This is a genomic window from Luteolibacter arcticus (assembly GCF_025950235.1).
GTDB classification, from domain to species: domain Bacteria; phylum Verrucomicrobiota; class Verrucomicrobiia; order Verrucomicrobiales; family Akkermansiaceae; genus Haloferula; species Haloferula arctica.
Window position 1 is genome coordinate 1 of the sequence record NZ_JAPDDT010000011.1, and the last position, 57,671, is coordinate 57,671.

At 64.1% G+C, this 57,671-nt stretch carries 32 protein-coding genes, 1 tRNA gene and 1 pseudogene (1 of these 34 running past the window's edge); 10 read left to right on the forward strand and 24 right to left on the reverse strand.

The features are described from left to right. Nucleotides 1-316: 316 nt before the first annotated feature. Entirely contained in the window at nucleotides 317-502 is a 186-nt protein-coding gene (locus OKA05_RS29375; protein WP_343226985.1) for an SEC-C metal-binding domain-containing protein, read from the forward strand. Nucleotides 503-670: 168 nt separating this feature from the next. Here the strand turns inward: OKA05_RS29375 and OKA05_RS20595 are convergent, their stop codons facing one another. From OKA05_RS20595 to OKA05_RS20610, 4 genes are all read right to left on the reverse strand, one after another. Then, complete coding sequence (locus tag OKA05_RS20595; RefSeq protein WP_264489079.1) at nucleotides 671-3,442, reverse strand: S8/S53 family peptidase; 2,772 nt, start codon at nucleotides 3,440-3,442, stop codon at nucleotides 671-673. 233 nt (nucleotides 3,443-3,675) lie between these two features. After that, nucleotides 3,676-4,893 (reverse strand): alginate export family protein, encoded by a 1,218-nt coding sequence (locus OKA05_RS20600; protein WP_264489080.1) that lies wholly within the window; start codon nucleotides 4,891-4,893, stop codon nucleotides 3,676-3,678. A 493-nt stretch (nucleotides 4,894-5,386) separates the two neighbouring features. Continuing rightward, nucleotides 5,387-6,892, reverse strand: coding sequence for a S10 family peptidase (locus OKA05_RS20605; RefSeq protein WP_264489081.1), 1,506 nt, complete (start codon nucleotides 6,890-6,892; stop codon nucleotides 5,387-5,389). 137 nt (nucleotides 6,893-7,029) lie between these two features. After that, nucleotides 7,030-7,392, reverse strand: a complete 363-nt coding sequence (locus tag OKA05_RS20610; RefSeq protein WP_264489082.1) for a winged helix-turn-helix transcriptional regulator — start codon at nucleotides 7,390-7,392, stop codon at nucleotides 7,030-7,032. 82 nt (nucleotides 7,393-7,474) lie between these two features. Here OKA05_RS20610 and OKA05_RS20615 point away from each other — a divergent pair, with 82 nt between their 5' ends. Beyond that, complete coding sequence (locus tag OKA05_RS20615) at nucleotides 7,475-8,062, forward strand: DinB family protein (protein WP_264489083.1); 588 nt, start codon at nucleotides 7,475-7,477, stop codon at nucleotides 8,060-8,062. Nucleotides 8,063-8,349: 287 nt separating this feature from the next. On the opposite strand, the gene pelA is transcribed toward OKA05_RS20615, so the two are convergent. From pelA to OKA05_RS20665, 10 genes are all read right to left on the reverse strand, one after another. Continuing rightward, entirely contained in the window at nucleotides 8,350-9,342 is a 993-nt protein-coding gene (gene pelA, locus OKA05_RS20620) for a pectate lyase (protein ID WP_264489084.1), read from the reverse strand. A gap of 145 nt (nucleotides 9,343-9,487) precedes the next feature. Next, complete coding sequence (locus OKA05_RS20625) at nucleotides 9,488-11,008, reverse strand: GDSL-type esterase/lipase family protein (protein ID WP_264489085.1); 1,521 nt, start codon at nucleotides 11,006-11,008, stop codon at nucleotides 9,488-9,490. Nucleotides 11,009-11,199: 191 nt separating this feature from the next. Beyond that, nucleotides 11,200-11,943 carry a hypothetical protein gene (locus OKA05_RS20630; RefSeq protein ID WP_264489086.1) on the reverse strand — a complete coding sequence of 248 codons (744 nt, stop codon included), beginning with the start codon at nucleotides 11,941-11,943 and terminating at the stop codon, nucleotides 11,200-11,202. Between the two features lie 367 nt (nucleotides 11,944-12,310). Continuing rightward, nucleotides 12,311-13,849 carry an alpha-L-fucosidase gene (locus OKA05_RS20635; RefSeq protein ID WP_264489087.1) on the reverse strand — a complete coding sequence of 513 codons (1,539 nt, stop codon included), beginning with the start codon at nucleotides 13,847-13,849 and terminating at the stop codon, nucleotides 12,311-12,313. Beyond that, nucleotides 13,846-19,851 (reverse strand): rhamnogalacturonan lyase family protein, encoded by a 6,006-nt coding sequence (locus OKA05_RS20640; protein WP_264489088.1) that lies wholly within the window; start codon nucleotides 19,849-19,851, stop codon nucleotides 13,846-13,848. Before OKA05_RS20640 ends, OKA05_RS20635 begins: the two co-directional genes overlap by 4 nt. A 106-nt stretch (nucleotides 19,852-19,957) precedes the next feature. After that, a complete protein-coding gene (locus tag OKA05_RS20645; protein ID WP_264489089.1) occupies nucleotides 19,958-20,650 on the reverse strand; it encodes a hypothetical protein in 693 nt (230 codons plus the stop codon). A gap of 80 nt (nucleotides 20,651-20,730) precedes the next feature. Further along, complete coding sequence (locus OKA05_RS20650; protein WP_264489090.1) at nucleotides 20,731-25,602, reverse strand: autotransporter-associated beta strand repeat-containing protein; 4,872 nt, start codon at nucleotides 25,600-25,602, stop codon at nucleotides 20,731-20,733. Then, on the reverse strand, nucleotides 25,599-27,806 hold the full coding sequence (locus tag OKA05_RS20655) for a sialate O-acetylesterase (RefSeq protein ID WP_264489091.1): 2,208 nt from the start codon (nucleotides 27,804-27,806) through the stop codon (nucleotides 25,599-25,601). Before OKA05_RS20655 ends, OKA05_RS20650 begins: the two co-directional genes overlap by 4 nt. A 300-nt stretch (nucleotides 27,807-28,106) precedes the next feature. Further along, a complete protein-coding gene (locus OKA05_RS20660; RefSeq protein ID WP_264489092.1) occupies nucleotides 28,107-28,856 on the reverse strand; it encodes a tellurite resistance TerB family protein in 750 nt (249 codons plus the stop codon). 80 nt (nucleotides 28,857-28,936) lie between these two features. Further along, nucleotides 28,937-29,401, reverse strand: a complete 465-nt coding sequence (locus OKA05_RS20665) for a hypothetical protein (protein WP_264489093.1) — start codon at nucleotides 29,399-29,401, stop codon at nucleotides 28,937-28,939. Nucleotides 29,402-29,705: 304 nt separating this feature from the next. Here OKA05_RS20665 and OKA05_RS20670 point away from each other — a divergent pair, with 304 nt between their 5' ends. Continuing rightward, nucleotides 29,706-30,086, forward strand: a complete 381-nt coding sequence (locus tag OKA05_RS20670) for a hypothetical protein (RefSeq protein WP_264489094.1) — start codon at nucleotides 29,706-29,708, stop codon at nucleotides 30,084-30,086. 113 nt (nucleotides 30,087-30,199) lie between these two features. Here OKA05_RS20670 and OKA05_RS20675 read toward each other — a convergent pair whose 3' ends face one another. The 3 genes from OKA05_RS20675 to rplI form a co-directional block, all read right to left on the reverse strand. Further along, the gene (locus OKA05_RS20675; protein WP_264489095.1) at nucleotides 30,200-30,592 is read right to left on the reverse strand and encodes a type II toxin-antitoxin system VapC family toxin; all 393 of its coding nucleotides are present in this window, start codon (nucleotides 30,590-30,592) and stop codon (nucleotides 30,200-30,202) included. Between the two features lie 20 nt (nucleotides 30,593-30,612). Further along, nucleotides 30,613-30,873, reverse strand: a complete 261-nt coding sequence (locus OKA05_RS20680) for a type II toxin-antitoxin system Phd/YefM family antitoxin (protein WP_264489096.1) — start codon at nucleotides 30,871-30,873, stop codon at nucleotides 30,613-30,615. A gap of 337 nt (nucleotides 30,874-31,210) precedes the next feature. Continuing rightward, a complete protein-coding gene (rplI, locus tag OKA05_RS20685) occupies nucleotides 31,211-31,684 on the reverse strand; it encodes a 50S ribosomal protein L9 (protein ID WP_264489097.1) in 474 nt (157 codons plus the stop codon). Nucleotides 31,685-31,906: 222 nt separating this feature from the next. On the opposite strand from rplI, the gene OKA05_RS20690 reads away from it, so the two are divergent. Next, the gene (locus OKA05_RS20690) at nucleotides 31,907-32,224 is read left to right on the forward strand and encodes a hypothetical protein (protein WP_264489098.1); all 318 of its coding nucleotides are present in this window, start codon (nucleotides 31,907-31,909) and stop codon (nucleotides 32,222-32,224) included. Nucleotides 32,225-32,248: 24 nt separating this feature from the next. Then, the gene (locus OKA05_RS20695) at nucleotides 32,249-34,750 is read left to right on the forward strand and encodes a DUF4132 domain-containing protein (RefSeq protein WP_264489099.1); all 2,502 of its coding nucleotides are present in this window, start codon (nucleotides 32,249-32,251) and stop codon (nucleotides 34,748-34,750) included. Here the strand turns inward: OKA05_RS20695 and gatA are convergent. From gatA to OKA05_RS20710, 3 genes are all read right to left on the reverse strand, one after another. Next, the gene (gene gatA, locus OKA05_RS20700; RefSeq protein ID WP_264489100.1) at nucleotides 34,740-36,167 is read right to left on the reverse strand and encodes an Asp-tRNA(Asn)/Glu-tRNA(Gln) amidotransferase subunit GatA; all 1,428 of its coding nucleotides are present in this window, start codon (nucleotides 36,165-36,167) and stop codon (nucleotides 34,740-34,742) included. The genes OKA05_RS20695 and gatA overlap by 11 nt on opposite strands. Before the next feature lie 161 nt (nucleotides 36,168-36,328). Further along, nucleotides 36,329-36,622, reverse strand: a complete 294-nt coding sequence (gene gatC / locus OKA05_RS20705) for an Asp-tRNA(Asn)/Glu-tRNA(Gln) amidotransferase subunit GatC (RefSeq protein ID WP_264489101.1) — start codon at nucleotides 36,620-36,622, stop codon at nucleotides 36,329-36,331. A gap of 105 nt (nucleotides 36,623-36,727) precedes the next feature. Then, nucleotides 36,728-37,138 (reverse strand): hypothetical protein, encoded by a 411-nt coding sequence (locus OKA05_RS20710; RefSeq protein WP_264489102.1) that lies wholly within the window; start codon nucleotides 37,136-37,138, stop codon nucleotides 36,728-36,730. 299 nt (nucleotides 37,139-37,437) lie between these two features. Here OKA05_RS20710 and OKA05_RS20715 point away from each other — a divergent pair, with 299 nt between their 5' ends. From OKA05_RS20715 to OKA05_RS20725, 3 genes and pseudogenes are all read left to right on the forward strand, one after another. Continuing rightward, nucleotides 37,438-41,616: a Calx-beta domain-containing protein gene (locus OKA05_RS20715; protein WP_264489103.1), complete on the forward strand. Its 4,179-nt coding sequence runs from the start codon at nucleotides 37,438-37,440 to the stop codon at nucleotides 41,614-41,616. A 472-nt stretch (nucleotides 41,617-42,088) separates the two neighbouring features. After that, nucleotides 42,089-42,492, forward strand: a pseudogene (locus OKA05_RS29475) (DUF2314 domain-containing protein). A gap of 546 nt (nucleotides 42,493-43,038) precedes the next feature. Then, nucleotides 43,039-43,584, forward strand: coding sequence for a hypothetical protein (locus OKA05_RS20725; protein ID WP_264489105.1), 546 nt, complete (start codon nucleotides 43,039-43,041; stop codon nucleotides 43,582-43,584). Between the two features lie 312 nt (nucleotides 43,585-43,896). On the opposite strand, the gene OKA05_RS20730 is transcribed toward OKA05_RS20725, so the two are convergent. From OKA05_RS20730 to OKA05_RS20740, 3 genes are all read right to left on the reverse strand, one after another. Further along, complete coding sequence (locus tag OKA05_RS20730) at nucleotides 43,897-44,589, reverse strand: hypothetical protein (protein WP_264489106.1); 693 nt, start codon at nucleotides 44,587-44,589, stop codon at nucleotides 43,897-43,899. Nucleotides 44,590-44,742: 153 nt separating this feature from the next. Then, a complete protein-coding gene (locus tag OKA05_RS20735; protein WP_264489107.1) occupies nucleotides 44,743-44,955 on the reverse strand; it encodes a hypothetical protein in 213 nt (70 codons plus the stop codon). A gap of 216 nt (nucleotides 44,956-45,171) precedes the next feature. Beyond that, nucleotides 45,172-48,147, reverse strand: a complete 2,976-nt coding sequence (locus tag OKA05_RS20740; RefSeq protein ID WP_264489108.1) for a M16 family metallopeptidase — start codon at nucleotides 48,145-48,147, stop codon at nucleotides 45,172-45,174. A 168-nt stretch (nucleotides 48,148-48,315) separates the two neighbouring features. On the opposite strand from OKA05_RS20740, the gene OKA05_RS20745 reads away from it, so the two are divergent. Continuing rightward, nucleotides 48,316-48,399, forward strand: a tRNA-Leu gene (locus OKA05_RS20745). Nucleotides 48,400-48,798: 399 nt separating this feature from the next. Here OKA05_RS20745 and OKA05_RS20750 read toward each other — a convergent pair. Then, nucleotides 48,799-49,086 carry a hypothetical protein gene (locus tag OKA05_RS20750; protein ID WP_264489109.1) on the reverse strand — a complete coding sequence of 96 codons (288 nt, stop codon included), beginning with the start codon at nucleotides 49,084-49,086 and terminating at the stop codon, nucleotides 48,799-48,801. Nucleotides 49,087-49,412: 326 nt separating this feature from the next. Between OKA05_RS20750 and OKA05_RS20755 the strand changes: the two genes are divergently transcribed. After that, nucleotides 49,413-57,671, forward strand: the 5' portion of a protein-coding gene (locus tag OKA05_RS20755) for a tandem-95 repeat protein (RefSeq protein ID WP_264489110.1). The gene runs 1,443 nt beyond the window's last position; only the first 8,259 of its 9,702 coding nucleotides appear in the window; its start codon is at nucleotides 49,413-49,415; its stop codon lies beyond the right edge, outside the window.

Sequence of the window (57,671 nt, forward strand, 5' to 3'; positions counted from 1 at the left end):
AAACATCTCTTAGGAAAGTACCAGTGCAACCTGCATCATCCGCCCATCTCGATCTAACAGGTCCTTAAAGGCATTGGGATTTATTCCGCCTCACCGGACCGGCGAACCTACCATCCAAGCGGAATGAATTCCGCGGTCCCAGCGAGGTGGCTGCTCGTGGGTTACACTCTTTGGCACTCGACACTTTCGAGGGGCGAGCTAAGTAGCGGCTGCCCAACTCACAAGGAGGTAACCATGGCAAAGCACCAAGATCAGAACGGCTCCTTTTTTCGAGCCGACAAGTAAGAGGAAGAAGGGATTCCCTTCTGAAACCCGCGTGAAGCGCGGAGAGCGGATCGTTCGCGGGGAGAAAGAACTCCACGAACGGCTGGGCAGGAACGATCCCTGCCCGTGTGGGTCACCACGCCGGTTTCAAGAACTGTTGCATGCGGACGGGCCGTTACGATGGCTCGCCGCGCGACGACTACTTTTAGGGAGTGAGTCGTCGCCTGGTGCCGCATGAGAAAAGCGTGGCGGGCTTCCCTGCGGCTGCTTTCGAGCGCAGATGGCTCATGAGCGGAACGGCGAGCGTTTTGCCGGTGCGGGCTGTTCCCAGCCGGAACGACGAAGTCGTCCCGTTAGGATAGATGAATGGGCGCCGCGGGGTCTTCTCCGCGGCGCTCAGGATTTCTCACTCGGTGAAGAGCAGAAAGGTGCGTCCGCCGCCGGGGATCTTGACGGTGAGAACCGCTTCGTGGGCCGGGGTCAGGGAGACGGCTTGGGGTTCCGCTCCGTCGATCGAGATGCGGGCGCTTTTGCGCAGGCCGGTGTAGTGGAGCGGCAGGCGGATCTCGCGGGTGATTTCCTCGTCCAGCGGATTGTAGAGGCAGGCGAGGCCCTTCTCCCTGCCGGTGGGATTGGCGTGGAGGATGCCGTCCCAATCGCGGCCGTTCGGGCGGCGCAGGTGAATGATGTCGCCATTGTCGAGCACGTCGCGGTGTTGCTTGTAGAATGACACCCACTTGGTCACGAGCGCCTTGGTCTCCGGCGAGTCGAAGAGGCGCGGGCCACGGTAGCAGGCCTGCACGCCGTAGCCTAACAGGTTCGCGAAACGTGCCTCGTAGTGAGGCAGGTGCTCCTTCAGCGGCTCGATGGTCGCGGCGGCACCACCACCGTGATACTGCGACAGCGGGACGAACATCCAGCCCATGCTCTGGGTGCGGGTCCAGGTGCCGTCATACATGTTCTGCCGCTCGATGATCTCCTGCTCGGCGCGGGGCAGGCTCCAGTTCGTCTCGCGGTAGCCCATGCCGCATTTGTTGGCGCCGGTGAGGAAATACCAGTCCGGCACATTGAGGAACACTCCCTCGGCGCGCAGCGCGCGATACTGATCGGTGATGGCGCGCCACATGACCCACTGGGAGTCCTCCTTGCCACGGTGGAAGGGATGGTTCGTGGCGCAGCAGATGTCGCCGGGATAGGAGCCGTCATTCTCGAAGATGCCGAGGCCGGAGCGGCGGCTGAAGTTGACGATCGTGTCCAGGTAGTCGCGGCCCCACTGGGTGCCGAGACAGGGCATCACGCCATAGCGGGCCGGGCTGCCGGTGGTATTGTCCTTGGGATCGCCCGCGCCGCGTGAGGCGAGCAGCGAGTAGCCGCCGATCACCACGCCCTTGCTGCGGCCGTAGTCGGCGAGTTCCTTGTAGCGGTCCTGATACGCGGGGTCGCGGCTCTCGAAATTGAAGCCCGAGCCGAAGGACATGATGACCATTTCAAAGCCGACCTCGGCGGCTTGGTCGATTGCTTCGCGGATGGTCTTCGGGTCCGATTGGACCTTGTGGAACATCAGCGGATTCTCCTGCGTCCACGGTGCGATGACGCGATACATCTTGCGGCGGGCCAGCGAGCGGCGCTCGCGCTCGGTGGAATCCAATAGCAGCTCGAAGACCCGGAAGGTCTCGAAGGGCTTCGACTTCGAGACCTCCTGATCCGGGCCGAGCGGCGGCTGGCAGCGGAGCAGGCAAGGGGTCTGGCGTTCGTAGTGGACCTGCGTCGGGTAGTCCGGATCGGACACGATCTTCATGCAGGGATTCGCATACTCCGGGACCATGTCGCCGAAGGCCATGTCGGTCTCCACCCACAGATTGTATTTCTCGCTGACGGGTGCGTTGTTCACCGAGGACTCGACCTCGGCGAGCTTGAGCTCATCCGCCACGAAGGAGTTCAGGCGCACCGGCTTCTCACCGGCGTGGGTGACGGTGAGCCATTTCGAGAACAGCGGGATGCCATCGTAGAGTTCGTAGTGGACCGCCACCCGCGGCAGGTCGGCGCGTGGCTTGGCAGCTACCACCGGCTCTGCACCGCGCACGGCGATCTCTAACATGTGGCAGCGGGTCAGGTTGGCATTGATGTCCCCGCCGTCGTAGTCGCCGCCATTGCCTCCGCGGCCGACCTTGCCGATGCGCAGGGTGGCGGGGGTCTTGGCGAAGGGCAGCGTGGCGATCGTCTCGAAAGTTCCGGCGTCCTGCGCGGCCTCCATCACCACCGTGCCGTCGCGGAGGCTGGCGCGAAGGCTGACAGGCTTCGCGCGATCGAACTTCCCGCCCAAGCCCGCCAATGTCTCGAAGACTTGTTGGTTGGGGCGGATGATGAAGTGCACCGTCGTCCCGTCTGCGGCGCTCAAGGCGAGGCCCGGGCCCCAGGCGTTCGAGTGGGTGTCGTCGCCGGCGTCGAGCTTGAGTTCGACCGAGACCGCCTTTTCCGGCCACGGACGCTCGGCGAAGACCGAGGTGTCCGGCAGTGCCATGATTTCGCCGGACTTGCCTTCATTGGAGAACGAGGAGCGCGCGTGCGCCTTGCTGGCGGTGATGGTCCAGCCGGGCTTCGGCTGTGAGAAGGCATCGAATTTTTCCTCATACACCACGGGACCGCCGAGGGTCTTCGCGGGCGCCGCCGGCGGGTCGTAGTGCATCACCACGTGCTTGCCAAGCGGCGGCCAGGGATGGTCCTTGGCCAGCCACTCGGGCCGCTTCTTCCATTCGAGGCGCTTGACCACCGGCAGCTCTTCCCAACCGGTGAACCGATACGCACCGGGAAGCGGGCGCAGGTCCTTGATCCAGTCTTCCTTGAGATAGTTCTGGATGCTCTGGCCGGTGAGGCCGCCAACCGGATAATCCACTCCATCGATGGTGACGCGAGCCTCGGGAGCGACGGCGCGCAGGAGGTGCTCGCCGCTTGTTAGATTCTGCAGGGTGACGGTGGCGGCATTCGGGGCGAGGCGTAGGACGCGCTTGGCCAGGCCATTCTCCAGCGTGAGTTCGCCGCGGGACTTGTCTTCGGTGATGTTCGCCTTGTAGGGCGATGGATCGACCATCCAATCGGCGACCGGCTCGGCAGCACGGACGGCTGCGATGAGCAGGAAGGCGAGGGAGCCAAGGGTGAAGGAAGCCGTGCGGGAGATCATCGGTTTGGGATCGGTGAGTGGACCAAAACGGTGACTTGCGGCACTTTTATTCATGAAAGCGGGTGAAACATGCAGGATATTCTTGTCCTGCTCGTCGTGTGGACCGTTCCCCGCCGGAACGACGAAGTCGTTCCGCTACGAGAAATGAAAAAGCGCCGCGGGTTTGTTTCCCCGCGGCGCTCCGGTTTTCCCTCGTGCCGTTGCCGGCATCTCGTTTCCGAGGTTTCTCCTCCTCAGAAGGTGTAGTTCAGCTCGACGCTGACGCGGGTGGTGGACTTGTAGAGCGCGTCGCTGGTGTCGAAGTAGCCGAGCTTGCCGATGGCGGTGAAGTGGTCGTCGAATTTCTTCGCGAGCACGGAGTCGACGCCGAAGCCAAGGTCATTGCTGATGGCATTGTCGCCGAAGAGGTGGACCGCATTGGTCCACTTGATGCCGCAGAAGATGGGCACCATGTAGCTGACGTAGGTGTCGGTGAGACCGCCGTGGGTACCATTGATGCGGCGGGCATCGGTGGCATCGGCATAGCCATTGAAGACATGCACGGTGCAGAGCGGCGTCTGCACACCGGCATCGAGATGCTCGACGCCGACCACGAGGCTTTGGGTACCGAAGGCCTTGGTCACATTGAAGTGAGCGTAGAGGCCTTCCTCGTTGTTGAGCGGGCCGGCTTCGTCCTGATAGGCGAGCTCGCCGTAGAGGGTGAGGCCTGCGACGGTGCCCTTGCCACTGACGCCGTAGGTCTGGTTGTCCCAGCCGACGGTGACGCCGTCATCGAAGCTCATGTCATAGATGTAGCCGCCGAGCGTAACGCCCTTGATGCCGGTGTAGGAGGCGTTGAAGAGGTGGATCTCGCCGGGGGCATTCTCGAAGATGCCGGTGGCGTCCTCGCCGAAGACGCGGTTTACCTGATCGACGTAAGAGTAGTTGAGGGTGAGCCCGGGGATGGAGGTGTTAGAGAGCGAGACCGCGTCGTAGGTCTGCTCGTTCTGACGCCAGCCAACATTGCCGATGAAGGCGGCATTGTCATAGATGATGCGCTGGCGGCCGATCTTCACGGTGGTGTCGAAGCCGGTGTATTGAAGGTAGGCTTGATTGAGTTCGGCGTTCTCCGGGTCGTTGATGAAGGAGTTCCTCACGTCGTTGGGATCCACGCCGGGAGCGCCGCCGTAGTAGTCATCGACGATGGCCTGGGTGAACTCGCCTTCCGCGAGGAGGGAGAAGCCGTGCCAGGCCTTCGTCTTGAAGCCGAGGCGCTCGCGGATGGTGAGGGCGTGGGATGGGTCGAGGCCATCGACATCGGCGAACTCGTAGCGCAGGCGGATATCGACGAGCGGGGTGATCCACGGCGCTTCCGTGGCCGCGGCGATTTCCGGTGAGGGTGCCGGAGTGCCGGCTTCGGCGATGACGGTGGTGGCGGCGAGGGCCAGCAAGGAGGTGAGGTGGTGTTTCATCGTTCGTTAGGCGGGCTCTAGGAAAGCCGTAGGTCTGCCAAGGCCTGTCCCCCGGCGACGATCAGGTGTGCTAAATGCGAGGCTTGGGGATGAATGAGGCTCATTTTCGGCAAGAAGAAGCGGTATTCATCAATGTAGGTCGAATGGATGAGCGGGGCGCACGGATCCCGACGCAAGACTTGAAGACCCAAGACCCAAGACGCAAGACTGGAGGTTCTTGGGCAACGCGTGAGATGGATGCGCGCTTTTCCAGTGGCTTCGAGCCGGGTCTCCGCAGAGGCGCAGAGGAGAGGCAGGAGATCACAGAGAAAGGCAAAAGAAGAAAGCCATGGATGAATGCCATTGGATCTCTCCTCTGTGACCTCGTGCTTTTTCTCTGTTTTTTCTGTGTAAGTCCGGCCGGAATGAGACGACACGGCTCGGTTAAACCTAACAGCTACCCTGCACCGAAGGCCTCCAGTCTTCCGTCTGATGTCTGGACGTCTTCTGTCTCTTAGCCGCCCGTGATGAAGTCCACGAGGTCCTTGCGGCCTTTCGCGAGGTCGGGCGGATTGAGGTAGAACATGTGGCCCGCTTCGTACTGGGTGAAGCTGATGTTCTTCTTCGCCGAATCCGGCAGCTCCAGGAGATGGGAGAGCGAGTAGAGGATGCCATCCGGCGGGGTGGCGAGGTCGGCCATGCCACCCATGACGAGGATGCGGAGGTGCGGATTGTCCCGCATGGCGGTGGCGAGACGGCTGCTCATGTTCACGGTGCCGTTGCCATTGCCCATCTTCCACGGCTGGACCTTTCCGGTGAGGATCTCGTAGGGCGAGTCCTCTTTCCACCCAAGGTCACTGCCGAGGTAGGAGAGCATGGTGGTGGAGTAGGCGCCGAGCGCGAGCGAGAAGGAGGGGTCGTATTCCGGGTAATCGGACGAGGCGTCGGTGGTCGGCCATGCGACGCGGGCGTCGAAGCGGCCGATGACCTTGCCTTCCTTGCGCAGGAGTTCGCCGCGGAAGCGGGTGGGATCGACGCGCAGGTTTGCCTGAATGAAGAGTTCCGTGGGTAGCGAGGTGAGGGCGGAGAGTTTCTCGGCGACAGCCTGGCGCTTCGTAGGATCGAGCGTGTTGCCGGCGAGCATGGCCAGGGCGTAGTCGCCGCTGGCGAATTCGCGGGCCTCTTTCACGAGGGCATCGCGATCGCCCTTCAGCTTGCCGTGGAAGTGGGCGACCGAGGTGTAGAGCGGCAGGAAGACCTGATAGGAAAGGTCATCGCCCTGCGACGAGGACAGCGTGCGGAAGTCGAGCAGCGAGGAGAGCAGCACCACGCCATTGAGCGACATGCCGTAGCGCGACTGGAGCTGCGAGGAGAGACCCGCGACGCGGATGCCGCCGTAGGATTCGCCGAGCAGATACTTCGGCGAGGACCAGCGCTGGTGCTCGGTGACCCAGCGGCGGATGAAGTCGCTGAGTGACTCGACATCGCCCTCGACGCCGTGGAATTCCTCCGGCTTGCCGTCCTTCTCGACGCGGCTGTAGCCGGTGGTGACGGGGTCGACGAAGACGAGGTCGGCGACATCGAGGATGGAGAATTCATTCGGGACGAGGCGCGCCGGCGGGACCGGGGCCTGGGTGCCATCGCCCGGGAGCTCGACGCGCTTCGGGCCCAGCGTGCCGAGGTGCAGCCAGACTGCGGACGAGCCGGGGCCGCCATTAAAGGCGAACAGGACGGGGCGCTTCGAAAGATCGCCGGCGTCCTTCTTCAAGTAGCTGACGTGGAAGACGGAGGCTCGCGGGGAGCCGTCTTCCTTCTTCAGCACCAGCTTCGCGGTGGTGACCTGGTAGTCGATCTTCTTGCCGCCGATGGTCACGGAGCCGTCCTTGGTGACGGGCTCGGCGGGCTTCTTGTCCTCCTTCGCGGCGTCCGGCTTGGAATCGGGCGGCGGGGCGGGCGTGGGCTTTTCCTGGGCGGTGGCGAGGACCGTGGAAAGGGCGAGGAGCAGCAGGGACGGGCGCATACGGGACGGGAAGCTAGGGGATTCGGGTGGCTTGTCGATGGGAGAAGCGACAGGGGGACGGGGGTTCATTCATCTTTCTATCAGTGAGCGGAGGGGCGGGGAGCGGGCAAAGGAGAGGCGGGCCAGAGGCCCCTCGGTCACCGGAGAGCGTGGCTGGCTCCGAGGAGTTCCTTGGTGCCGGGCAGATGGGACAGGCCCCAGCGGGCGAGGGGGATGAGGACGTCGCGCAGGGACTTGCCGGTGGGGGTGAGCTGGTAGCGGAAGCGCCGCCGGTCCTGCTCGTCCGCCGTTTTGGTGAGGAGGCCCTGTTCCTGGAGGAGCTTCAGGCGGTCGGCGAGGATGTTGGTGGCGATGCCCTCGGGCGAGGCGAGGAATTCATCGTAGCGCTGCTTGCCGAGCATGAGGTCGCGCACGACCAGCATGGTCCAGCGGTCGCCGATGAGGTCGAGCGCGCAGGCGACCGGACAGGGTGAGCGGCGGGGAAGTCGTTTGGCGGGCACGGCGGAAATTAGCTTGCAAAACGCAAGTGGTGCAAGCATGGGTGTTGTGTCGCTTGCGTTTTGAAAGTGACATATCCCGGCCATGAATGAGTCCTCCGCCGCTCCCTCATCACTCGCACCACCCGGTGCAGGCCTGCCGCGGCTGGAGGAATTTTTCCTTCGGTCCGGCCTGAAGATCTACTCGCGGCTCGCGGGGCGCGAGCGGGTGCTGGGGCTTTTCCTAAGGGATGCGGAGCGCGTGCTCTCGCTCGCCACGCCGCTCGATGAGGCGACGGGCCGGAAGGCGGTGCTCGTTCCGCGGGTGCGCGGGATGGAGGATAGCAGCCGCTGTTGGTCGCCCTACATGATCGTCCAGCATCTCGTGATCGTGGACAAGGCGATCCTTGGGATGATCCTGCTGCTAGCCGGTGGCAAGACGACGAACCGCGAGGTGCGCGTGGCGGACGTGAAGCCGTCGCCCGAGGCTGGGCCGGAGGTGATGGAGGAGTTTCGTGCGGTGCTGGCGCGCTGGCAGGAGACCTTGGCGGGGATCAAGGATCTGCGCGGGGGATCACGACATGCGCATCCTTGGTTCGGGCCACTGGATGCGCATGAATGGATGAGTCTGGCGGCGTTGCATCATGGGATTCACCTGAGGCAAATGGAGAGGGTGGTGAACTCGCTGCGGTGACGCAATCGCCCGATGAAGCCGCAGGCCCTTGGACTGCTGCGGTCATCCGTAGCTTTTGAGTGACGGGTGTGGATGGCATTTCATTCGGATGGAAGCGAACTTGCGGTATCGCCATAGGCTACGCGAGAAGGGGGCAGTTCACAGCGGCGGAAGCGAACTCCCCGGATCGCTTCGTGGCGCGGGAGAGGAGGGCTCTTTCGTTCATTCGGAAAGCTGCGAACAATCGCAGCAGTCCGAGGGCGGCTTTGCCGCGGTCATGAGGCGGACCCATATGGTGTGAGGACTACCTAACGGTAGTCCCACTTCCCATACTCTCTCTGGACGGAATCGCCCCAGTTGCCATACCATGCGTAGCCCTTGCGGCGCTCCTTGCCGATCTCGGCGACGGTGGCCTTCTTCACGCCATCGCGGTCGCAGAAGAAGGGCTTGCCGGTTTCGAGGTCGTAGAAGCGCGCCCACAGCGGCTTGGCGGAGGGATCGCTGATCACGCGGCCGTCGCCGCCGGAGCGCTCGAAGCGGATGCCGGTGAGCTTCGCCGAATCGAACCACGCAACGCCCGCCTTCACCGCGCGGATGACCTCGGGCGATGGCTTTTCGAGCGACATGAGAAAGTGGAGGATGCCGGCGCTCTCGCCGCCGCTCAGCGAAGGCAATTCGTAGGCGCGTGCCTTGGCGGGCGCGAAGGTGACTTCATCGTGCTGCGCACACCAGACGGTCGGCCTGCCATCGATGACGATCTGGCATTTGAGGATGCAGGCGATGCCGCGGTCGAAGGCTTCGGTCGCCTTGCGTTTGCGAGCGTTGTCGATGAAGTCGTAGCCTTGCGAGTCGTGGAGCAATTCTAACAGACGAACCATGGTGCCGTCATTGAAGGTGATGTGGCGGTGGTAGCCCTCGCCGGGTGGATGGAATTGGGGCCAGCCGCCATTCGGATATTGGGCTTCGAGGATGTGCTCGAAGCCCTTGAGAAACGCATCCCGGTAGATATCATCGCCCGTGGATTTGAAGGCATGGGCGAGCAGGCGGAGTTCGCCGGTGGTGGCCTTGTTGTCGAAGGTGCCCTCGAGCTTGTCGCGCTTGCCATCGTAGGGCTTGGTGGTGGTGTCCTTGTTCTTCGGCCAGCTTCCCTGAGGCGACTGCCAGGAGAGCACGATGGAAAGAGTGCTGCGGCCCTCGTGCGAGCGGAACCAGTCATCGGGTTTTCCCGCGAGGTCCGCGGCATCGGCGAAGAGCATGCCGGGGAGAAGCAGGGCCGCGAGGAGCGGGAGGCGTGGGTTCATCGGGACGGTTACGTGACGGAGGGGTGGGACTTGCGGCTCAAAAGGAGTGGGACCTGACTGGGAGCGCGGAGTTTATTCCGCTTGAGCGGTCGGGTCGCCGGGCCTGCCAGGCGGAATAAATTCCGCGTTCCCAGTGGGCCGGGGCTCACTTCACGCGGATCTCGCCGAGCCATTGCAAGGCGGCATCGGGCCATGCCTTGGCCTCGCGGTCGCTGCGCAGTCCGTAGCCGTGGCCGCCGGTGGGGTAGAGGAGGAGCTTGTGGGGGCGCTTCGCTTCAGTGAGCGCGGCATCGTAGAGCTTGCTGCCGACGACAAATTTCGCGTCGTCATCGCTGTGGACGATGAGGGTGGGCGGGATGTCCGCCTTGGGATTGAGGTTGGGGGAAAGGCCGCCTTTTCCATCATCGAGATAGGCCGGGTAGACGAGCACGGCGAAGTCCGGGCGGCAGCTTTGTTGGTCGACGTCATCGATGGCCGGGTAGGTGAGCTCGTCGAAGCGATTGCTCGCGCGTGCGGAGAGGTGGCCGCCAGCGGAGAAGCCGATGACGCCGAGGCGCTGTGGGTCGATGTGCCACTCGGCGGCCCGTGAACGGGCGAGGCTCAGGGCGCGCTGGAGATCCTGCAGTGCGCCATCGCGGTTGTTAGGCACGCGGTATTTCAGCAGGAGGGCGGTGAAGCCGTTTGCATTCAGCCACGCCGCGATCTCGGTGCCTTCCTTGTCCATGACCGCATAGCTGTAGCCGCCGCCGGGGCAGACGATCATGGCGGGCGAGTCCTTGGCCGGCGCGGGAAAGATGTCCAAGGTGGGTTGGCTTACATTCGTGATGCGCAGAGCGTCGGTGCGCTCGGGCGAATGGCGAGCTTCCGGATCCTTGGCTCCGTGGCCGGGCATCTTGCCGTCGGGCCACACGTTTGCGGTAATGCCTGCCTTCTTCGCGCCGGAAGCAGCTCGTGCCTTCTCCATCAGCACGTGCACCGCAGGCCAGGTTACCGAGAGGCTGGGGCCGCTGTTCGGGTGGATGCCGTCGGAGACGGCCTTCTGGAATTCTTCCGGTGAGTCCTGCTGGAGCTTCCGCCACGCGGGGTAGTGATCGACGAGTGGCAGTTGGTTGGCCCGGGCGTAGCTACGATAAACGTCGTAGTAAGACTCCAGCTCGGGGCGATCGGTGGCGTATTTCTTGGCTGGATTCGATGGCGAGTCCCAAGCGGGATTCATGGTCTGGAGCACGATGTCCACCTGGGGATTCTGCTGGCGCAGGGCCTTCACCATCTGGTCGAGATTGGCTTCGGATTGCTCGCGGGAGATGCCGTGCTTGGTGGCGGCGTCATTGGCGGAGAACTCGATGAAGACGAGATCCGGCCGGTGATCCTGCACGCGCTGCTTTAGATTGGCCACGCCCCATTTTGAATGCATGCCGGCTTGGGCACGGTTCAGATAAGTCACTTGGCCGGGGAATTCCTTGGCGAAGTAATCGCCGAGCGCCTTTGCCCACGCGCCGTTGATCGTGAGGCTGGTGCCATAGACCACCACGGTCTGCTTCTTGCCTTCGTGGAGTTTCTTGAAAACGGTCACGGGCAGGGGCTCCTCCGCGGCGATGGGGACAGCGGCCGACAGCAAGAGAGGCAGCAGCCAGTTACGCGAGCGCTTCAGCAGATGGATCGGCATGAGGGAGGGCATTGAAGGGAATGCGATCCGCTCTGGCAACTACCCGGATGAAAGAGTGCTGTTTCAATTATTGGGCCGCGAATCGGGGGGGCACGCTGGCAGGAGCCGGGGTGTGTCCAAGGGACAGTCGATGCGGCGCGACTTACTTTTGGTCCTCTCTCGATCTCGTGGATGAGGCAAGGGTGCCGCTTTTAGATTGGGGCAATCCGCTTGATTGCGTCCTCCATATCCGACGGGTCAGTCCCAAATTCCTCCGCGATATTCTTCATGATGGTCCGCGCCGTTTTTGAAAGGCAATCCGGTCGCTCGCCGGACTGAAATAAATCGAAATGGTCGAAGAAAGTGCTCAAACTTCGCTCGGCTGAACCGAGTGATACGAAGTGGAAGGTGCGGTGCCATGGGATTCCATTGCTGAATGGAAATCGCTCCTCGATCCAGCTCTGGAAGAGAGCCTGGAAGGCGTGGGCCTTGCCTGGCTTTCCGGTGGTGTCCATCTCCGCCCAACTGCAACCGGAAAGCATCGACCACAAGTGGGAAGCCGCAGCGTCGTTGCCGAAGTACATACCCGGGCGTTTCCTGATTGCCTCCATTGAAGAAAGGCCTTTGAACAAGTCCACGCGGGCATGAACTTCGGGCGCTTTCCGGGTGGGGCTCGCAAGCCGTGTCCGGTAGTCCAAGTATCTTGATAGGGAGCGTTCGGCGCCTTCAACTGCTTCAAGGAAGCTCCACGTCGCCACGTTGGATGGCCATGAATCACAGACGCCGTAGTCGCCCTTTACTGCGTCAGTGAACGCATCGTAATCGAAGTCCTCCGGCTCGAGATTTGCGTGAAATTCATAGCCGAGGGCGTAGGCCTGGAACTGCGGGATTGTCCGCTCCGCCAAATGAAGGTCGGGGGATTCGCAGCACCGCTTCAGGATGTCGGTCAGGGTCACGGATGGGTCAGGAAGCGGGTGAAATTGCTCTTCCTTCAATAAGGAATCTGGCATGCCCTTTCAAGGTGGGAGAAGGATGGGCCGAATCATCGATTGCTTTCGCCATCTTGGCGGGAGGTCGCGAGATGAACGAGGCGAAATATGGATTCCGCCCAATCGCCTCCCTTCAGGCGGCCGGTTGTTTGGCATGCTGACCCGGGGCTGCACTTCGTTTGCCCCGGGCTATTCCATTTCGCCCCTTTGGGGCTGGAGAAGGTCGAGGGGCGGCGGGGATCTCCAGTGGTTTCTTGCCTGCGGGGTGAGTCGGGCAGCCGCACACGGAGTGTGCGGACCACTTTGGCTTGGGATGTTAGGCCCGGCGGAAGTGTTACTTCGCGAGGGTGATCTTCACCACTTGGGCCAAGGGGTCGTTGGCGGTGGCGGGGAGTTCGATTTCGAGGGCCTTGTTGTCGCGCTTGAATTTGAGTGAGCCTTTGTCGCCGAGGAGTTCGATCTTTGAGATGGCGGGTGCGCCGTCTTTCTCGGCTAGGGAGGTGAGGGTGATGGCCTTGCCGGGCTTGCCGGGGAGGATGGCGTAGAGGGATCCGCCTTTGGTGGTGAAGCGGACTTTGCCATCGGCGTGCTGGGTCCAGGGGCGGGTGCCGTAGATGGCTTCGCCGTGCGTGCCGAGCCACTTGCCGAGGGCTAGCAGGGTGTCCTGTTGCTCCTTTGGGATGGTGCCGTCGGCCTTGGGGGCGAGGTTGAGGAGGTAGAAGCCGCCCTTGCTGACGGTGTCGAGGAGCTTGCCGAGGATGGCCTCGGGGCCGAAGACGCGCATGCCCTCGACGTAGCCCCAGGAGGTGCCGATGGGGTCATCGACCATCCATGAGCCGGGGCGGATGCCGGCGGGAGAGCGGCTGCCGACCTTCTCGAAGTCGATGATGGAGCCGATCTGCTCGGTGTCCTTGTTAGAAGGGGCGTAGGCGACGAACTTGGTGGAGACGGAGACTTCCTTTTTCCATGAAGTCGCACGGTTGTAGTAGTAGGCGGCGACGCGCAGCTTGAGGGGATCGAGGTGGCGGAGGTTCACGCCGTTGTCGAACCACAGGAGATCGGGCTGATACTTGTCGATCAGCTCGAAGTTCCGCGCCATCCAGTCGGCGAGGAAGGCGGCCTGCGCTTGATCGCTGCGGTCGGCGACGTGGTAGAAGCCCTTCCACTTGGGGTCGAAGAGGTCGGCCTTGGCCTCGCGGAGTCGTTCGAGCACGGCCTTCGGCGGATCGATGAAGGTGAAGTTCTCGATGCCGTGGTTGGAGACGCCGAACTTGAGGCCCTTGGCGCGGGAGGCGGCGGCGAGTTCACCGATGAGGTCGCGCTTCGGTCCCATGGCCTTGGAGTTGAAGGTGGTGACCTTGCTGTCCCAGAGCGCGAAATTGTCGTGATGCTGGGCGCATGGCAGCACGACCTTGGCACCGGACCGGTAGAAGAGATCGGCCCACTCGGTGGCGCTGAATTTTTCCGCGGTGAAAAGCGGGATGAAGTCCTTGTAGCCGAACTTCTCCGGCGGGCCGAATTTGTCGGTGTGCCACTTCAAGTTGGCGGCGTAGAGGTGCTTCTCGTACCACTCGTTATGATGGGCGGGAACGGAGTAGAGGCCCCAGTGCATGAAGATGCCGAACTTGGCGTCATCGAACCACGAGGGGACGCGGTAGTTCGCGCGGATGGACTCCCACTCGGGCTTGAAGGGGCCGGGCGGGAGGGGGGTGGCCAGGAGCTTGTTCGCCTCGGCGACGATCGCGGGCGTGGCAGGCGGGCCCATGACGCCGTAATCGTACGGGCCGGTCTCGACGACGCCGGCGCGGTCGGGCTTGGGCAAGGCGGCGAGCGGGGTCGCGAGGGCGAGTAGGACGAGGGAGCGGGAAATCATGGCGATGCGAGGATGGCGATTTTGTAGAAGGCGTTGCCGGCGGGAGGGGGGGTGTCGGTGAAGGAGTCGGTGGTGCCGGTGCCGGTGGTGGTGTGGATGGAGTCCCACGGGGCCTCGAGGGTGGCGCTGCGGAAGACCTCAAACTGGACGCCGACCGCGGACGGCCAGGTGATGGTGAAGCCGCCGGGGCCGTGAGTGCCGGTGGCCTTGAAGGAGGAGCTGCCGTTCTTGGGGTCGAGGCTTAACAGGAACTCGGTGGCGTTGTCGGTGCCATCGCCATCGGGGTCGGCGGGCGGTGCGGCTTCGGGGTCCGAGGTGCTGCCGAAGTGCTGGATCTGCCATTGCTCGAAGGGCGTGAGGATCTGCGTCACGATGAGGCGGACCTGGCCCGCGGTGGCGGTGCTGACGGTGGCCTCGTAGCCGGGGGGCAGGGTGCCGAGGGCGAGGCCGTCTTCATCGTCGAGGGTGCCGGTGTAGGTGATGAGGGTGTAGGTGCCGGGTCCGAAGCCGGGGCCGGCGGTGACGTGGAGCGTGCCGGCGAGGGTGAGATTGCCGGTGACATTGACGCGGTCGGAAACGGTGCCGAGTTCGTAGTCGAGCACGCTGGTGGGTGAGAGGGTGAGTCCCGCACCAAGCGCGAGGGTGCCAGCGGAGGTGCCGGGGGCGAGGGTGCCGTGGCAGGTGACCGCGCCGCCGATGCTTCCGCTGCCTCCGAGCGCACCGGTGGTGGCTACGGTGGTCGCCGTACTTGCGAGTGAGCCGGTGACGTTCAGGCGTCCGCCGTTGACGGTGGTCGCGCCGGTGTAGGTACTCGTTCCGGCGAGGGTAAGGCTGCCGGTGCCGGCCTTGGTGATGGCGACGAGCTTGGTGGCGCTGCCATTGGCGATCACGCCGGCGAAGGTGCTGTCGATATTCGCCTGGCCGATGGTGTAGGTGCAGCTCGCTGCGTTGCTGTTGCCTGCCATGCCGATGAAGCTGCCCGTGAGCCCCTTGAGCGCGCCGAGGCTGTAGGCGCTGCCCTGGCGGGCGGACAGGCCGCGGTTGCCGAGGTCAAAGGTGGCGGCGGCACTGCCACTGAAGGTGGAGGTGAAGAGGCGAAACGAGCCCACGCCGGTGAGTGCAAAGGTGCCGGAGAAGCCGGACATGTCGCCCTCGAAGTCGAAGACGCTGGTCGCATTGCAGGTGAGGATGCCCGAGCCCGAGATGTTTCGCAGGCCATGTGCCCCGCCGCCATCGCCACCCGAGACCGTGGAGGCGGCGGTGACCAGGATGGGATTCTGCGGCGCGAGTGCATTGGTGGCCCAGGTGCCGCCGGAGAGAGTGACGGGGCCGGTTCCCAAGGCACCTGCATTCGTGATGGAAAGGGTGCCGCCGGAGATAGTGGTGCCGCCGGTGTAGGTATGGGCGGTCGAGAGCACGAGTGTGCCGCTGCCGTTCTTTGTTAGAGTGCCCTCGCCGATGATCCTGCCGGCTCCGGAGAGCGTGTAGTTTTTCGTGGCGGAGACGAAGACTTCCTCCGGTTCCACATCCAGCGCGAGGCTGACGGGATTGGTCGCATTGCCGGAGTCGGTGAAGGTGACGGTGGACTGGGCGGAGAAGATGACGTTGCCGGAGCCATCGGTCCAATTGGCGGTGGCGGTGTCCCAGGTGGAGTTGGTGTTGCCGGTCCAGAGGAGATCCGAGGCCCCGGGCGGCTGGGCGAGGGTCATGGTGATCACGCCTGTGGTGGCGAGGTCGAAGGAGGCGGTGAGCGTGGATCCGGGCGGGGCCTGCCACGAGAGCGAAGGCGTGCCGGTGAGGGTGCCGGAGTAGGTCAGCAGGGTGTAGATGCCCGGCCCGAGCGTGATGCCGGTGACCGGGCGGACGAGGGCATTGGTGCCGAAGGTGAGATTGCCGGTGATGGCGAGCGGTGTGGCTCCGATTGCGCCGTGCTCAAGGATGGCTGCGGATTGAAAGCTGACATTCCCCGTGATGATGCCGCTGCCGCCGAGCGCTGCGCCGCCTTGGACGGTGACGGCGCTGCCGGTGGTGCTGCCTTGGATGCGCAGGGTGCCGGAGGAGACGGTGGTGGCTCCGGTGTGGGTGGATGCGCCGGCGAGGGTCCAGATGCCGGTGCCGTTCTTGGTGATGGCGGTGAGGCCGGTGCCATTGACTATTGCGCCGGAGAAGATGGCGTCGGTATTCCTGCCGCCGACACGCCAGGTGGTGGTGCGGCCGACAGTGGGACCGCCGCCGATGCCGGTGGTGGAGTCGCCGGTGAGCTCGCCGATGTCGAGGGTGGCGTTGCTATTGCCAATGTTGTAGTAGACGTAGCTCTCCGCGCCGATATTGAGCGCGGCGGTGCCGAAGCCGAAGCTATTGGTGACGCGCATCTCCGAGCCATCGGCATCGGTCGCGAGATTGATCTGGCCGGTGAAGGCGGACCAGTTGCCCTTCATGTCGGAGCGGACATAGGGCGAGTAGTAGTTGAAGGTGCCGCTGCCCGTCAGCGAGCCGGTGAGCGAGCAGCGGCCATCGGCATTCAAGCGGCCGGTCATCCCGGAGGGGACGATCAGGTTCCAGTTGCAAACGTCGTTGTTCTGCACGTTCGCCATGGTGAGCGTGCCGTTGTTGAAAGTGACGGCGCCGCCGCCGAGGGCGTTCTTGTTGGCATTCGACCCTGCCAGATAAATCGTGCCGCCATCGATGGTGGTGCCGCCGCTGTAGGTATTGGTATTGGCCAGGATCAAGGTGCCCGCGCCGGTTTTCGTAAGCCTGCCGCTGCCGGTGATGGTGCCGCTGATCTGCATCGAGCTGCCATTCGCGGCGACATCGAGGGTGCCGCCGGAGGCACCGAGCGTCATGCTGCGGTTGGTATTGGTCTGCGAGCCGGTGAGGCGCAGCGTGCCGCCATTGATGACGAGATTGCTCGCGCCGACACCCGCTGCACCGATCGAGCTGGGGGTGCCGCCATCGGCGAGCGAGGCGACGGCGAGGACGCCGCCGGTGATGGTGGTGGCGCCGGTGTAGTCGTTGGCGGTATTGATCGTGAGCGTGCCGCTACCGGATTTGGCAAGGCCGCCGCTGCCGCTGATGGAGCCGCTGCCGGAGAGGGTGTAATTCGTAGTGGCATTGACCGTGACGCTGGCTACGGGCAGCGCGCCGGAGAGGGTGGCGGTGGCGTTTGCCGCGCCAGTGGCATCGAAGGTCACGGCGTCGCCGGAAACGAAGATGTCGGGCGAGCCGGCATTGAGCCAGTTCTGGCTCGCGGCCAGATCCCAGACAGCGCCAGAGCCGCGCCAAACAATGGCCTCCGGGACGCGAGTGACGGGGACGGTCAAGGTAACCGAACCGGCGGCGGCGGAAAGCGAGTAGGGCGTGCCGGGCGGGACGGTGACGTCGAAATTCGCGGCGCTGCCAGTGAGGCTGCCGGTGTAGGTCACCAGCGTGTAGGTGCCCGCGGGGACGGTGCCATTGAGCGCCTTGATCACGATGCCGACCTTGCCGCTGACGGAGAGATTCCCGGTGATGGCGATGCGGTCGCTGGTGGCGGGGTTGCCCGGGTTGTTAGAAAGATCGAAGGCGAGGCAGGAGCCATCCTGCGCGGTGAGTCCGCTGCCGAGGGTGACGGTGCCCGCGCTGCCCATGCCAGAGCCGGGAGTGATCGCACCGCGATAGCCAAGGGTGACAGCCTGGCTGAAGGTGCCGGTGCCGCCGATGCGGCCACCTGTTAGGCCGGCGGCAGCGGGTCCGCCGTAAGTGCCGCCCCAGACGGTGATGGGGCTGTTAGAAAGCGTGCCATTCAGGATCAGCGCGCCATCCCAGATGGTGGTGGTGCCGGTGAAGGCGTGGCTGCCGGAGAGGGTCAGCGAGCCCTGGCCGGATTTAACGAGCTTCATCGTGCCCGCGAGCGAGCCGAGCGCGCCATCGAAGGTCTGGTCCTTCGGCGAATAGACGGTGAGATCCTTGGGCGAGAGCGTGCCGACGAGGGCGACCGGGGTGGTGGCATTGGCGCCGATGTCGAAGCGGACGGCTTTCCCGGCGGTGAAGGAGGATGCGACGCCATCGTCGCTCCAACTGGTGGTCACACCCTCATCCCAGGTGCTGCTGCCGGCACCGCCGCGCCAGGTGAGATCGGTGTCCACCATCGGCGGCGGTGGCGGCGCGGTCATGCCGGTGCCGAGGTAGTAGTCCACATAGCTGGCCTGCACGTAGCCCTTGGTGGTCGTCTGGCATCGATACTGCGGATTGTGCATCAGGGTGGGGATGCGGAAGCCGGTGCCATTGCTGGTCTTCGCGGAGTCGGCGCTGCGGACCATGTAGATGCGCAGCTCGGAATTGTCGGTGGCGGCGCAGAGCAGCTCCTCGCGCCAGTCGCCGAGGATGTCGCCCCAGAATTGCGGCCGGCCCCCGTAGGCGATGTAGTTGTTGTAGGGAGAGTTTGGCGCGGCGGAGTCGCTGTAGAGGCTGATCACGCGGCCGCTGCTCCCGTTCGCGGTATTGAACTTGTCGATGCCCGGGCTGGTGGCCGAGCTGCCGATGGTGGAAACGAACTCGCGCACGAGATCGCCGTCCCACCAGATGGCCTCGGGCGGGAAGGGCCTGTTGGCGTAGTTCAACTGGTTGCCCTTGCAATCGTAGATGCCCGCCATGGTGGAGAACATCTCGCAGCCCTTCACGGCGGGATCGAAGTCGCCGGCCACGCCGCGGCCGACATCGACCACGCCACCGGCATACCATTTCTTGATCATCGCGCCGGTGCCGGCGTTGTAGAGCGCGGTGGCGAGACCGCTGCCGTTGTTCTGCTGGATGATGTAGTTCTCCAGTCCCGGGCGATCGGGATCGATGTCTGTCAGGTGGAAGCGGTCGCCGTGAACGATCTCCGGGATATTGAAAAGCTGGGTGCCATTGTCATCGAGCACGTAGCCGATATCGACGAACTCGTCCTTACCGTCATTGTCCACGTCGGCGATGCGGATCTGGTGGCCCTCCGGCGCGTGTAGCGAGCCGCCGTCCACCCATGACCAGAGCTGGTTGATGCTGCCACCCCGCCAATTCCATGCGGTGATGACGCCGTGGAAGCTTTCGTCGGACGCGCGGTTCTTCGAGGCCCAGACGACGGACGGGCGCTGTCCATCGAGGTAAAGGATGCCCATGTGACCATTCATCGGGCCATCGGCGAGGCGGGGATTAGGCACGGTGGCGCGGGCCAGCTCGGCTCCGGTCATGCCATTGATCACGGAGAGGAACTGGACGTTATTCGAAGCGCCGCCGCTGGCGACCGCGCCGTCGCCGAAGACGACGCCATTCGCGGTGCGGAGCAGGACCTCCGACTTGCCGTCGCCATCCATGTCGTAAACGGTGACATTGTCGCCGTGGCCGATGCTGATGGAGGATGAGCCTGGCTCGATATTGTATTTGTAGAAGCTGTTAGGTCCGAGATCGATGCGCCAGAGCAAGGTGCCGTCGCGCTTGTAGGCATCGAGGAACTGGCGGAAGCCCTCGCCGGACTGGCGGTCCACGACGAAGTCGAATTCGCCATCGCCATCGAGATCGCCGACCCAGCAGAATTTCACATCGAGCGCGCCATCGGGCGTCGGCTGCATGGGCACGGGGACATACTGGCGCGTCGGTGGATTCACCGGCAGTGCGACCGGGGCGGTGGAGGCGTGGGCCCATGCATCGGGTACCTCCACGCCGCCGATGACCGGCTTCACCGAATACGTGTAGGCGGTGGTGGAGAGGCTGCCCGGTGTATCGACATAGTCGGTAGTGGCGGTGAGTGGCGAGGCGTTCACCTTCACGGCTGCGCCGCCATTGGCCGAGCGGTAGAGATTGAAGGCGACATCGCGTGGATCATTCCCGAGCAGACGCCAGCCGACATAGACCTGCGTGCTGCTGCTGCGCAGGGCGACGAGTCCGCGGCCGAGGCTTTCCATCTGGCGCTGGGCCAGGACGGTGTCGAGGCAGAGCGACGACACGAGGCATAAGCAAACGACCGGAAGAAGACGCGGGCGGATCATGGGTTTTTCCGCTGCGAACAGGGATGGGCACTCTGTTGCAGGATGCACCAGCTTCGACGATGCCGGCGTCCGGCGTCGATGCCATGAACGGGTTACGCCGGGCAGCCTAGGCTCCGGCGCGGTTGTGATATCGTTTCCACAGAAACCCGATCACGCCGATGATGAGAAACGCGATGGCGACCGCGATAGGCAGGGGAAAAGGGCGCGCGGCAGGAGTCTGCGCTGGAATCGGGGGTGAAGAAGCGGGTGCTGCCGGAGGGCTGCTTGCTGCGGGTGCTCCGAGGTCGAATGTGATGCCGGGTTTCTCGCCGGAAATGGAGGTCTTCAGCAGCGGCTCCACGTCGCGCTGGAACCGCGAGGCGGATTGGTCGAAGACGGCGATGGTGCCGGTATCGAGCTCGCCGAGGAGGGGGAAGAAGGTGGCCTTCACCGCGACGGGCGACGCGGCGGGACGGGGGAAGTCGAGGGTGAAAGCGGCGTGGTCGTGGAGGTCGTGGACTTCGAAGACGCAGTCGGACTTGGAAGGAGTCAGCGTGGCGCCACCGGCGGTGACCTCGAAGAGACTCGCAGCAGCGGTGGCGAGCAGGGGCTTGGCGGTGGCTTGGCCCGCTTCATCGGTGGCGGCGGGTGCGCGGTTGCCGAGGATCTTCCACGCGAAGGGCAGCGAAGTGCGGACCACGATGCGCATGCGGTCCGGGAAGACTCGGACCTCGGTCTCGCTCTCATAGCCGCCGTGGGCGCTGGCGATTCCCGTGAGGAGGATCAGCGCGGCGCAGAGGGCTTGGAGGAAAGCGGGCATGGAGGTGGATGGAGGGGGCGGGGCGCGGGGACCGTTCCGCGCTTTTACCAGCGCGCCTACGCAGCCGTTCCGCTACGCGGCTACGGAGTGAACTCGATCTTGTAGAAGGCCTTCTCGAAGGAAGCGGGATCGGTGAAAGAGGCGGTGTTGCCCGGGCCGCCGGTCACGCTGCCGACGGATTGCCAGTCGGGGCTGAGGGTGACGCTGCGCTTCACGGTGAAGACGATGCCACTGGAACTCGGCCAGGTGATGGTGCGGCCGGCGAAGTTGGCCTTGAAGGCGCTGGCTCCGCTCGATGGGTCGAGGCCGAGGCGGTGCTCGACGAGGTTCGAGGTGCCGTCGCTGTCCTTGTCGCCGGTGGCGGTCTGGGTGAGGCCGCCGAAGTTCGACTGCTCCCAGGAGTCGGGCAGACCGTCTTCGTCGGTGTCGTCGATGACGAGCGCGACTTGTCCCGCGATGGTGGTGGAAAGGTGGGCCGTGGTGCCGATGGGGATGCCTGTTAGAAGCGCGCTGCCGGACAAGGCGCCGCCATGGGTGAAGAGCGGGTAGCGGCCGAAGCCAGTGCCGGGAGCGAGGCTGACCTGTACGGTGCCGCCGAGCGCGAGATCGCCTTCCACCGCAATGAGGTCGGAGGAAGTTCCGGCGCGCAGGCGATTGAGCGAAGTGCTGCCGAGGAATGCGCTGCCTTGGATTGCAAGGGTGCCGGGCGTGCCGGTGACGTGGCCGCGGCCATCGAGCGTGCCGTCTTGGACGAAGTCGGAGGCGATGGTGCCGTGGCCATAGAAGGACGCGCCGCTGGCGATTTTCGTGGCGTCGGTGGTGAGGCTGCCGCCTTCAAGCTTGAGGGTGGCACCGGGCATGACCTGGGTGGCGGTGGCGCTGGTGAAGGTGCCAGTGAGCCTGAGCGTGCCTTGCTCGACATTGGTGCCGCCATTCCATGCGCCACTGCCGCTCAGCGTCCACGTGCCGCTGCCGGTCTTGATGTAGGTGGTGGCGGTGCCGGTGTTTTGCTCGGAGAGGGTGCCGGCGAAGGTGGCGTCGGTGTTCTTGCCGCCGATGCGGTAGGTGAGCGCACGGCCGCCGGTGGCGCCTCCTTGAAGGACGGAAAACGGGGTGCCGGAAAGCGCGCCGATCGAAACGGTGGTGCCTTCACCCTGGGCGAGGGTGCCGGTGTAGTATGTCCAGACCTTGTCGGTGAGCGCGACGGTCGCCTGCGGGAAGCCGGGGAAGCCGTAGCTGGTGCCCATGCGGAAGTCGCCGCCGCTGCCATCCGTCAGCACATTGATGGTGCCGGTGAAGGCGGACCAATCGGAGAACATCGTGGTGCGAACCCACGGCACGTAGAAGTTCAGCATGCCGGCACCGGCGAGCGTGCCGTAGAGGTCCACGCGCGAGTCGGCATTGAGTCGGGCGGTAGCCCCGGCGGGGACGACGAGGGCGGCGGTGAAGGTGTTGTAGGTACTATCGTTGTCGTACATCGACAGCACACCGGCGTTGAGGGTGACGGGGCCGGTGCCGAGTGCGCTGGCATTGGCGGTGTCATTGGCCAGGGCGACGGTGCCGGCATTCAGCGTGAGGCCGCCCGTGAAGGTATTCGCGGTGGTATTGGCGAAGGTCAGGGTGCCGCTGCCATTCTTGGTCAGCGCGGCATTCCCGCCGATGGAGCCGGTGCCGGTGAAGGTGTAGCCGAGCGTGGTGGTGATGGTGGCGGTGCGCGGGGCGACGGTGCCGGAGAGCGCGACGCTGCGGGTGGTGGCGGTGATGTCGTTCAGCACCACATCATCGTTGTTGTAGAACTTGTCCGGCGAGGCACCGGTCCAATTGCCCGTGGCGGTGGTGTCCCAGGTGCCGTTGGTGGTACCAGTCCAGGTGAGGGTGGCGGGATTTCCGGTGACGGTCAGCCAGACCTTCGATGGATTCAAGCCCGCGGCGCTGCGGCCGAGCGCAAAGGTTTGGCGCGAGTCGTTCGGCAGGTTGTGCGTGAGGTTCACGCCGTTGACGGTGCTGTTGGTCGCGCCGGTGATGAGGTCGTAGGTGCCAGCTTGGAGCGGACCCTGGAGCAGCAGGAATTGGAAGTATTGCGTGCCGGTCAGGGCGAGCGTGCCGCTCATGGCGATGCGGTCGTTCGCTCCGGCGGGCGTATTCGCCATGTCGAAGTAGAGCGTGTTGCCATTGAGCGCGAGGCCGCCATTGGCGGTGAAGGTCGCGCCGGTGAAAGGCTCGGTGCCGGGCGAGAGGAATGCCCCCGCGCTAGCAGTGATCGCGCCTGCGACGGAGCCATCGCCGCCGAGCAGCGCGCCGCTGGCTACGGTGACTGCCGTACTTCCGAGGCTGCCATCGACCAGCAGCCCGCCCTGGCTCACGGTGGTCGCGCCGGTGTAGCTGCCGGTGCCGGCGAGCGTGAGGGTCCCTGCGCCGGTCTTGGTGATGGAGGTGGTGCCGCCGCCATTGCCGATGTTTCCGGAGAAGACGGTGGAGCTGCCATTGCCGCCGATCTGGTAGGCCGTGGCGGTGGTGTTGCCGCCGCCGGTCGCGCCGGAGAGCGTGGTGCTCGCGCCGCCTGCTAGCCCGCCGAACGAAATGGGCGTGGTGACGTTGCTGCGCTTGTTGAGCGAGGTGGTGCCGTTGCCGAGATTGAACGTGGCCGCGGCGCTGCCGGTGGAGCCGAAGAGGCGCACCCCGCTGTTGCCGGTGAAGGTGAGGGTGCCGGAGTAGCCGCTCATGTCGCCTTCAAGGTCGAAGACGTTGTTCTGTTGGATCGTCAGCGGACCGTTGCCGGAGAGCGCGCCGAGGCCGTGCGCGCCGCCGCCGTCGCCGCCGGTGATGGTCGCCGGGCCGGCAATTGTGATGGCGCTGCCGGGAGCATTCGCCCCCATGTTGAGGGTGCCGCCTTCGATGCGCAGGGGGGCACCTCCGAGCGCGGTGCCATTGCCGATGGTGAGTGCGCCGCTGGCCAAGGTGATGCCGGTGAAGGAATTCCCGCCGGTATTGCCAAGCGTGAGCGTGCCGGTGCCGCGCTTGGTCAAGGGGCCGCTGCTGGCGATCGAGCCGGTGCCGGTGGTGGTGTAGTTGCCGGTGGCATCGACATCCATCGAGGTGGGGGAGACGGTGCCGGTGACATTGATGGCAGGGGATTTCGAGCCGCTGTCATCGAAGGCCACGCGGTCGCCGAAACTGAACGCGGTGGCGGTGCCGTTCCTCGACCAGTTGTTGGTGGTGGCGTCCCACGCATTCGATGCGAGACCTCCGACCCACTTGAGGTCGCGCGGCAGGCCGGCATTCGTCACCAGCAAGGCGCAGGTCTGCGTCCACGAGTGGCCGGCGGCATCGGTCACCATGAAGTCGAAGCGGGCGCGGCCGACGTGATTGAGATCCGGGGTGAAGGTGACGAGATGATTGCCGGGGCCGCTCTGGGCGATGTCGCCATTGCTGATGTTAGAGACCGTGAAGACAGGAGAGCTGGAGAAGCCGGAGGTGAATTTTTTCAAGTCCACCTGCACGCTGGTAGGCACGCTGCTCGGCTCGCTGGCGGTATTCTTCGCGACGGTGCCGTGAGGGATGGCGAGGAAGTGCAGGTATTCCTCCAAGCGAGTGTAGCCGGCCGGTGTGCCCCCGGGCATGAAGGTGGTACCGGTGAGGAGGCCGCCGCTATTAGGAAGGGCGGTATTGTGATCCTGCAGCGCGGGATTCCAGCCGAGCGCGCTCTCGTAATAGTCCGGCATGCCGTCGCGATCCAGATCGAGCGGCGCGGCGGTGGAGTTCAGCGTGCCGATGCCACCATTGCTGACGCCGGCGAGATCGGACTCGCGGGTGATGTGGTTGGCGGTTTGGTTGACCAGGTTCTGGATCAGGCGGGTGTCCACCTCATCGCGCAGCGGTCGTGCGGGATCGATGTCGAGCCGCAGCGCGCCGGACTTCGAGACGACCTTCTTGAAGGCGACCACCGGATCATCGGTGGACACGGGAATGGCACCGGTGTTCGCGAAAGGCGTGAGCGACTTGGCGTAGCGGTTCGCGCCCGCGGGATCGCCTGCCTGGAACTCGGAACCGGCGACGATGCCGTAGCCCTTGTCGGTGCCATTGAGGATGCCGTCGCCATCGCTGTCGTGGCGGTTGTTAGAAAGATGGACGGAGAAGTTCGGGGCACCATTGCGATCCACGGTCGCCTTCTCGAGCGCGCGGGAGCGGGTGTTGCCGGGCGGCGAGAGGAAGTAGTTTCCGATCACGTTGGCCTTCCATGACGCGGGTGTCTCCGAGTCGCCCATGATGAAGCCGATGTCCCAGTCGAAGGTGACGTTGTTCGTCCACTCTAACAAGCCGGCGGGCCGTGCCTTCGGATTGCGGGTGTGGTTGTGGGCCCACAGCGAATGGTGGCAGGTCGCGTGATTCTGGTCCCACAGGCCGCCGCACGAGTGCGACTCCAGGCCCCAGGCATTGACGGACCACTGCATGGTCACGTTTTCCGGCGGACTGTTGAAGCTGGAGAAGTTCTCGTCGGTCGAGAACTGCATCGAGACCGAATCGAGCACGCTATTGAGCGAGCCACTGTCGAGGTTCACGCAGTCGCCGCCGCTGCCGCCCTTGCGATGGCGGAAACGCAGGTGGCGCACCACGACATCGTCGCCGGAGATGCGGAAGGTGCCATCGACCAGACCGACGCCATCACCCGGTGCGGTTTGGCCGGCGATGGTGACCTTCGATCCGGTGAGGCGCAGGCCATTGATGTGAATGTGGCCGCTGACCGCGAAGACGATGGTGCGCCCGGCGGTGGGGACCGTCTCGATGCCATTGCGGAATGAGCCTGCGCCCGAGGCATTGAGATTGGTGACGACATAGACGTCGCCGCCGCGCCCGCCCTTCGCATAGCCACCGTAGCCCTCGGCACCGGGGAATGCGGGAATGGTCTGGCCCGCGGCGCTGCCGATGAGGAGAGGAAGAAGAAGTCGCTTCACGGGTCAGTGCGGAATGGAGCGGCAGGAAGGCCCTCGGAGTTGGTGAGATTCGCGCCGGCGGGGTTGTCCGCCCAGGCGTAGCGGACGTAGGCGGGGCGGGGGACGGAGGGACTGGAGACGATCACCTTGTCGCCCTCGATCTCGGCATCGGCCCAGACGAACTTGCGGTCGTCGCCGGCGATCGCGAATTGTTTCAGCGGGCCGTCCTTGGCGACGAGGCCTTCGCCGATGTGGTCGAAGTGCAGGACCACGCGGCCGTCCTCGATCTCGGACATCTTGAAGACCGGGCCGCAGGGGATGACGTCCTGCTTGCCATAGGTGCCGTGCAAGGCGAGGCGGGCGAGGCGATGGCCGACGCCGAGCTTGTTGCGCGGGTGGACGTCCTTCTCATCGCCGATGTCGATGGTGACGGCCATGCCGGTGTGGGGCAGCGCGAGCGATGAGGACTGGGCATCCCGCATCGAGGCGAGGCTGCTGGCGGCGGGCTCCGGGAGCGGTGACTTGTGCGGGGCGAGTTGGACGAAGAGGAAGGGGAGGTCGTCGCGGCCCCAGCAGGTGCGCCAGTCCTCGATCAGTGCCCTCTGCAGCGTGGGGTAAAGCTGGCGGGTGCCGACATTCGACTCGCCCTGATACCAGAGCGCGCCGCGGATGCCGTAGGGGACGAGCGGCGAGATCATGCCATTGAAGAGCACCGCGGGATTGTGCTGGTCGCGCACGGGATCCGGGTGGCCGGGGCCGCGGCCGGTTTTGTTAGACGCGGTCCATTTCGCGATGGCCTTGCCGTAATCCTCGAAGGCCCTGGGGGTGTCGCGATAGGCGATGAATTTCTTCCAGAAGGCATCGCACAGCGGCTTGAAGGCCTTGTCGGCAGCGAGCTTGTCGTTGCTGATCCACGCCTCGGCGGTGCTGGCACCAAAGGCACAGGTGACGAGGCCGACGGGCACGCCGAGTTCCTTCTGGAGTTCGCGGGCGAAGAAGTAGGCGACCGCGGAGAAGTCGCCGGCGGTTTCCGGGGTGCAGGCTTTCCACGCGCCATCGACTTCCGGCTGGGGGTCCTCGCGCATGGTCCACTCGGCCTTGAACTCGCGGAGCTGCGGGTGATTCGCCTGCGGGACTTCCTGCTCCCAATTCGCGCAGCCGGAGAACGAGCGCTTGGCGGTCTTCGCGAGGGTGAAGTCCATGTTCGACTGGCCGGAGCAGAGCCAGACCTCGCCGACGAGGACATCGGAGAAAGTACGAGAGGCATCGGAGGTCTTCACCTCGATGACGTGCGGACCGCCGGCAGGCAGCGCGGGGAGATCGAGGCGGAACTTGCCCTCCTCCGTGGCGGTGGTGGTGGCGCTTTTTCCGGCGATGGAGACGGTGACGGGCGATCCGGGGCGGGCGGTGCCCCACAGCGGGTTCGCGGTGTCGCGCTGGAGCACCATGTGATCGCTGAAGATGCGGGGCAGCCAGAGATCGGCGGGCAGGAGGTAGTTCGCGAGGTCGGTCTTGCGCAGGGCTCCGGCGAGGACGGAGGCATTGAGTTGCGCGCCCGCGGGATTCGGATGGGTGTGGTCCCCCTTGGCGAAGATCGCGGTGGTCTTTTCCTCGCCGAGCGCGTCGTAGCGGTCGGCGAGCAGGCCATTGAAGTCGATGAAGGAAGCGCCGGCTTGCTCGGCGGTCTGCTTGGCCCACAGGCCGTAGTCATTCGTGCTGCGGCCGACGCGGCCGTCCTTCCACATGTTCCGCGGGATCAAGGAGAGCACGACCGGGGTGGCGCCCTTTGACTTGGTGTCGGCGACGTATTTCCGCAGGTACCAGCCGTAGCTGCGGACGGTCTCCGGCAGGCCATCGGTCTTGCGGACGATGTCCTCGGCTTCCTCGCCGATGCCCTTGATGGAGGCGCGGCAGCGGTCGTCATTGAGCGGGCCGCCGTCGTTGTGGCCGAACTGCATCACCACGTAATCGCCGGCCTTGAGGTTGGCCATGATCGCGTCCCAGCGTCCCTCGGTGAGGAAGGTGCGGCTGCTGCGGCCGCCGATGGCGCGGTTGACCACCTCGATCTTCGCCGGGTCGAAATGCGCGACCAGCGGGTCGCCCCAGCCCTTTTGGCCGGCGGTCTGATTGCGCACAGTCGAGTCGCCGATGATGTAGAGCGTCGGTTTCGCCCATGCCGCCACGGTCAGGCAGCACGCGACGAGGAGGCGCAATGGGATTCGCATGAGCAGGAAGATGCCCGCGGATCCGGCGGCTGTCGCGTTACCGATATGGGGTAAGGGAAGGGGTGTCGGGAAATCGCAAATGACTCGCAAGCCCTCTCCCAATCACCCATCGGATTGCCGCTTTTTGGGGGAAGGGGAGGTCGTCAAGGGCGACGGGCGGCCGCACTCGCAGATTGCGTCTCGGTCCTTGGGAAGACGCCGGCAGCAGACCGCATCGTGAGTCGCCGATTCGGATCCACGACGATGCGGCTCATGCCGCCAAAGTGCGACGGTCGTGGTCCGCCGCTCCATTGGAGAGCTTTACGCCTTTTCCAGCGTCTCATGCACCGTCGCGGTCAGTTGGTCGTCGAGTTTGAGGGCGCGCGAGAGGCGGCGCAGGAACAGATGCTCGGAGGGTGTATCGACCTCGATGGCCGTCAGGGCGGCGCCGTAGATTTCGCTGGCTTCCTCCGGTCCGTTGGCGAGTCCGGCGATTTCCTCCACGGTGGGCGGGAGGTTCAGGGCGCTGGTCAGCCGCCCTTTTTCGGCGGGCTCCAAGGGCGAGGTGTCGATGGCATCCGCGAGTGCGGTCATTTCGACGCTGTCGATGGTGCCATCCGCGGCGGCCGCGGCGATCATGGCCAGCACCATCTTCATCGGCAGCTCGCCCGTGACCTTGACTTGGAAACTGGCAGTGGCGAGGTCGGCGGGAAGCGGCGGGGGAGTGTCAGCCGCGATCGTCACAGGCGCGTTGATCGCCTGGGATGGCACGGGGGGCGGGGAATCCTGACGGCTCTGTTGCCACTTTTGGTAGGCATAGTAGCCGACGCCGGCGATGGCTGCCATCCCTCCCACCTTGACCGCGTTCTTCTGGATCTTGTTGCGGGCCTTGCCGTTCATGAGCAGGGACACCAGGGCTCCGGACGCGGCGCCACCCAGCGCCCCTTGCGCACCGCCGGAACCTAACAGCCCGCTGAGGAGTGACTTGGGATCGCTTTTGGCGCTATTCCCGCTTTTTGAATTGACGGAGATGGAATTGCTGAGACTGGAGAACAAGGATTCAAGAGACATGGTCAGATGGGGCGAAATGGCGTGGTACTGACCCTTCGATGGGGGCCGTCAAATGGTCGAGTGGAAAGACGGTTGCGCTTTCAATCCTCGTCGCGGTCTTCGGTCTGGCGGAGGACTTTGCCGTCAGTGGAGACGATGACGTCGAGATCGGCTTGGCCGTGGCGCTCAATGTCGGCGTCGTAGCTGACGGTGTTGCCCTCGGTGATCTTGTCGAGATCGTCGACGCGGCCGCCGAGACCCCGGAGCGCGGTGCGGACGGCTTCCGGGGCAGCGGCGAGGCGGATGTCCTCGGTGGTTTTCACGAGGCTGCCCTCGGCTGAGACGTAGAGATTCAGGTCGTAGCCGCCCTTGAGATCGATGTCGGCGATGTAGATGGTCTTTCCCTGGCGCTCGATCATTTCGACCTCCTCGATCTTCCCGTCGCGGGAGTTCGTCTGGATGGTCTGGCGGACGGGCTCCGGGCAGTCGGCGAGGCGGATGTCACGCGCGGCGGCGGGAGCGATGAGTGCGATGGCGGCGAGGATGCGGATGGATGTCGTGTTCATAGGTCTCGGTTTGATTTCGGGCAGCGGGATCGCCGCCGGACGCGAGACCAAGAACACCCGAAGATGACCGCGAGATGACGAAGAGGGAGGAAATGAGGTGATATGGAGCGCGGGGGACCGTTCTGCGCTGTCACCAGTGCGCCTACGGGGGGCGGAGAATCACCAATCATGGATCCTCAATCACCAAGTGGAGTGACTCGCCCATTCACCATTCGGCCTCGGCAGAAGGAACGATCCTGCCGGCTTGAAAATGCGTGGATTCACCCCTATGACGGGTGAGCCAATTCAACTTTGGCCGTAAGGAATGATCTCGAAGCGAAACGCAAGGAATGCAACCATTGGGGGCATTGTCTTCCGCTACAAGGTCTCGACGACACCGAAGAGCAGGGGTGTTTACGACCTGAACATCACAGTCCAGAGTGTAGCTGACAATGGGAGGAAGCTGATTGTGGTTGGCCTGATCCAGAAGGACCCGTGGATCCGGCCCCTTCTTTCTCCTTTGGTTCATTGGGAATGCCCGACTGTTACCCGCCACGAAATTGAGTGGCTTGTTCGGGAGGCAATTGGCGGCGGGTGGGATTTCTCCACCAAAGGCGCGGACTTCGTCCTTGAGGCCTCAAACGAGATCTTCCGATGCGGTTTTTTGGCGGCGCAGGTTGGGAGGACTGGTGAGCCACGAAGGTGAGATCGTGGGGTGGCGGGCGAGCCGGTTTGATCGGGGGGCTGGTACCGTATCGGGCCCCTACAGGGCGCCTTGGTTTGCTGCTGCCTGACCTGGGGGCGGTGGTGCGGGGCAGCTCACCAGATGCGCTTCACGCCGTAGGCGTCGAAGACCTCGTCGGAGCTGATGATGGTGAGCTGCTCTTCCTGTGCTTGGGCGACGAGCATGCGGTCGAAGGGGTCCTTGTGGTGAAACGGCAGATCCTGGATACGGCGGCAGTGGGCGGGACGGATCGGGAGTTCGGTTACGGCGAAGCGAACAAACATCTCTGTTAGCAAAAGATCCCAACGCTCGGGCACTCGGAAATCGGAATAACCACTGCCACCCATCTTCACGCCGATCTCCCAAAGATTGACCGGCGACCAGCAGAGCCTCCTGGTTTCCTCAAGAGCCTGCAAGGCACTCTTGGAGAGACGTGGATCGCCGAAGAACCACCAGAGCAGCGTAGGGGTGTCCAAGAGGCAGCTCATCCGTTGCTTTTATTCGCCTCCTAGTCCTTCTCCCACGCGTAGAATTCCTCCTCGATCTCCTTGTCCAAGGCCGGGTTATTGGTGAGGAACTCGAGTAGTTCATCGGACATGTCTCCCTTGAGACAGCCGAGAGCCCTTTTTCGGTTGGGCGGCGCGGGATCCGCGGCCACCAGCTTCACCACCGGCTTGTCCCGCCGGGCGATGATCACTTCCTCGCCCCGCTCGACCGCGGCGATCAGCTTGGAAAGCTGGGTCTTGGCCTCGTGGATGGTGACTTGCATAATGGGAAGTTAGCTAAGTTGGTCAGGAAGGTCAAATGCGGGGAAGGAGGAAGCGGCCCATTCCCGTATCGCGCCCCGAAAGGGCGCCATGGTTTGCCGTTGCCGGTCCCAGGGCGGCACTTCGTTTGCCTTGGGCTGAGGGATGGCGCCCCGTTGGGGCTGGGGAGACCGTAGAGCTTTCTTCGGCGCGCTCGTGAGAACGCGAGAGCAGAGAAGGGAAGCGGAGCGCACGGACCGTTCCGCGCTGTCACCAGCGCGCCTACGGAAGACAAAAGAAAAGCGCGGTGCCCTTCCGGGAACCGCGCTTTTGGGAAATTTTCTATTCTCGCCGGGGCGATCAGCCTTCCGATTCCTCTACGCCGTTGGCTTCGACGTTGATGGTGAGGATGGTCGTGACTTCCGGGTGGACGCGGACGATGACGTCGCTCTTGCCGGACTTCTTGATCGGCTTCTCCAGCTCGATGGCGTGGCGATCGATCTTGATGCCAGCGGCTTCGAGTTCCTTGTGGATGTCGAGCGAGGTGACGGAGCCGAAGGCCTTGCCACCCTGGCCGAGTTCGAGCGTGAACTTCGGACGGAGCTTGGAGATCTTGGTGGCGAGTTCCTTGGCACCTTCGAGCTCGACAGCTTCGCGCTGGGCGCGGGCGGCCTTGAGGTTCTCGACGTGGCGGAGGTTCGTGCGGGTCGCTTCGTAGGCCTTGCCCTGAGGGATCAGGAAGTTACGGGCGTAACCGGCACGCACTTTGACGACATCAGCCTCGGCACCGAGACCTTCGATTTTTTCTTTGAGAATGACTTGAGCGTTGGCCATGAGCGTCGCGGGTCGTTTGTTGGGGCGGCGGAGGTAGGCGTTTGGGAATGCGGAGTCAAGGGGAGAAACCCAGTTTCCGGGCAAAAGGCGGGGCAGGCACCTGAAAATCAAGCTCCAGAGCTGGAATAGGGCCGCTTTTCCGAAGACTGGAATGGGCCGGGCACCTGTGATGCCAGCGGGCTGCAGCTTGCCACCAGCGACCGGGATGGCTAGTTCTGCGGCATGTTCCGCATTCATTTCGAGCAGGTTGGAGGGCCGGATGGCGAGGCGGCTCGCATCGACTTCCCGCTCGAAGCCGGGGAATCGGTCACCGTCGGCGATTTGATTCGCCGGGCGGTGGTGCGGGAGATCGAGGTCCGGGAGTTAAAAGTGGGAAAAGCCGGGATCCAGGCCAGGCAGAATGAGGCGCTGGATGGGTTTCGCCGTGGCCTATTCGCGGTTCTCGTGGAAGGAGAGCCCTTGGAGGATCTGGAGCAATGGGTGCCTGCTGACGCGCGAGACATCACCTTTATCCGGGTGTTGCCGCTGGTGGGTGGATGACATTGGCTCGGGGTCGCTGACGCAATGAGCACGCCGCTTGAAGAGTTTCGCAGCTACTGGGCTGACCGACCACTGGGCTACCACTTCGACGTGGTGCGTTACTCCAAGCAGGCCGAGTTCCTCGATTGGGTGCAGAGCGAGCGGGCTGCGCGACCGATGGCCGAACGGCGAGGCGAAGACGGTCCATGGCGGATCGCCCGCGAGGTGATCGAGGCCCAGCTCCGTGTGGATTTGCCCTGTGCCTACGTCCATGACGGGCCATTCTGGCTGGAACTGGCGGAATGCGGCGGTTGTCTGGATGACGAGTGGTTCGGGCGCGTAGTCGACTGCTGCCGCGGCAATCTGGGCGACCTGATGTTGAGCGGAGCGGATCGGGAGGCCCTGTATGAACTTCGTGCTGGAGCAATTTCGTCCGGGCTGGAGCTGGAAAAGCTCGAGGTGAAGGAGGCCTTGGACGCGAGGCTCAGGAGGAAGATCGCCCTCGCCTTGGAAACCATGGACGAGGCCGCCTGCGGACTCTTGCGCGCTGTGCCCTTCACTGGGATCGAATGGCTCGTTCAGGCCTGCCGGTGCGCCGCGGCGCTGGCGAGTCCCCCGCAGTCATCGCAAAAGAACCCGCTGCTGCATTTGCGGCGCGCAGCCGTCGCGAAGCTCGCATCATCGGCTCTCGAACCGGACGAGGTGGCTTGCCTGCCCAAGCTCCTGGAGGGCTTCGACTCGAAGGCTCTCGTTCTGGTCGTGGAGCATTCGAAGGAAGGAGGTCCCGCCATCCGCCGACTGCTGGAGAAGAAGCCGGGCTTCAAGGAGCTGCTGGTGCTTCAAGATCATCTCCGCGAGGGAATGCCCGGAGAACGGCGGGTCGAATATGTCGAGAACCCGCCGGAGTCTGGAGAGTTCGAGGTTCACGAACTCCAACAGCTCATGGATGAGGTTCCGGCCGAACTTGTCGAGTGGTTCTGTGAGTCTCTTGCCACCGCGGAAGAGGCGATGGTGCTGAATGCCGTGAAGGGGACCAACCGGGCCAGGCTCGATGCGGCGCTCAAGCGCCACGGGCAGATGGCGCTCAAGGCTTACTCCCTGCTTCCCCTGCCGGCCGATGGGCCGTCACGCGAGGCGGAGGTGCAGCGGCGATACGTCCAGATCGACGAGTTCTTGAAGGGCTCGAAGCGGTTCGGGTCCGAACGTCAGGCGAACAACCGGATTTGCGGGGAGGTCGCGCTGCAAAACCTCGCCCGGCATGCCGGCTACCACGATGCCGACGAGTTGTTCTTCGACATCGAATCAAAATCCGCCGCCGGTGCCGGCCTGTCGTTCGAAGAGGACGGCTGCCGGGCTTTCCTGGAGTTCGATTGCGCCGGGCCATCGCTGGCGATCGAGAAGTGGGGGAAAGCGCTGAAGTCCGTGCCGGCTGCGATGAAGAAGTCGCCCGCATTCAAGGAGCTGAAAGCGACGCGCGACCTGCTGAAGGATCAGGGCCGCCGCTTCCGCCGCGCCTTGGAAATCCGGATGACCAGCGGTGCCTCGTTCGAGCGCCGCCACTTCGACGCGCTATGGCGCGCGCCTTTGCTTCGCGGCCTGATTTCCTCACTGGTCTTTCTCCGTGCGGATGGGCAATGCGGCCTCCCGGGCGAGGACGGCGAATCGCTCGTCACCGTGGACGGCAGGCGGATTTCCTTGGGAGATGGACCGCTCATCATCGCTCATGCCATCCACCTTGAACACAACGGCGGGTTAGCGGCGTGGCGGAACCTCTGTTTCGCGACCGGGCTGGTGCAGGCGATCAAGCAGGTGTTCCGCGAGTTCTATGTCGTGACCTCGGCGGAGGAGGCCACCTCGCCGGAATCCTTTCGATTCGCCGGCCACCGGGTCGCGTCGTCGCCGTTAGGAGGCATGCTGAAGAACCGCGGTTGGACCACCAAGGGCATCAGTCATGAACCGGAACCGAAGAAGCATTTCCGATCGCTCGGCGTGATTGCGAAGCTGTGTCTGGAGGAATGTGGTTACTACCTCGCGGAGACCGAAAGCGTCGTCACCGGGGCGGTGTCTTTCCTCGCGCTGGACGGTCGGCTTCTCGACTTGGATGAGGTCCCGGCCACGATCTTTTCCGAGGTCATGCGTGACCTCGACCTGTTCGTGTCGGTGGCACACACCGTCGGCGGAGCGGGATCTCCCTCGGCGGAATTGATGGCTCAGCGCTTCGAACTGCTTCGCGGGCTCGTAGGAAGACTGAAGCTGCCAGGGGTGAGCCTCGACGGGCACTTCGCGCGAATCGAGGGCCAGCTGGCGACCTACCGTGTCCACCTTGCTTCCGGTGCGGTGTTTCTAGGTGAGGGTCGGCACCTGTGCATCGTGCCGGAGACGTCCTGGAAACAGCCCCCGGATCTCTATCTGCCATTCCTCGAGGAAGACGACCGGCGGATCGCGGAGATCTTTTCGAAGATCCTGATGCTGTCGAAGGACACGGCGATCAAGGATCCGCAGATCCTGTCGCAGATCGCTGCGGCGAAGGGCGGGATCAGGGAGTGATCTCCGCCGCCTTGGCGACGCGCAGCAGCGTCGATTCCGCCATGTGGGGGGCCAGAATCTGGAGGCCGACGGGGAGCTGGGTGCCGGAGTCGGACGCCACGGTGCCGGCGGGGACGGAGATGGCGCAGAGGCCGGCGAGATTCGGGCCGAGGGTGAAGATGTCGGAGAGGTATTCGTGGAGGGGATCGTCCGCGAATTCGCCAATTTTGCGCGCCGGGGAGGGGGCGACCGGGGTGAGGATGGCGTCAACCTGCTGGAAGGCGTCCTCGAAGTCGCGCCGGATCAGGGTGCGGACCTTTTGGGCGCGGGTGTAGTAGGCGTCGTAGTAGCCGGAGGAGAGGACGTAGGTGCCGAGGATGATGCGGCGCTTCACCTCCGGGCCGAAGCCGTCCTCGCGGGAACGCTTGTAGAGATCGAGCAGGTCCGCGGGATTCGCGGCGCGCTGGCCGTAGCGGATGCCATCGAAGCGGGAGAGATTCGACGACGCCTCGGCGGGGGCGATGATGTAATAGGTGGCGACGGCGTGCTCGGTGTGCGGCAGGGAAATCTCGACGATTTCCGCGCCAGCGGCTTCCAGGCGCTTCACGGCGGCCTCGACGCGGGCGCGGACTTCCGGGTCGATGCCCTCGCCGAAGTATTCCTTCGGGATGCCCAACTTCATGCCGGCCACGCCCTTGGCGAGGTCGGCTGAGTAATCCGGCACCGGGACATTCAGGCAGGTCGAGTCGCGGTGGTCCGGGCCGGCGATTGCCTGGAGCAGCAGCGCGGCGTCCGCGACCGACTTGGTCATCGGGCCGATCTGGTCGAGCGAGGAGGCGAAGGCGACGAGGCCGTAGCGGGAAACGCGGCCGTAGGAGGGCTTCAGGCCGACGACGCCGCAATGCGATGCCGGCTGGCGGATCGAGCCGCCAGTGTCCGAGCCGAGCGCGGCGATGGCGAGATCCGCGGCCACTGCCGCAGCCGAGCCCCCGGACGAACCGCCGGGAATTCGGGACGTGTCGTGAGGATTCCGCGTGACCTGCAGTGCCGAGTTTTCGGTCGCGGAGCCCATCGCGAATTCATCGAGGTTCGTGCGGCCGAAGAGGACCGCGCCGGCCTCCCGCAGTCGGCCGGTGACGTGGGCGTCGTAGGGCGAGGTGTAGCCGTTCGCGAGGAACTTGGAGCCGCAGGTGCAGGGCTGGCCGAGGACGTTGATATTGTCCTTCAGCGCGATCGGGATGCCGCCGAGTGGCTTGGAAAGATCGGCCGCCGCGGCTTGGGCGCGGGCGTCATCGAGATTCGTGGAGAGGTAAGCGCCGATCTCGCCATTGCGGGCGGAGATGCTGGCGGCCAGCGCATCGACGATATCGACGGCGGTGATTTCACCGGCGACGAGCTGCTTGCGGAGGGCGGAAATGGAGGCCGAAGCGAGGGACATGGGAAGAAGTGCCGAGTGATCGGTGATCAGTGATCAGTGGAACAGCCCAGGAGTGGTGAAGGATGTAACCGCAGAGTCGCGGAGGTCGCGGAGGGACGCTGAGAAGAAAAAGAAGGAAGCGGAAATCGGCTGGGATCGAGGATCGAGGGGCAATTTTTTGTTCAAGCGTCGACGATGACCTTCGGCACGCGGATCTGGCCTTGGGCCTGGTCGGGGGCATTCGCCAGCACGGCTTCCGGGGGCAGGCTTTCGCGGGGCTCGTCCTCGCGCATCACGTCGTAGACGGGGGCGGGGTAGGAGGTGGGCTCGATGCCGGTGACATCGAGCGCCGCGAGGGATTCCGCATGGCCGAGGATGGCCTCGAGCTGCCGTTGGAAAACGGCGCATTCCTCCTCATTCAATTCGAGCCGGGCCAAGCCGGCGACATAGCGGACATCAATGTGCTCCGTGGCCATCGCGGGCGGATTGGAGAGGAAAGGTCCGGCGGGGGGAAGGGGAGATTTGGGATTTGAGATTTGAAATTGAGGATTTGAGATTGGGAGAGGAGGGCGGTCGATGGGTCACCGGCTTGCCAGGTCCCTCGTCTCCAATCGCTGGGACCGCCACATGCGCCAGGCGATCCAATTGAGCCAGGCGGCGAAACATGGAACCACAATGATGATATCGGGAATGGTGAAGTAGCGGACATCGGCATGTCTGCTCCTCCGCCAGTCATTGGTCAGTTCCGCCATGCTCCTGCGCTTCTTTTCCCGATGAAAGCTCCAGCCCGGAATCTTCGCGATGATCGCGGGCCGTCCCGCGACGAAGGCGGTGTGGCCATCCATACGACTCACCTGCCAAGCCGTATTTGGTCCTGCATGTGTCACCCTCGTGTCGGTTCCCAAGCTGTCCCACCACGCCCACGAAAGGAACCCGAGGACGAAGAGCCCGAGCCAGAAACTCTTCCAACGGTGAAACGGGCGGGGAAGCATGCGGCGGTTTCAATTCGTGGCAGACCCGCAGGCGAATGCAATTGCGGGGCGGGGCGAAGCGGGCGGGGACCGAGTTGTCGATGTGTCGACCACAGGTCGACACTCCTCAAGGGCTGCCGCCCGAGAGCGAGTCGTCCGCCCGACGTGAAATGTTAGATTGCAAGCCGCCGTGAGTTTCCCTCTGTGCGGCCCGTATCTCGCTCCGCTGTCCCCCGGCCGGAGGCGAATCCGGGCGATCACGCGCGCCATTCATTCCCTTTCCCGATCTCACTTTGTCTCATCTCATCTCGCTCCTTCCGATGACTTTCCGGTATATTTCCAAGTTCCTTTGGCTGCTCTCGCTGCTGCTTGCGTTGCCGGCGGCGGCATTCGAGGTCTTCCGGGCCGCGACACCGTCGATCGGCTCGATCTCCGATGAGCGGCCGGTGGCGGTGGGGCCGACGTGGGCCGCCTACGTAGAGACACTGACCCAGATCACGGTGATCGATACCGCCACGCGGGCTGTCATTCACACGATCCCGAGGCCGGCTGACAGAACCCCCATCCCGGGGCAGCCCGGCTGGGTCCGCAGCGTCACCATCTTCGGCCAGCAATTGATCACGGACGGCACCTATCTGGTCGCCCTGTCCGACTCCGCCCTCGAGCAACTCGCGCCGAATGGCGCCGTCCTCCAGACGAAGAAAAACTTCACCGTGCATGCGTGGAAGATGCCAGGTGCCCAATCCATCGGCATCGTGGACATTGATGAATACCCGAGCGCAAATTCCGCCTTCCTCGGCGTGGGGAATGGTCGCATCAACTACTGGCGATCCCGCGTGCAAAACATCCGCCAGTGGAACGCGGAAACGCTGACGCCGCTGACCGGCATTCCCGTTCTCAGGGACTCCACGGACGTGGGCTCGGTCGCGATGAGCGGGAACGATCTCGTCTATGTCGGGCGGGATGCCTTGAGCATCAACCATCTCTATCACTTGAACCTGACCAGCGGTTCCGTGAACGAACTGCCGAAGCCGGCCGGCCTCGAGACCGGCTCGTTCCAGAATCTAGCTGTCAGCAGTGGTCACCTGCTGGCCCCTGGCGTCCGTTATCCCCCGGGAACGGCTACGCCGATGTTCCATTACAATCTCTCCACCCGGCAGGTGGTGGCGCAGACGGAGACTCCCGGTGGAAAGTCGACGCAGCCGTTTTTCGCGCCGGATGGGTCATGGCGCGCTGTTTCGGTGGGCTTCAATGGAGCCACCGCGGAGATGCGCTCGGGATCCGCGCCGACGGTTGCAGGCAGCGCGGTCTTTGAGTTGCCGCGCGGCTTTGACTCGACCGGCGTCATCCCTGATCCATTCGCCTACGCGCAGGGTCACCTGTGGTTCCGCGCCGGTGGCGTGCCCGATGGCACGGTCGCCTATCGCATTCCCGCAGCGGTCCAGCCGATCTCCCGGCTTGCGGGCCGCTGTCTGCCTGCGGATGAGTCGGACGGTCACCTGAAGGTGGTCTTCACCCTGGATCCGGTGGTGAACCGGGAGCTGGTTTTGCAAGTCCGCACCCAGTCTGGCGCGGGCTCGGCCACCGCGGGCAGCGATTTCGAATCCTTCGATGGCGAGGTCACGATTCCCGCGGGTGCCAGCCAGGCCGCGTTGCAGCTTCCCCTGATCCAAGACTCGGTCGTCGAGGAAAACGAAACCCTAGTGGTCGAGATCACGAGTCATCCCGCCGATATCCTGGTGAGTGAGAAGGAGGTCCCCGGGATCATTGGCGGCTCGTCCTTCCACCGGCTGCCGCCGGTCGCGGGATGGCAGGATCTCCCGGCCCTTAGCGCCGTGGCGGTGCCGGACACCATCGCGCTGGCGGGTGACCGGCTCGTGCAGACGAATCGCGGCCACAGTGGCCCCACCGGCGCCGTGCCGTCCGTGCTGACCCGGCCGCTCGAGGGAGGAGAGTGGACTCCTTCCACGGCCTTCGCTGCCGCTCCTTTCGACTCCTACGGGATCTCGACGAATGGCAGCGGGCTGGCGCTCGTCGCCTCGCCCAGTGCCGTGCGGCTCTTCGATCCCGCCACGGATACGCTACTCTACCAGACTCCGGGATCGCCGGGCCTCGTACCGAATGTGCTCATGGGAGACACCCATTTCATGGTGGGTGCCCCGTACGTCACCGAGTATTCGCTCACTCCTCCCTACGCCTCCCGCCGGCCCGTCGCCAGCCTCTCCGGGAACCTCACCGGCAGCGCGGTGTATGCGAATGAGGTGCTGATCGGGCACTTCCTCGGCCTGCCCGGTGGTGGCTTGCACAAGATCTCCCGCGCTAATCAGGCCGACCTTGGCCAATTCATTCCAGGCTCGGCGTGGTATCCCACCCACATGGCGGCTAGTGGCAACTTCTTTGCTGGCAGCGGCATCAGGGGTGTCTGGTTCCGACGCGTGGATGAGCCCGGCCGGCTGATCCGCGTGCGACCGGCGAATGGCCCCTTCTCCCTGAGGATCCGCGAGCTGCGCATCACCGGGAACCGCCTCTGGGTGACGGAGGCGTTGGACGAGGACGTGCCCTCGATCCGCGTCTTCGAAATGCCCTCCGGCCTTGAAACCGGAAGGCTGCTCGGGGATGGAGGCGACGGGGACGCCAACTTCAGTCCCTACCTGCCGGAAGGGATCGCGCCGCTGGGCCGGGAGCCTTCATCCGGCGATCAGAATGATCTCGAGGACCTCTCCTTCGGCGGGAAAGACATCGTCGCCGCCATCCGCTGGCCTGAACTCGGCTCGAACCATCTGGTCGCCGCCCGCTTCGTCCAGGAAGCCGGGCTGCCGGGCATCGTGGATTCCGCTCCGATCCGCGAGGATGCCGGTGACATGATGCTCACCCTGAGCGAGGCCGCGCCGTGGCCGCTGACCATCACCACCCGCGCCGTCGCGGCGCTCCACAATCAGGCGGCGGACTGGAGCGGCTCCGGCAATACCGTCGTGATCCCGGCGGGAACGACCACCTTCTCGCCCGGCGTGCGGCCCTTCAATGACAAGCTCCCGGAGGGCAACGTGGCTTCCCCGCTGGAACTGACCATCACCGGCAATGGCCTCACCCGCACCTCGCGCATCGCCATGCAGGTGGAGGACGATGACCAAATGCCGCTGGCCGATGTGCCCCACACGCTCCATGGCTTCGGCCGCGGCATTGCTCCGGTAGCCGGCGAGTGGGCCTATCGTGCGGACTCGGCGGATGAGAATCTCGTCGCATGGACCGGCAGCGCTGCCTTCACCCATGGCTCGCCCTTCGGCACGAGTGGCAGCCGCGCCTTTGGGAATGCGATGGCGGGGACGGGAACCTGGCTCGCGGTGGCCCACGATGCCTGGGGCGGCACTGCCAAGGGCGCGAAGCCCTCGCAGATCCAGATCTATCAGCCCGCCACGCGCGGTAAGACGCCGGTCCGCGTGCTGAAGGGGATGAAGTATTTCAACGGCTTTGGTGAGACGCTGTTTGCCCGCGACACCACGCTGTGGGTCGGCGCGCCCGGCTCCAGCCTCATCTCGCCGAAGCCGAAGAAGACCGCTGGCATGGTGCTGCAGTACGACCTGCCCACCGGCAAGAAGCGCCGCACCTTCAAGGCACCGAAGACGCATGCCATCGGCTTCGGATCCAGCATCACCGCCAATGCCACCTCGGTCTGGATCGGCTCGCCCGTCTCCGGCGGCGCGGTCTTCCAATACGACCGGGCGAAGGGGAAGCTGCTGCGCACCCTGGTGAACCCCGCGAGCGGCGCGGAGCAAATCTTTGGCACCACCATTGAAGCCAACGCGCGCACGCTGGCCGCGAATTCGACGTATCCCAATACGCTGCCCCAGCCGCTCCGCGGCTACTCCGCCGCCACCGGCGTGCTCCAGTGGCAGCTCCATCCGCCAGCAGGCCGTCACATCGGCAGCTTCACCCTCATCGGCGAGGATCTGCTGGTCACTGGCGGTGACTCGCTGATCTTCTTTTATCTCCCGCCGACGGGTGCGCCGGAGCTGTTAGTGGAAGTCCTGATGCCCGGCGGAGCCGACGATGAGATCGTCGAACTCAAGGCCGCCTCCGGAGAACTCGCCCTCCGCTGCACCCGGAACGGCCACTCCATCGAAGACGGCTTGGTTCTCACTCTCGCGGGAGTTCCCAAGCTCGCTCCCTATCTCCCGGGCGCTCTCGCTGCGACCGCCATGGCCCGCGTTGAAGCTGTCGAATCCACCGCCGCAACACCGCCTGCGCTGACGCTCGGCCAGACGCTGGGAGGTGCGTGGCAGCTCAACCTTCCCGCCGCTGCGAGCGGCACCAGCGTGGAGTTTTCCACGGATCTCACGCAATGGCATTCCCTCGCCACGGCGGGCTCCGAGGGTTCATGGCAGCTTGTTCCCGGGACGGGTGCTGGCACTACGCTCGAAGGGGCGAGCCTGATTGATCGTGTGTCGCTGCGGGTTCCGCCGAACCACTCGCGCCTGTTCTTCCGGCTTCACACGCCGTGAGGTGGCGGGAGAGTTATAGGTAGTCGCGGAGAGTCAGCCTCCTTGCCTCCCATCTATCTTGATTCGTGCCGTCGCGGAATTGACGGCACGAAGGATTCCCGAGAGGCTGGATGGCATGAAATGGGATCGTGGTTTCATCCGGCGATGGAGCGGGTTGGCGATGGCATTTGCCGGCATGGCGTTCGCGGCAATCGTGCAGGCAGAAGAGAAGAAGGATGACGCCGTGCTGCTGCCGACCGAGGTGCGCGAATGGACGTCCGCCGATGGCCGTAAGACGAAGAGCAAGTTGCTCGCGGTGGATCACGAGAAGAAGACGGTGACGCTCGAGTCCGATGCCGGGAAGAAATCCGAAGGGCTGCCCTTCGCGAAATTCAGCGCGGCGGACCAGGCTTTCTTCTCACGCTGCAAGACCCAGGTCGCGGGGCAGGGGGACGATGGCCGGATCGTGCAGGTGGACGATGAGGATCCGGAGATGAAGCGCGCGATCGACGAGGCGGTGAAGACCTTCCCTGCGGCGTGGAAGGAGATCGAGAAGGACCTGCGCCGGCCGATTCCGGCGCTCGACATGGTGATGGTGAAGGCGGCCTTCCGCGACCCGGGCGAGGCGGGCAAGAATGCCGAGCTGATGTGGGTGCAGGACTTCAGCTTCGACGGCAAGACGATCACGGGAGAACTCGCCAATCAGCCGAATCGCCTGAAGTCGGTGAAGATGGGCAGAAGGTCAGCGTCCCTCTGGCCGATCTGCGGGACTGGATCTATTTCACCGGGGAGAAGGTGAACGGCGGATTCACCGAGAAGCTCATCCACAAGCGGATGTCACCCGCGGAGAGGAAGGAACACAACGAGGGGACCGGGGTGAATTGGGATGAAGCGTGAGGGGCCTGGATTGTTTCATCGTCCGCTCTACCGCTGGAAGAGCTTTTGGCTCGGCGTGCTGGTGCTGGCCTTCCTGAGCTGGGCGTGGGTGAGGTCGATGTCGCATCTGGACATCGTTTCGATGCTCTCTTCGTCGGCCACCGAGGCGGTTGCTTTCCGGTCCCACCGCGGCCTGATGAGTCTCCAAGCGACCGGGCCGAGGCATTTCCTCCTCCCGAAGGATCCGCATCTTTACAGGGCTTCCTTTCCCACCGCGTTGGATCCGAAGTGGTTCGCCCCGCCCGCGTCTTTCGTGAAGCCGGGGAGTCCGGGTGAATGGACTCTCTCCGTTGCTTACTGGTTGCTCGTGCTGCTCTTCCTTGTCCCTTGGACGGTCTTTCTTGTCTGGCGAGGTTGCCGGATGAAACGACTTGCGAGGGAGGCGGCAGATCCAGCATGGGACGTTGGGCATTGAACCTCGTGGCGAACGATATTGTTGGCGCTGACAATCGTTGGGCACTTTTCTGCCTTTCTTTTTCCTGTCCCCGCGCATTCACATCTGAATCCATGAAGATGTTCCTCTGGTCGATCCTGGTTTCATTGGCATTGGCTTGCCACGCGGCTGGCTGGATTCATGTGGAACCTGCCGATCACGCCAAGCAGCTCGCTTCCTCGGACTTCGCTGGGATCGTCGAGGTGACGAGCCTTGCCGATACCGGAAGGAAGAAGGTGATGTTTGGCAACGAGGTGGCGTTTCGCGAGGTGAAGGTCACCTTGAAGGTTCTCTCACCGTTCAAAGGAGGGAAAGACGGCCAGCTTGATTGCATGATCTACCGGAGGCCGACCGACGATGAATTGATCGCCGATGGGATGCCGCGCAAAGACGTCTTGAATGCGTCCTTGAACCTCGCGACCGACGAGAGCCTGCATTTGTTCCTGGTCGCGATCCGGCGAAACGAACGCCTGATGGCCTACCTGGTGAAGTCCGGAGACACGTTCGTTCCGGTGACCGGTGACGAGAAGGCGAGCCAGTCCCTGCATCGCTTGGAAATGGCAAACCAGCTCAGCGTGCCGGAGGCGGGTGAAGAGAAGCCCGGCCCGGTAGAGAGATGAGGAGAGGGGACACTCTTGTCCTCTTCGGGAGAGCGACGACAGGAATGTCACCCCTCAAGGAACTCGCGAGGAGTCGATTCCTTCCAGAGCATGTTGTGAGATTTCGTAGCCGCTGATTCGCGACGACGGCTCCAGCGTTTCGAGCGACCTGGAAGTTTGAAGTGAACCGCGAAATCACGCGAAAAGACGCTAAATCTAAAGGCAGGAGAAGATCTCCATTCTAACAATTTTCGCGTCTTTTCGCGTTCTTTCGCGGTTCAATTTCTTCGTCCGAACCCGGCTTGGGTGGCTACGTTTTCAAAGCAAAGCGCTTTAGTCGGTTCCTTCCCGTTTTTCCATATCCGTCACCCACCAGCGGAAGCGGGCTTTGAGTTCTTCGGAGCGAGAGCTCGCCTCGAGCGCCTTCATCGTTTCCATATCCTTGGTTTCTCTCAGCCGGGAGCCGATGATCGAGGTCACTCGCCCGTCGGGATCGGGTGGGATCGCTTCCAGGAAGGCGACCATAGCAGGGGCGTCGGCCGGGGAGAGCGATGCAGTTTGGAAAATGGATTCGGCGACTTGCTGTTGCAGTGGTCCCTCTGGAACGAGGCGATAAAGCTCGGCGATGGTTTCGAAGGGGCGCTTCGAGATCTCGTTCCGGAACATGATCTGGATGTGCTTGGCCGCCCACCTTTCGTCGCAGGCGGAAAGTGCCAGGCCGATCCTGAGCGGATAGGGCGTCCGCTTGGAATTGATCAACTTCTCCGCTTCGATCCGGAGATCATCGGGGACGGGCTGATGTTGGCTCCGCAGATCGGAGAGTTCGACGAGAAGTTTCCGGGCGGTGTCTTCTTCGGAGCTGGTTTGCGGAGTCGCGGGGCGGACGACCGGTGGTGTCTTGAGGCCGGGCTCTGCCGTCTCATTCTCCGATGTGTTCCCAGCCTGCTTCAAGGTGACGATAAGAACGGTCGCGATCACCAGAAGCACTCCCGCCAAGGTCGCATGGAATCGTGATGGGGGAGTCATGGCGGGCGTTGCTGTCGCGATTCGTGGCAGAGCTCCGGAGGAATGCAATGGCGGTGGAGGGACATTGACGGCGTCGTGGATTCTCGGGACGCTGGATGGCGTGGGAATGGCGACGCAGATGAAAGGACGGCGGAGGCTTTTGGTGGCCTGCATTCACTCGTCGTAGTCCTCGTCGCCTAGGTTCCGATAGGAGGAGCATTGATCCGGGAACCGTTCGTTGAATCTTGTTCCAATGGCACACTTCGCGTCGGCGATGCTGCAGTTGGTCGCTTCACGAAGCAGACAAATGGCGGCAAGCACTTTACTGTGGGAGAGAAGCTCGTCGATTTGGTCGCTCAGCTCGGCAGGTATTGCGAACGGGGTCATGGAAGTGAGCGTTGGGAAATGAAGAAGCACGGAGCGAAGCAAGGTAGCGGAACGGCTGGGCCGTTCCGGCGGGGGCGGGGCTGGATTTGCGAGGCGATGGCTATTGGGCCATGGTGGCCGCACCCAGCCGGAAGGACGAAGTCCTTCCGCTACGAAGAGGAAAGAAAAAGCGCGGACGTTTCCGTCCGCGCTGTGTCGACAGAATGTCGACACCCCTTACTGGCCTTCGGCCTTTTTCTCGGGGTGGATGAGGACTTTTAGTGCGTGCTTCTGGCCGAGGTATTTGACGGCGATGTCGTGGAGTTCCTTGGCGGTGATGGAGGCGTAGTCGGCATCGCGGTTGCGGATGAGGTCGATGCGGGTGGGGTCTTCCTGCGACTGGGCGAGGACGGTGCCGAGCCAGTAGCTGTTGTCGCGCTTCATCTTCTCCATCGTGGCCTGCATGGGCTTGCGGGCGCGGTCGAGTTCGTCATCGGTGGTGCCGTTGCGGGCGAGCAGGTTGGCGATCTCGGTGGCGGTGTCGGCGAGCTTCTTGGTGTCCTCGGCCTTGCCGACGCACTCGGCGGCCATGTAGCCGTAGCCATCGAGGCCTTCGGAGCCGCTGGGGCCGGCATTCGGGCTGTAGGAAGCGCCGAGCTTCTCGCGGATCTCCTCGCGGAGGCGGTCGCTGAGGATCTCGCCGAGCAGGTTGAGGCGGCGGAAGAGCTTGGTGTTCCCGCGCAGGCCCTCGGTCTTCCAGATGACCATGGCGGTGCCTTGGGCGATCTTGCTGTCGTAGGTGAAGGTCTTCTCGGCGGCACCCTTCGGGAAGGTGATCTTGCGTGCGGCGGCGAGGTCGGGCTTCTTCTCGGTGCGGGCGGGCAGCGCGCCGAAGGTCTTGTACAAGAGAGGGAGCAGCGTGCTCTCGTCGTAGTCGCCGACGATGCTGAGCTCAAGGTAGTCCTTGGTGAGGGCGGGGGCGAGCCACTTGCGGACGTCATCGAGGGTGTAGCTGGCGAGCTTTGCCTCATCCGGCACGCCCCAGCGGGTGTCGGCTCCGTGGAGCCACGACTCCATCTCGGCCTGCGGGCCGGCGGGGGTGTGGCGGAGCTGTTGGAAGATCATCGGAATGGCCTTCTTGAACTGCGACAGCGCTTCCTCGCGATAGCCGGGGTCGGTGAGCTGGGCGCACATGAGCTGGAGCTGGAGTTCCAGATCCTCCGGCGTGGTCTTTCCGCCGAGGGTGAAGGCGTCGTCGCCGATTGCGAAGCTGGTGCCGACATTGCGGCCGGCGAGGATCTGCTGGAGATCATCCACCGAGTGCTTCCCGAGGCCGCCGGCGTCGAAGACGCTGCTGGCGAAGAAGTCCAGCCCCGGGGTGTCCTTCGGCTGGGTGAGCTTGCCGCTGCCGATGCGGGTGGTGAGGCGGATGGCTCCCTTTTCGAAATCGGTCTTCTTGAGGTTCACCCGCACGCCATTCGAGAGGACGAGCTGGGAGAAGCCGAGGTCCTCGACTTCCTTCCGCGACTTCAAGGTGCCTGCGGGGCCGAAGTCGGTGTAGCCGAAGGCCACCGCTGCCTTCTGCTCGGGGGCTTCGACGGGCTTGCTACGAGACTCCTCGTAGATGGCGAGCATGGTGGCGCGGGCATTGTCCGGCTCTTCCTTCGTGGTCAGCACGAGGTGCAGTCCCTGGTCCGCCCAGAACTCGCGGAAGGCCGCATGGCAGGTCTCCGCGGTGGCGGTATCCAGGCCTTTGAGCGCGATCTCCAGATCGGTCTCCGGCGTGGAGAAGACAGTGCCGTCATTGACCGAGCGGGCGATGCCGGTGGCGAGCGAGTCGGACTTGCGGGTCGGCTCGGTTTTCACGGCCTGCTGGTAGGCATTCAGGACGTTGGCCTTGGCCTCGGCGATCTCGGCATCGGTGAAGCCATATTCCAGCGCGCGGCGGAATTCCTGCTCCAGGATGGGCAGCGCCTCCTGCCAGCGATCGTCGGTGACGGTGACATCGAAGGAGCCGAGCTCGGCGTAGTTGAAGAGCTCGTCACGGCTGGCGCTGCCATTGGCGATGGCCGAGCCATCCTGCTTCGCGAGGCGCTCGAAGCGCCGGCCGATGGCGGTGTGGGCGAGGCCGAGCGGCAGCATGGAAAGCCGGCGGGTGGTGCTGTCCGGCACGCGGCTGAAGGGGCGCACGGAGACCAGCGAGAGATCGGTGGAGGCCACTTCCTTGTCCGAGAAGACGGCAGCCTGCAGGCCCTCGACCGGCTTGATCGGGCCGAGGTCGGGGTTCTTGCCGGGCTCGGTGGGATTTGTGAGGGAGGAGAAGCTGTCCTTGATGCGCTGCTCGATTTCATCCGGCTTCACATCGCCGACCACGACGAAGGTCATGCGCTCTGGCGTGTAGAAGCGGGTGTAGAGGTCCACGAACTTCTCGCGCGGGGCCTTCTGGATGACGTCCTCGGTGCCGATGGGGAAGCGCTTGGTGATCAGCGAGCCGGGCAGGAGCTCGGCGAACTGCTGCTCCATGAGGCGGTAGCCGACGGTGTCGCGGCTGGTCTTCTCGGAGAGGATCACGCCGCGCTCCTTGTCGATCTCGGCGGCATCGAGTTTCGCGCCATCGCCGAAGTCGCGCATGATGGTGAAGCCGAGCTTCATGAGCTCCTCGGAGGTCTCCGGGAGATCAAGCATGTAAACCGTTTCATCGAAGGAGGTGTAGGCATTCACGTGGGCACCGAAGGCGATGCCGAGGCGCTGCATCTTCGGGATGAGCTCCTCCGGGGTGAAATTCTTCGAGCCATTGAAGACCATGTGCTCCAGGAAGTGGGCGAGGCCGCGCTGGTCCTCCGCCTCCATGAGCGAGCCGGCGGAAATGTGCAGGCGCAGCGAGACGCGGCCCGGCGGCTCGGCATTCCGGTAGATGAGGTAGCGCATGCCATTCTCCAGCTTGCCGAAGCGGGCCTTCGGGTCGGCGGGGATGTCGCTCTGCTCCTGCGGCCAGGTTTTCGCGGCGGCCTCGGCGACCTGGGTGTCGGTCTTGACGGTGGTCGGCGGAGTCTCGGGCTCCGGCTTGGCGTCGCCTGCCGGCTTGGTGGAGTCGGCGGCGGACGCGGCCGGCGGGGCCGCGGGTGGGGGAGGCGGGGCTGGTTTCCGGATCAGGAAAATCGCCGCCACGGCGGCTAGGATCAGGCTGAGGATCAAGGGTGCCGGATTTCGCATGGATCGAAGCTGTGTTGGGCCTCCCATCCTTGGCAACGGCGAAAGCGGGGAAACCGGGGGCTGGCGGGCCGGAATTTTTTCGTAGAATCGGGATTGCAAAACCGTTTCCGTCGTGATGGTTTCGCGGCCCGCCGGTCCAAAGCCGGTGGGAAGCAGACAAAACGAAACGCGCGCGTGGCGGAATTGGTAGACGCGCTAGATTCAGGTTCTAGTGGGGGCAACCCCGTGGTGGTTCGAGTCCACTCGTGCGTATTGTTTTGAAACGGAACGAATCCCGAAGCTAAGAGGCTGCGGGATTTTTTTGTTAGGTCGGTGTGCCGGTGCCCTAATGGTGCACTTATTCGCCGACGGGCGTGGCGAGCGCAATCGAATGTCGCGCCGGGCGCAGTGTGGTTTGGAGGCAACTCCTTAGCTAGCCGTGCCTTGCTGCGCTGAGGGGATGGGCCGTCCTCGCCAAAATGGATGGATCACCTCGTCCTTCGAAGGTTGCTCTTATACTTGAGCGGCAGCGTGGGAGTCGCAGGTGTGGGATGGGGACTCGAACTTATTCCTGGGTTCGAATCCAAGGCCTCGAAATTTTTAGGATCAAACGGTTGCTGAAATCGGATTCCGTCGCCGGCCCGAATGTTGCCCGAATCACGGTTGTCGTGGTTAGTGGCAAGCGGCGTGGGGGGGCTCAAGGCTGGTCAGATAGCGCCTCTCCAACCTCGACCCTTTCGGTAATCCAAGTGTGGACGGCATGATGAACCAGAGAAACCGAAAAACCGTCTGCCGGCACACACCGGCAATCGTCATGATCTCAGCGACGCTTGATTGGTGAAGCGCGATGAGGCGCACGACGAGCAGGCGCTTGCGCGCCCAGTCGGCCTGGGGCTGTTGCCAAGCCTCTTCAATCCGGTCGACGAGTTCCTTTCCAAGGGCAGGTAGCTTCCGGGCCATCCGGAAGACTTCACCAAATCATCCCTTCATGGAAGTCTAAAAGCTAGGGGTCTTTGGTATTATTCGCCCGGAACCCTAGGATATTCAAGACTCGGCTACATCCCGCGATCGGGGGTAATTGTCTGGATTAGCTGCCTGGGCGTTTCGTTGCCCCCTTTTGTGGAATTAGGCGGCAGATTCTTTGGTATCCGCAAAATTAGCAGTTTTATGTTGTTTTGGTGACAAAAAGGCATATCCGGATCTTTGGAATCGTCGAAACCCAAGAATTTCGAGCCGTGTTTGGCTCGAAAGTGACATCGATGGTTAGCATCTGATTTTGCTGCCTCATGAAAACCTGTCGTAACCTCTTTATCCTCAGTGGTATCACGCTGAGCATTATCACCGGCTTTATCCTGTGGCCGCAGTTGGACATCCCGATTCAAACGGCGGCTCGGTCGGCGCCCGGTGGACAAAACCGTGAGATTAAGCGCCTCCAGAGATTTTCCGCGGTGGATACCGGGACGGCCGAGGTCGCTGGGGAGGCGCAACCGTTCTCCGCAACCGCGATAGCGCTGGAGCCCTTGCCCGTGCCAGATTTTGCAACGATCGATGCTTTCGACGGCTGGGTGGCCCGGTGGAAAGAAGCGACGCCCGGAGAGCGTGCGGCGATGACAGTTGAGGGAGCGCGGCTTGCCGCCGCACGCCGGCCGCAGTTCAAGGTGTTGATCGAGGTGGATCCGCGGCTGGCGTTGGAAAGGGCAGTACCACGCGTGGTGAGGCAGGATTTGCCGGAGGAAATCGTCGTCCAGTTGGAGGAGCCGGTGTCTGCCAAAGGTGATTTCAGCGTTTATGGCGGACGGCCGGCGCCGGGGACCCGGTATCGGGCCGACCAGCTCACGCTTCGCTATTTCGAGGCCGGGGGCGTCAACTTCAAGGCCCGTGTTTTCGGGGCCATCAAGAATCTCGGCTCACGTCCTGGAGTCCCCCTTCAAGGCGTTGCGATCGACCGTGAAATGGCGGTCGCCGAGAACGCCGTCCGTCGGCTCGAATCCGGCGAACGCATCCCCGCGGGCACGGTGGTGGAAGAAACCTGTCCGATCTCCGGCGAGACCAGCGCATCCGTCTCCGCTGGCGAGGAGGTCACCACGGAAGCGCCCGTCGTCGAGGTTGCCGGCCGGGTGCTGACATTCTGCGAAGACCCTCACGCCGCCGTGTTGGAAGAACAGTTCCGCAGTTGGCTGGAGGCCAGCGGTACCGGCGGTGCGGGCTTCTTCACCGATAATTTTCCCGGCACTGCTGCGCGGGCGATCGGCAACCTCCGCTGCCTCTACATCCGCGCGACCTATCAGGACCAGGTGGCAGCGCCGAACACCGAGGAGGAGGCTTACAACGACATGCGGAACAGTGCGCGCTTCTTCCTGGAAAACTCTTACGGCAAGCTGACCACCACCACCACGGTCACCTCGTTGGTCACGCTCCCGCAGACAATGGCGTGGTACAAGGCGAAGGATGCCGAGGTGGACGGCCTGGGCCTGGTCCACACGGACTCGCGGAACGCGGCACGCGCGCTTGGCTACGATTCCGATTTCTACGACTGCATCATCGTCCGTATCAATGGCGGGCCGCGCCTCGAAGGGTATTCGTGGGGCGGAGGCACGCCGGCCAACCGCGTGTGGATCACCTGGGGCGGCATGGATGTGATCAACCACGAGGCCGGGCATGCGTTTGGACGCAGCCACGCCAGGTTCTGGCAGACCGACGACGGAACTGGCTATGGCAACGGGACCAGCCAGGACTACGGGAATCCCTTCGACATCATGGGGGGCAGCGAGGGCTTCACCGCGCACTACAACACCATCAGCAAACGCGCTCTCGGCTGGCTCCCGCCCGAGTACATTCACGAGCCGAAGACCAGCGGCACCTATCGCCTCCACGCGTACGACCAGCCGCGGCTTGAAGAAGGAAAGCGCTACGCCCTGACGGTCGCTAAGGACAGCTTCCGCAAATACAATCTCGAGTATCATCCGGCCCGCGGCGGCCTGCTCACGGATTCCGCGCTGGTCCTCTACGACGGCGCGAGCGGCAACAACGCGGGTGACCTGCTCGATACCACGCCCGACACGCCCTATGTGGTCGGCGACAATGCCGGCAAGCTCGACGCCAGCATCGCTCTCGGCCGCACCTTCTCCGATCTGGAGGCGGACATGCATTTCACCGTGGTCGCGAGCAACGCAACCACGCCCTCATCGATCGATGTCGTGTATTTACGCGGGCCCTTTCCCGGCAACAGCGCGCCGGCGCTGGCTTTGAACACCACCGCCACCAACATCGCGGTCAACGGCAGCGTCACATTCACCGCGGTCGCGAATGATGCGGATGGCGACATGCTTGCCTACCATTGGGAGTTCGACGACGGCGTCAGCGCCGCGAACAGCAGCCAGATCACGCGCACCTTCGCCGCCGCGGCCCAGGTCACGGCCATGGTCACCGTTTCGGATATGAAAGGCGGCACCACCCGCCGGCACATGGTCATCAATGTCGGCGCCCATGGCAGGCAGACGGTTACCGGTAATATCACGCTGGCCGGTCAGCCGATGGCGAATGTCCGCGTCTCGATCACCAGCGGCAAGTTCGCCTACACCGATGCCGCCGGCAACTACGCGCTGGCCGGCGTGACCACCGGCAACCAGACGCTCACCGCGAAGTTCAACGGCCACACGCTGACGCCATCCGCCTTCGCGAATCCGCTCAACGTCGTCGCGGGCAACAACACCGCGAACTGGACCGCGGCTGCCAGTTCGGTCTTCGTCACGCTCGCCACGACCGCGGACGCGACTGAAGGCGGCGCGAACGGCACTTTCACGCTGACCCGCAGCGGCAGTACCGCCGCCGCCTTGGTCGTCCGCGTCTCGCCGGCGGGGGGAACCGCGGCGAAGCCCGCCGACTACGGCTTCGCGCCGGATTACACGAACGACGGCAACTATCGTACTTTCACCATTCCCGCCGGCCAAGCGTCGCTCGCCATCGCCGTGGCCGCGGTCAATGACGCGGCCCAGGAAGGGCCGGAAACGATCTCGCTCCAGCTCGCGTCGAACGGCAGCTACCTGTTGAACTCCGCGAGTTCCGCGGTGATGACCGTCAATGACAACGACACGGCGCTGCCGCAGGTCGCCGTGATCTCGAACGATCCCTACGCCACCGAGTTTCCCGCCGATACCGGCAGCTTCACCTTCACCCGTACCGGCTCCACCGCGGCGGCCTTGAACTTGGCCATGGGCTGGACCGGCACCGCGACCAGTGCTGCCGATTACGCCGCGCTGCCGGCGGTCGTTGCCATCCCAGCCGGCCAAGCGTCCTTCACGCTGGCTGTCGTCCCGCTGAATGACGTGGCGATCGAAGCGCCGGAAACCATCATCGCTACCATCAGCACCAACGCCGCCTACGTGCGCGATACCGCCCGCACCTCCGCCACGGTCACGCTTTCTGACGATGACGCGGCAGTGGTCACGGTCTCCGTTCCTGATGCCGCCGCTTCCGAGGCGGGTCCGGACTCCGGGTTGTTCCTGATCCACCGCAGTGGCAGCACGGTCGCTCCGTTGAAAGTGTATTACGGCGTTCACGGCACCGCGCACCACGGCACCGACTACGGCGCTTTGAATGGCGAGGTAATCATCCCCGCCGGCGCCAGCAGCGCCCCGGTGGTCATCGCGCCCAATGACGACGCGCACGCGGAACCCTCGGAATCGGTGATTCTGGCGGTGACCACCTTCAACAACGGCTACAGCCTCGGCCCGGTCTTCCAAGGCACACTGGCCATCTCCGACAATGCCGACCTGCCGGTGGTCAGCGTCCGCGTCGGTACGGTAGGGGTGGAGGGAGGTGTCAATCCGACCGTTACCTTTCGCGCCGTCGGCCGTGGCGCGGGAAATGTCGTCGTCAACTATGCCGTCAGCGGCACGGCGACTTCGGGAACGGATTTCCCCGCCTTGGCGGGAAGTGTTTCGATTCCCGTCAACGGGCCCAATGACGTGGCCGTCACCATCCCGATCACCAACGACGCGGTCGCCGAGCCGAGCGAGACCGTGGTGATCACCCTCACCCCGGGGGCTGCTTACCGGATCTACAATGACGCGTCCGCTGAGGCGATCATCCACGACAACGACAGTGGCGAGCGCGTGACGGTCTCGACTTGGAACCAGACGCCAGCCGAGTCCGGCGCCGTTCAGGGCAGCTACTATTTCTCCCGTACCGGCACGGCCGGAAATCTCACCGTGAACTACGCCACCGCGGGCACGGCGATCAACGGCACCGATTACGCGAATCTCACAGGCAGCGTGATCATTCCCGACGGCCAGAGCGGCGTGGACGTCGCGATGGTGCCGACCGATGACAACGCGTCCGAAGGGACTGAAACGGTGACCTTGACGGTGCTCGCCGGCGCCGGCTATGGCGCGGGCCGCCCGGCTTCCGCCACCTACGAAATCATCGACAGCGAAAGTCCGGCCCTCACCGTCGGCTTCCAGGCCGCACGCATGGACGTCAGCGAGACCGATGCCGCAGGTGAGTACCGCGATATCCCGGTGACGCTTTCCGCCGCTTCCGCCGACATCGTGACCGTACAATATGCTGCGGGCGCGGGAAGCGCTTCCGGCGACGACGTCGATTGGTCATTCGTCACGCCCGGAAATGTCCCGATCTCCAGCGGCACCCTGACCTTCGCGCCCGGAGTCACCGCGGGGAACATCCGCGTCCGGGTCAAGAACGACGGCTTGAGAGAGCCGGTGGAAACCGTCGCGCTGGTGCTCCGCGCGCCGCGTTTCGCCTCGCTCGGCAATGCCCGGCAGACGCTGCTGGTTTTCGATGATGAACCCTCCGCAGTGGTGTTGGAGGAGCGCTGGAACGGTGCCGCGGTTTACACCAACCAGTCGTGGAATGCCGCCACGCCGAACTACTTCGGCACGCTCTCGTCCCTCACTCCGGCAACGGATGTCGCGAGTGACTACTCGCGTCGGCTGATTGGCCAGATCGTCGCCCCGGTGACCGGCAACTACCAGTTCTGGATCGCGTCCGACGATGCCTCGCGCCTTTACCTGAGCACGACGTCTCTGGCGGCGAACAGGGTGCAGATCGCCAGTGTCGCCAACTGGACCAACTTCCAAGAGTGGACCAAGTATGTTTCGCAGGTTTCCGTTAATATCCCGCTGGTCGCGGGGCAGTCCTACTACGTGGAAGTCCAACATCAGGAAGGCGGCGGCACCGACCACGTTTCCGTGGCTTGGCAGGGGCCGGGATTCGCCCGCACGCCGGTCACCTTCGCCACACCGGAAAGCGCCATGCCGCGTTTTGTCCGGCTTGCCGCCGCGGCGACCAGCCGCAGCGAGGCGGAAGGTGGCGAGCCCTTGCTGATGGCGATGCTGGACCGGCCGGCCGGGAGTACGCCGGTCACCGTGGATTTCACTGTTGGCGGTACCGCGACCGCGGGCAGCGACTTCACGCTGGCCCCCGGCACGCTGGTCTTCGCCGCGGGCGAGCAAGTAAAGCACTTGCCGCTTGCGATCCTCGCAGACTCGTCCGGCGAAGCCCCGGAGGCCATCGTTGTTTCGTTGGCCAATCCGACCGGAGCCTCGCTCACGTCGCCGGCGACCCATGTCGTCACCGTGCTCGACGCCGAAGCGCCGGCGGTGGGGACGCAGTACGTCACGGCGAGTTCCTCGATGGGTGCCGGCACGGTGGTCGCCACCGCGGGCGCGACCCCTGCCGCGGGCCGCATGGTCACGGGCTGGTCCATCGTCGCCGGAAATACCGGAGGCGCTTTCGCCATCAACGCGGCGGGTCAGATTTCACTGGCCCTTCCCGCCGCGCTGCCAAATCCCGGCGGCGTCGTGCTCGTGGTCCGCGCCATCGACGACGCGGGCTCGCCGGGCGACGGCCTCGTCCACATCGCGTGCAATGCCGCGCAAGGCGTGGTTGAACAGCGTTGGAACGGCCGATCCGTCTTTGACTTCGAAATGTGGGACGGCACGCCTTCCTTTTCCGGCGCGCTCGCCACGTTCACCAGCGGCCTAGGGGTCGCAGACAACTACTCGCGCCGCCTCACCGGCTATCTCAAGCCGGAGGTCAGCGGGGATTACACTTTCTGGGTGGCCGGTGACGACGACTGCCGCCTCAACCTCAGCAGCGATTCCTCGCCGCTGAACAAGTCCAGGATCTGCGGTGTCAGCGGCTCCACGAACTTTCAGAGTTGGGATCTCCAAACCGGCCAGAAATCCGGGGTCATCACGCTGCAGGCAGGCAAGGTGTACTGGCTCGAAGCCCATCAGAGGGAAGGCGGCGGCGGCGACCATGTCTCGGTCGCGTGGCAAGGCCCGGGCATCGCCCGTCAGGCGATTCCCGCCGCGGTGATCTTCCCGAACGTCGCGGGTCTGGATTTCGACAGCCCGCCGCGGCCGCCCACCATCGTGCTCACCTCGCCCGCCAGCGGCGCGGCATTCGAAACGGTGGACGACATCGCCCTGACCGCGAACATCGCCGGCGGGTCGCCCGCCGTCACCGCCGTCGAATTCTACCGCGGCTCCACTTTGATCGGATCCGACGCCAGCGCGCCTTACGCCGTGACGTGGACAAACCCGATCGCGGGAAATCACGCGCTCACTGCCAAGGCAATCTTCAGCGGTGGCGGCGCGAGCTCGTCCGCGGCCACGGTTACCGTCACCAACTCCGATCCCGCTGCCGACCCGGATGGCGATGGCTTCACGACCGGCTTGGAACTCGCGCTCGGAACGGATCCGCAAAGTTCCGCGTCCCAGCCGCCGGCGATCTACGCGGCTCTTCGCGCGTGGTGGAAATTCAACGAAAGCGACGGCACCCTGGCCGACGACTCCACCGGCCGGCCTCAGGATGGTGTTGTTACTGGCGCGACGTGGAACCCCGGAATTACGGGGAATGCCCTTGCTTTCAACGGGGTGGACGACGGTGTCCTGATGGGCTCCGCGCCGGCCCTCACCGGCCCCGGCGACTTCACCGTCTCCGCTTGGGTCAATGTCGCCCCAGGCTCCAGCGGCGGCACCATCATCCAGCAGCGCGAGCCCGGCGGCAGCGGATACCTGGGGCAATACGCGCTCAACGTGAACCCCGCCGGCACCGTCAGCTTCTATGTTTACGGTGCTTCCGGCTACCAGTTCAACCTGATCACCGTGGGCACCATCAAGGACGATAGGTGGCACTTGATCTCGGGCAGTCGCCAGGGCGTCAACGGGGCGATCCACATCGACGGCATCTCCGCCGCCACCGGTTCCGCCAGCGCCACGCTGATGCCACTGGAATCCCATGCCGTGTCCGTGGGCTACGACAATCGCGACAACAACAAACGCTTCAACGGCGTGATCGACGATGTGAAGATCCACGAACGGATTCTTTCGGCCGGCGAGCTCAAGGCCGCGCGCGATGCGCTCGTGCCGAACAGCGCCCCGGTTTTTACCGCCGCTTCACCCAGCGCCAACGCGACGGAAGACATTGCCTTCATCGGTCAGCTTGCGGCGACCGACGTGGACTTCGGAGATTCGTTGACCTATTCGAAGATCGCCGGTGCTGCTTGGCTCCAGATCGCCCAGAATGGCGGTCTCTCCGGCACGCCCGACAACAGCCATGTCGGCCCGAACAACGCCACGGTCCGCGTCACGGATGCCGCGGGGCTTTTCTCGGACGCGACGCTGACCGTCACCGTGGCAAACGTGAACGACCTGCCCCTCGCGAGCGATGACGGCAGCGCCGGCACACCCTTCGTGACGATAGCGGAAGACGCCACCTCGTCGCCGATCGCGGTGCTCGCCAACGACAGCGACGTGGACCTCGACCCGCTCACCGTGACCGCGGCGAGCTCACCGGATGGCGCCGTCGCGATCAACTCGGGCACCACGCTGAGCTTCACCCCCGCGGCCAACTTCAATGGCCCCACCATGATCGCCTACACGATCTCCGACGGCCAGGGCGGGACGGCCAACGCGACTGTCTTCATGTCGGTCACTCCGGTGAACGATCTGCCGACAATCACTGCGGTCGCCAATCAAACTACCAACGAGGACACGGCCACGTCCGCGATTGCCTTTACGATTGACGATGTGGAAACGGCTCCCGCATCCCTCACCGTCACACGCGCCACCTCCAACACCACGCTGCTACCATTGGCGAACGTGGTGCTCGGTGGCAGCGGCTCGAGCCGCACGGTCACTCTCACTCCGGCAGCCAACCAGACCGGTGCTTCGACCATCACGCTCACGTTGAGCGACGGGGCAAGCAGCGCGAACCGCAGCTTCGTCGTCACAGTGAACCCGGTGAACGACCAGCCGCTGGCGGTTCAGGATGGCAGCGCCGGCTCACCCTTCGTGACAATCGCGGAAGACATCACCTCGTCGCCCATTGCGGTGCTCGCCAACGACAGTGACGTGGATCTCGATCCGCTCACCGTGACCGCCGCGAGCTCACCCGATGGTGCCGTCGCGATCAACTCGGGAACCACGCTGAGCTTCACCCCCGCGACCAACTTTAATGGTCCCACCACGATTGACTACACGATCTCCGACGGCCAGGGCGGTACCAGCAGCGCGACC

Coding starts and splice junctions, on each gene's coding strand:
- rplI (WP_264489097.1), bottom strand. CDS start 31,684: ATGGCCAACGCTCAAGTCATTCTCAAAGAAAAAATCGAAGGTCTCGGT.
- OKA05_RS20615 (WP_264489083.1), top strand. CDS start 7,475: ATGAATGAGTCCTCCGCCGCTCCCTCATCACTCGCACCACCCGGTGCA.
- OKA05_RS20595 (WP_264489079.1), bottom strand. CDS start 3,442: ATGATCTCCCGCACGGCTTCCTTCACCCTTGGCTCCCTCGCCTTCCTG.
- OKA05_RS20665 (WP_264489093.1), bottom strand. CDS start 29,401: ATGAACACGACATCCATCCGCATCCTCGCCGCCATCGCACTCATCGCT.
- OKA05_RS20600 (WP_264489080.1), bottom strand. CDS start 4,893: ATGAAACACCACCTCACCTCCTTGCTGGCCCTCGCCGCCACCACCGTC.
- OKA05_RS20680 (WP_264489096.1), bottom strand. CDS start 30,873: ATGCAAGTCACCATCCACGAGGCCAAGACCCAGCTTTCCAAGCTGATC.
- OKA05_RS20655 (WP_264489091.1), bottom strand. CDS start 27,806: ATGCGAATCCCATTGCGCCTCCTCGTCGCGTGCTGCCTGACCGTGGCG.
- OKA05_RS20690 (WP_264489098.1), top strand. CDS start 31,907: ATGTTCCGCATTCATTTCGAGCAGGTTGGAGGGCCGGATGGCGAGGCG.
- OKA05_RS20625 (WP_264489085.1), bottom strand. CDS start 11,008: ATGCCGATCCATCTGCTGAAGCGCTCGCGTAACTGGCTGCTGCCTCTC.
- OKA05_RS20605 (WP_264489081.1), bottom strand. CDS start 6,892: ATGCGCCCGTCCCTGCTGCTCCTCGCCCTTTCCACGGTCCTCGCCACC.
- OKA05_RS20640 (WP_264489088.1), bottom strand. CDS start 19,851: ATGATCCGCCCGCGTCTTCTTCCGGTCGTTTGCTTATGCCTCGTGTCG.
- OKA05_RS20725 (WP_264489105.1), top strand. CDS start 43,039: ATGAAGATGTTCCTCTGGTCGATCCTGGTTTCATTGGCATTGGCTTGC.
- gatA (WP_264489100.1), bottom strand. CDS start 36,167: ATGTCCCTCGCTTCGGCCTCCATTTCCGCCCTCCGCAAGCAGCTCGTC.
- OKA05_RS20735 (WP_264489107.1), bottom strand. CDS start 44,955: ATGACCCCGTTCGCAATACCTGCCGAGCTGAGCGACCAAATCGACGAG.
- gatC (WP_264489101.1), bottom strand. CDS start 36,622: ATGGCCACGGAGCACATTGATGTCCGCTATGTCGCCGGCTTGGCCCGG.
- pelA (WP_264489084.1), bottom strand. CDS start 9,342: ATGAACCCACGCCTCCCGCTCCTCGCGGCCCTGCTTCTCCCCGGCATG.
- OKA05_RS20715 (WP_264489103.1), top strand. CDS start 37,438: ATGACTTTCCGGTATATTTCCAAGTTCCTTTGGCTGCTCTCGCTGCTG.
- OKA05_RS20645 (WP_264489089.1), bottom strand. CDS start 20,650: ATGCCCGCTTTCCTCCAAGCCCTCTGCGCCGCGCTGATCCTCCTCACG.
- OKA05_RS20635 (WP_264489087.1), bottom strand. CDS start 13,849: ATGATTTCCCGCTCCCTCGTCCTACTCGCCCTCGCGACCCCGCTCGCC.
- OKA05_RS20710 (WP_264489102.1), bottom strand. CDS start 37,138: ATGCTTCCCCGCCCGTTTCACCGTTGGAAGAGTTTCTGGCTCGGGCTC.
- OKA05_RS20695 (WP_264489099.1), top strand. CDS start 32,249: ATGAGCACGCCGCTTGAAGAGTTTCGCAGCTACTGGGCTGACCGACCA.
- OKA05_RS20660 (WP_264489092.1), bottom strand. CDS start 28,856: ATGTCTCTTGAATCCTTGTTCTCCAGTCTCAGCAATTCCATCTCCGTC.
- OKA05_RS20675 (WP_264489095.1), bottom strand. CDS start 30,592: ATGAGCTGCCTCTTGGACACCCCTACGCTGCTCTGGTGGTTCTTCGGC.
- OKA05_RS20670 (WP_264489094.1), top strand. CDS start 29,706: ATGATCTCGAAGCGAAACGCAAGGAATGCAACCATTGGGGGCATTGTC.
- OKA05_RS20740 (WP_264489108.1), bottom strand. CDS start 48,147: ATGCGAAATCCGGCACCCTTGATCCTCAGCCTGATCCTAGCCGCCGTG.
- OKA05_RS20730 (WP_264489106.1), bottom strand. CDS start 44,589: ATGACTCCCCCATCACGATTCCATGCGACCTTGGCGGGAGTGCTTCTG.
- OKA05_RS20750 (WP_264489109.1), bottom strand. CDS start 49,086: ATGGCCCGGAAGCTACCTGCCCTTGGAAAGGAACTCGTCGACCGGATT.